This is a genomic window from Paenibacillus sp. KACC 21273 (assembly GCF_028736095.1).
Lineage (GTDB): Bacteria > Bacillota > Bacilli > Paenibacillales > Paenibacillaceae > Saccharibacillus > Saccharibacillus kyungheensis.
Map to the genome: position 1 here is coordinate 4,975,858 of NZ_CP117876.1, position 57,671 is coordinate 5,033,528.

General features: G+C 40.7%; 44 protein-coding genes (1 of these 44 running past the window's edge). 12 read left to right on the forward strand and 32 right to left on the reverse strand.

From position 1 onward, the window contains the following. Window positions 1–172: 172 nt before the first annotated feature. The gene (locus PQ460_RS21865) at window positions 173–556 is read right to left on the reverse strand and encodes a response regulator (protein ID WP_204826426.1); all 384 of its coding nucleotides are present in this window, start codon (window positions 554–556) and stop codon (window positions 173–175) included. A 46-nt stretch (window positions 557–602) separates the two neighbouring features. Between PQ460_RS21865 and PQ460_RS21870 the strand changes: the two genes are divergently transcribed. After that, window positions 603–956 carry an Hpt domain-containing protein gene (locus PQ460_RS21870; RefSeq protein ID WP_273614599.1) on the forward strand — a complete coding sequence of 118 codons (354 nt, stop codon included), beginning with the start codon at window positions 603–605 and terminating at the stop codon, window positions 954–956. A 139-nt stretch (window positions 957–1,095) separates the two neighbouring features. Further along, window positions 1,096–1,668, forward strand: a complete 573-nt coding sequence (locus PQ460_RS21875; RefSeq protein ID WP_273614598.1) for a thymidine kinase — start codon at window positions 1,096–1,098, stop codon at window positions 1,666–1,668. Window positions 1,669–1,729: 61 nt separating this feature from the next. Here the strand turns inward: PQ460_RS21875 and PQ460_RS21880 are convergent, their stop codons facing one another. Next, on the reverse strand, window positions 1,730–2,239 hold the full coding sequence (locus PQ460_RS21880; RefSeq protein WP_274171163.1) for a GrpB family protein: 510 nt from the start codon (window positions 2,237–2,239) through the stop codon (window positions 1,730–1,732). Further along, on the reverse strand, window positions 2,239–3,483 hold the full coding sequence (locus PQ460_RS21885; protein ID WP_274171164.1) for a hypothetical protein: 1,245 nt from the start codon (window positions 3,481–3,483) through the stop codon (window positions 2,239–2,241). Before PQ460_RS21885 ends, PQ460_RS21880 begins: the two co-directional genes overlap by 1 nt. Window positions 3,484–3,823: 340 nt before the next feature. On the opposite strand from PQ460_RS21885, the gene PQ460_RS21890 reads away from it, so the two are divergent. The 4 genes from PQ460_RS21890 to PQ460_RS21905 are packed head-to-tail and all read left to right on the forward strand — an operon-like array spanning window position 3,824 to window position 6,330. Next, window positions 3,824–4,306, forward strand: coding sequence for a hypothetical protein (locus tag PQ460_RS21890; protein WP_274171165.1), 483 nt, complete (start codon window positions 3,824–3,826; stop codon window positions 4,304–4,306). After that, on the forward strand, window positions 4,306–4,536 hold the full coding sequence (locus PQ460_RS21895; protein ID WP_274171166.1) for a hypothetical protein: 231 nt from the start codon (window positions 4,306–4,308) through the stop codon (window positions 4,534–4,536). Before PQ460_RS21890 ends, PQ460_RS21895 begins: the two co-directional genes overlap by 1 nt. A gap of 4 nt (window positions 4,537–4,540) precedes the next feature. Further along, window positions 4,541–5,884, forward strand: coding sequence for a glutathionylspermidine synthase family protein (locus PQ460_RS21900; RefSeq protein ID WP_274171167.1), 1,344 nt, complete (start codon window positions 4,541–4,543; stop codon window positions 5,882–5,884). 41 nt (window positions 5,885–5,925) lie between these two features. Then, window positions 5,926–6,330 carry a DUF350 domain-containing protein gene (locus tag PQ460_RS21905; RefSeq protein WP_273614592.1) on the forward strand — a complete coding sequence of 135 codons (405 nt, stop codon included), beginning with the start codon at window positions 5,926–5,928 and terminating at the stop codon, window positions 6,328–6,330. Between the two features lie 111 nt (window positions 6,331–6,441). On the opposite strand, the gene PQ460_RS21910 is transcribed toward PQ460_RS21905, so the two are convergent. The 3 genes from PQ460_RS21910 to PQ460_RS21920 all read right to left on the reverse strand — a co-directional run bounded on the left by PQ460_RS21910 (window position 6,442) and on the right by PQ460_RS21920 (window position 10,466). Further along, window positions 6,442–8,004, reverse strand: a complete 1,563-nt coding sequence (locus tag PQ460_RS21910) for a DUF6359 domain-containing protein (protein ID WP_274171168.1) — start codon at window positions 8,002–8,004, stop codon at window positions 6,442–6,444. 226 nt (window positions 8,005–8,230) lie between these two features. Then, the gene (locus PQ460_RS21915) at window positions 8,231–9,283 is read right to left on the reverse strand and encodes a GGDEF domain-containing protein (protein ID WP_274171169.1); all 1,053 of its coding nucleotides are present in this window, start codon (window positions 9,281–9,283) and stop codon (window positions 8,231–8,233) included. A 112-nt stretch (window positions 9,284–9,395) separates the two neighbouring features. Then, window positions 9,396–10,466 carry a GGDEF domain-containing protein gene (locus tag PQ460_RS21920; protein WP_274171170.1) on the reverse strand — a complete coding sequence of 357 codons (1,071 nt, stop codon included), beginning with the start codon at window positions 10,464–10,466 and terminating at the stop codon, window positions 9,396–9,398. A gap of 264 nt (window positions 10,467–10,730) precedes the next feature. Here PQ460_RS21920 and PQ460_RS21925 point away from each other — a divergent pair, with 264 nt between their 5' ends. From PQ460_RS21925 to PQ460_RS21935, 3 genes are all read left to right on the forward strand, one after another. Beyond that, on the forward strand, window positions 10,731–11,414 hold the full coding sequence (locus tag PQ460_RS21925; RefSeq protein WP_274172995.1) for a FadR/GntR family transcriptional regulator: 684 nt from the start codon (window positions 10,731–10,733) through the stop codon (window positions 11,412–11,414). Between the two features lie 66 nt (window positions 11,415–11,480). After that, window positions 11,481–12,716 (forward strand): CynX/NimT family MFS transporter, encoded by a 1,236-nt coding sequence (locus PQ460_RS21930; protein WP_274171171.1) that lies wholly within the window; start codon window positions 11,481–11,483, stop codon window positions 12,714–12,716. A gap of 77 nt (window positions 12,717–12,793) precedes the next feature. Beyond that, window positions 12,794–13,624 (forward strand): aldo/keto reductase, encoded by an 831-nt coding sequence (locus PQ460_RS21935; RefSeq protein ID WP_274171172.1) that lies wholly within the window; start codon window positions 12,794–12,796, stop codon window positions 13,622–13,624. A 145-nt stretch (window positions 13,625–13,769) separates the two neighbouring features. On the opposite strand, the gene PQ460_RS21940 is transcribed toward PQ460_RS21935, so the two are convergent. From PQ460_RS21940 to PQ460_RS22015, 16 genes are all read right to left on the reverse strand, one after another. Then, window positions 13,770–13,958 carry an aspartyl-phosphate phosphatase Spo0E family protein gene (locus tag PQ460_RS21940; RefSeq protein ID WP_273614586.1) on the reverse strand — a complete coding sequence of 63 codons (189 nt, stop codon included), beginning with the start codon at window positions 13,956–13,958 and terminating at the stop codon, window positions 13,770–13,772. A 211-nt stretch (window positions 13,959–14,169) separates the two neighbouring features. Further along, window positions 14,170–14,916, reverse strand: coding sequence for a GTP cyclohydrolase II (locus PQ460_RS21945; RefSeq protein ID WP_273614585.1), 747 nt, complete (start codon window positions 14,914–14,916; stop codon window positions 14,170–14,172). 73 nt (window positions 14,917–14,989) lie between these two features. Next, on the reverse strand, window positions 14,990–16,099 hold the full coding sequence (locus PQ460_RS21950) for an FAD-dependent monooxygenase (protein ID WP_273614584.1): 1,110 nt from the start codon (window positions 16,097–16,099) through the stop codon (window positions 14,990–14,992). A 205-nt stretch (window positions 16,100–16,304) separates the two neighbouring features. After that, window positions 16,305–18,512 carry a DEAD/DEAH box helicase gene (locus PQ460_RS21955; RefSeq protein ID WP_274171173.1) on the reverse strand — a complete coding sequence of 736 codons (2,208 nt, stop codon included), beginning with the start codon at window positions 18,510–18,512 and terminating at the stop codon, window positions 16,305–16,307. Then, window positions 18,509–19,918: an ATP-binding protein gene (locus PQ460_RS21960; RefSeq protein ID WP_274171174.1), complete on the reverse strand. Its 1,410-nt coding sequence runs from the start codon at window positions 19,916–19,918 to the stop codon at window positions 18,509–18,511. The genes PQ460_RS21955 and PQ460_RS21960 overlap by 4 nt, the downstream gene beginning before the upstream one ends. A gap of 7 nt (window positions 19,919–19,925) precedes the next feature. After that, window positions 19,926–23,513, reverse strand: a complete 3,588-nt coding sequence (locus PQ460_RS21965) for a TerB N-terminal domain-containing protein (protein ID WP_274171175.1) — start codon at window positions 23,511–23,513, stop codon at window positions 19,926–19,928. 141 nt (window positions 23,514–23,654) lie between these two features. Next, window positions 23,655–25,361 (reverse strand): FAD-dependent monooxygenase, encoded by a 1,707-nt coding sequence (locus PQ460_RS21970; RefSeq protein WP_274171176.1) that lies wholly within the window; start codon window positions 25,359–25,361, stop codon window positions 23,655–23,657. Between the two features lie 38 nt (window positions 25,362–25,399). Beyond that, window positions 25,400–26,440, reverse strand: coding sequence for a YheC/YheD family protein (locus PQ460_RS21975; RefSeq protein WP_274171177.1), 1,041 nt, complete (start codon window positions 26,438–26,440; stop codon window positions 25,400–25,402). Window positions 26,441–26,503: 63 nt separating this feature from the next. Next, a complete protein-coding gene (locus tag PQ460_RS21980; protein WP_274171178.1) occupies window positions 26,504–27,544 on the reverse strand; it encodes a YheC/YheD family protein in 1,041 nt (346 codons plus the stop codon). Between the two features lie 106 nt (window positions 27,545–27,650). Further along, complete coding sequence (locus PQ460_RS21985) at window positions 27,651–30,878, reverse strand: GAP1-N2 domain-containing protein (RefSeq protein ID WP_274171179.1); 3,228 nt, start codon at window positions 30,876–30,878, stop codon at window positions 27,651–27,653. Continuing rightward, window positions 30,875–32,137, reverse strand: a complete 1,263-nt coding sequence (locus tag PQ460_RS21990) for a TRAFAC clade GTPase domain-containing protein (RefSeq protein WP_273614576.1) — start codon at window positions 32,135–32,137, stop codon at window positions 30,875–30,877. The genes PQ460_RS21985 and PQ460_RS21990 overlap by 4 nt, the downstream gene beginning before the upstream one ends. Window positions 32,138–32,153: 16 nt before the next feature. Beyond that, on the reverse strand, window positions 32,154–32,810 hold the full coding sequence (locus PQ460_RS21995) for a beta-mannanase (protein WP_273614575.1): 657 nt from the start codon (window positions 32,808–32,810) through the stop codon (window positions 32,154–32,156). 93 nt (window positions 32,811–32,903) lie between these two features. After that, complete coding sequence (locus tag PQ460_RS22000) at window positions 32,904–34,181, reverse strand: vWA domain-containing protein (RefSeq protein ID WP_274171180.1); 1,278 nt, start codon at window positions 34,179–34,181, stop codon at window positions 32,904–32,906. Between the two features lie 401 nt (window positions 34,182–34,582). After that, window positions 34,583–37,009: a transcription initiation factor TFIID gene (locus PQ460_RS22005; protein WP_274171181.1), complete on the reverse strand. Its 2,427-nt coding sequence runs from the start codon at window positions 37,007–37,009 to the stop codon at window positions 34,583–34,585. A 1-nt stretch (window position 37,010) separates the two neighbouring features. Then, window positions 37,011–40,400 (reverse strand): tubulin-like doman-containing protein, encoded by a 3,390-nt coding sequence (locus tag PQ460_RS22010; protein ID WP_273614572.1) that lies wholly within the window; start codon window positions 40,398–40,400, stop codon window positions 37,011–37,013. A 543-nt stretch (window positions 40,401–40,943) separates the two neighbouring features. Continuing rightward, a complete protein-coding gene (locus tag PQ460_RS22015; RefSeq protein WP_274171182.1) occupies window positions 40,944–42,713 on the reverse strand; it encodes a vWA domain-containing protein in 1,770 nt (589 codons plus the stop codon). Between the two features lie 665 nt (window positions 42,714–43,378). Between PQ460_RS22015 and PQ460_RS22020 the strand changes: the two genes are divergently transcribed. Both PQ460_RS22020 and PQ460_RS22025 read left to right on the forward strand, forming a co-directional pair. After that, on the forward strand, window positions 43,379–44,338 hold the full coding sequence (locus PQ460_RS22020) for a hypothetical protein (protein ID WP_274171183.1): 960 nt from the start codon (window positions 43,379–43,381) through the stop codon (window positions 44,336–44,338). Further along, entirely contained in the window at window positions 44,335–46,233 is a 1,899-nt protein-coding gene (locus tag PQ460_RS22025; protein WP_274171184.1) for a hypothetical protein, read from the forward strand. The genes PQ460_RS22020 and PQ460_RS22025 overlap by 4 nt, the downstream gene beginning before the upstream one ends. Before the next feature lie 111 nt (window positions 46,234–46,344). Here the strand turns inward: PQ460_RS22025 and PQ460_RS22030 are convergent, their stop codons facing one another. From PQ460_RS22030 to PQ460_RS22070, 9 genes are all read right to left on the reverse strand, one after another. After that, on the reverse strand, window positions 46,345–47,748 hold the full coding sequence (locus tag PQ460_RS22030; RefSeq protein WP_274171185.1) for a M20 family metallopeptidase: 1,404 nt from the start codon (window positions 47,746–47,748) through the stop codon (window positions 46,345–46,347). Between the two features lie 4 nt (window positions 47,749–47,752). Next, entirely contained in the window at window positions 47,753–48,100 is a 348-nt protein-coding gene (locus tag PQ460_RS22035; protein WP_273614567.1) for a hypothetical protein, read from the reverse strand. Window positions 48,101–48,113: 13 nt separating this feature from the next. After that, window positions 48,114–49,475 carry a helix-turn-helix domain-containing protein gene (locus tag PQ460_RS22040; RefSeq protein WP_274171186.1) on the reverse strand — a complete coding sequence of 454 codons (1,362 nt, stop codon included), beginning with the start codon at window positions 49,473–49,475 and terminating at the stop codon, window positions 48,114–48,116. Between the two features lie 83 nt (window positions 49,476–49,558). Beyond that, window positions 49,559–50,818 carry an amidohydrolase gene (locus PQ460_RS22045; RefSeq protein WP_274171187.1) on the reverse strand — a complete coding sequence of 420 codons (1,260 nt, stop codon included), beginning with the start codon at window positions 50,816–50,818 and terminating at the stop codon, window positions 49,559–49,561. A gap of 69 nt (window positions 50,819–50,887) precedes the next feature. Next, on the reverse strand, window positions 50,888–52,420 hold the full coding sequence (gene abgT, locus PQ460_RS22050) for a p-aminobenzoyl-glutamate transporter (RefSeq protein ID WP_274171188.1): 1,533 nt from the start codon (window positions 52,418–52,420) through the stop codon (window positions 50,888–50,890). Window positions 52,421–52,650: 230 nt separating this feature from the next. Continuing rightward, window positions 52,651–53,421, reverse strand: a complete 771-nt coding sequence (locus PQ460_RS22055; RefSeq protein WP_274171189.1) for a YcnI family copper-binding membrane protein — start codon at window positions 53,419–53,421, stop codon at window positions 52,651–52,653. Between the two features lie 63 nt (window positions 53,422–53,484). Then, the gene (locus PQ460_RS22060) at window positions 53,485–55,143 is read right to left on the reverse strand and encodes a copper resistance CopC/CopD family protein (RefSeq protein ID WP_274171190.1); all 1,659 of its coding nucleotides are present in this window, start codon (window positions 55,141–55,143) and stop codon (window positions 53,485–53,487) included. Between the two features lie 211 nt (window positions 55,144–55,354). Then, complete coding sequence (locus tag PQ460_RS22065; protein WP_204826391.1) at window positions 55,355–56,017, reverse strand: response regulator; 663 nt, start codon at window positions 56,015–56,017, stop codon at window positions 55,355–55,357. Next, a complete protein-coding gene (locus tag PQ460_RS22070) occupies window positions 56,010–56,843 on the reverse strand; it encodes a sensor histidine kinase (RefSeq protein ID WP_274171191.1) in 834 nt (277 codons plus the stop codon). Before PQ460_RS22070 ends, PQ460_RS22065 begins: the two co-directional genes overlap by 8 nt. A gap of 282 nt (window positions 56,844–57,125) precedes the next feature. Between PQ460_RS22070 and PQ460_RS22075 the strand changes: the two genes are divergently transcribed. Next, window positions 57,126–57,284 (forward strand): hypothetical protein, encoded by a 159-nt coding sequence (locus tag PQ460_RS22075; RefSeq protein ID WP_204826389.1) that lies wholly within the window; start codon window positions 57,126–57,128, stop codon window positions 57,282–57,284. Between the two features lie 265 nt (window positions 57,285–57,549). Here PQ460_RS22075 and PQ460_RS22080 read toward each other — a convergent pair whose 3' ends face one another. After that, window positions 57,550–57,671, reverse strand: partial view of a glutathione peroxidase gene (locus PQ460_RS22080; protein WP_273614559.1) — the end only. Its footprint extends 424 nt past the window's final position; only the last 122 of its 546 coding nucleotides appear in the window; its start codon lies beyond the right edge, outside the window; its stop codon occupies window positions 57,550–57,552.

Genomic DNA, 57,671 nt, shown 5'->3' on the forward strand with positions numbered 1-57,671 from the left:
AACAGCCTATTTGCTAACGATAGGCTGTTGTTTCGTAAATATTCATTCCATATCATCTTAAATATTACGTTCATTTTGCCGATTAATCAGTAAGCCATTATACCCAAAGCAGACAAAACATCCTGTTTATTTACTTAAAATTTGTGCTAAAATGTACCCAGTAAAAGCGAATTCATGATCCCTCTATTCCTCTGTCTAAATGATCCAGTACTCGCTCGATCAATTGTGCCGGATCAATTGGTTTTGTCATAAAATCAATAGCGCCCATACGCATGCCACGAATAACCATTTCAGAACGAGAATCACCTGACAATAGTAAGACAGGGATATCTTTGGTAGCTGGTTTGTTTTTAAGACTTTCTAGTACATGTAGCCCGTCCACATCCGGTAAATGAATATCCAGAATAATCAGATCATACCCTGTAATGCGTGAAGGGATTTTCAGAAAATCTGCCGCATCCTCATACGATTCTACAATTACATCTTCTGTCTCCAATAATTGTTTAATCAACAATGTAAAGGGAGCGCTATCATCAATAATGACTATTTTTTTCATGAAACGGTTACACGTCCTTTGCAGAAAAATAGGGAGGGAAAAATCCATGTCAAAAGCAGATCGGTATCAACAGATCATCCAACAAACTAGAATTCGGTTTTTGGCGGATGCTTCTCTCAAAATGCAAGATTTGCAACATCGCTTTGAAGATTATGATCACGGTCGATTATCCGCAGATCAACGTACATTACCTGATTGTATTCATCGTCATGCTCATGCGATCAAAGGATTAGCCCTTACACTGTCGTATGAAGATATTGATCACATCTGTGAAGAAATTCTTAATTACATTCTATACCAACCAGATCATGTATGGACAGCAGAAGATATCCATACTTTGCGTAAAATGGTAATCACACTGGATCAATTGTTAACTCAAGCTTCTTCAGCACAGGTATAATGTAGCTTCCATGCTGTACAGATATGATGTGCATTTGTTGCTTTTTCGTTAGATTTTCCATTGGTCTCTCTCGTTAATTCCTGCTACAATAGATCACGCTGACAGAAAGAACGATCTACAGAAAGGGGTATTACGACTATTGGCACAGTTATTTTTTAAGTACGGTGCAATGAACAGTGGGAAATCGATTGAAATTTTAAAAGTTGCCCACAACTATGAGGAACAGGAGAAACATGTTCTGATTTTTACGTCTGCCCTAGATAATCGCGATGAGACCGGTTATGTCTCTTCTCGCATTGGTGTACGTCGTCAGGCTATTGCAATTCATGATGATACCGACATCTATAGTATTGTCAAAAATTATGCGCCTAAGCCTTCATGTGTATTGATTGATGAGTGTCAATTTATGAAAAAAGAAGCGATTTTGCAACTGGTACGCATCGTGGATGAGTTAAGCATTCCTGTGATGGGCTTCGGTCTCAAAAACGATTTTCAAAATAATTTATTCGAAGGTAGTCAGTATATGCTACTGTATGCAGATAAAATTGAAGAAATGAAAACAATTTGCTGGTTCTGTGAACGCAAAGCGATTATGAACCTGCGTGTAAAAGATGGAAAACCTGTGTATACAGGAGAACAGATTCAAATTGGTGGTAATGAAAGTTATTATCCTGTGTGTCGCAAATGCTACAATAATCCTCCGATCGAATAGATTGGCGGTTGTAAACTCCAGAACGCCTACAGACATGATGTTTGTAGGCGTTCTTTATTTATTATTGTAAAGCATACCAGAGCAAAGCACGCTGTTCTAATTGAGTGACAAATTGTTTTTTGGCTGGGCTGTACTCGTTGGTTGTAGTGAATTTCTGGGCAAGTTCTTCTTTAAATTGGCTATATCGAGTCACTTCTTGAGGATGGCAACGTAAATAATCTCGTACAACAAGATGACGATGGATATGAGGATTATGTTGTTCATAACAATGAATATGGTGAGTGCGCTGATCGCCACCTTTTCGGAATAACCGCCTGCCTTCTATTCCCCATTCACCTGCTACATCATATCCCAAATCACGCATATGATTGTTCCACTCATCCATCTTTTCAATATTCTGAACGATTACCAGCATATCAATCACCGGTTTTGCTTTTAAAAAAGGAACCGATGTGCTTCCAAAGTGATGTATCTCTATGATTTGATCTGTAAATATATCTCTAAGCAACTCAGCTTCTTCTATAAATTGTACTGCCCATTCTTCACGAAAATCACTCAATCGTACATCCATCATCTAGCCTCCTCTCCATGTATGGTGCTTTTACGTAATTGGTTTTTACTATTTTCCCGCATTTCCCGATACATTAACCATCCCATCCACAGCAAAATGAAGAGATGAATCCATACTACGATCATGCCTGGTATACGCGGAAGGTTGCTTGTTAGCACGCCCCATAGATTATACGTAATCGTTACACTCAATACGCAGGCGATTGCAATCCATTTCCGATCTACCATAGCGACAAGTAACAGTAGAATCAGCGCCGGAATACTGTAGCGCTCGTGAATTTCTGTCGGTAACATAAAAAAGGCAAATGAAATCCATGCAGCAGCTTTGAGCAAAACGGCTGTATAAAGCACGCGACATTTCCAAAGATAGATCCCTGTATAGATCACAGCGATCAACAACAATATAAATCCCAAATTACGCAGTGAAATGATGTTCCAAAGCTTCTCTGTATCATTCGTCGTGGGAACAGTTCCGATCACATAAAACCAGATATTTAATGCATTCAAGGTGACTTGAGTGTATAAGCCTACAGCGCTGATATAAGCACCTTTGAACATCGCTTGTAATCCACCATACGAGGCAAAATAAATAACGACCACCACTACAGGAATGATCGCCCCTACTACCATATAAATAAGAGGCTTTATCTGACGTTGCCATATACATTTCAATACATAAAATCCGAACACAGGTGCAATCACAATCGCTTGTAATTTTGTAAATAAAGCGATCGCAAATAGTAAACCTGCTACTAGAGGAAAAGCGACAACAGTCAGTAGCGCACCTGCCATCAGGACTCCATTTAATATATCAACTTGTCCCCAGATCGAACTGTTGACGATCAAGGCTGGATTGAATACAAATAAACTGAATAATAACCAGCGTGTAGGTGTGGATCTGATGTTACGCGACCAGCAAAAGACGATTATACATGCACATAGATCAAGTAGGATCAGCAACCATTTAAAAGACAATTGACCTGCTTGTATCGTAATTCCGAATCCATGTACAAGCGCGGCATATCCTTGCATAATAAGTAAAAATAATGGCGGATAATTAATATTGGTATCATGGATATAGACCGTTCCTAGCCCATACTGCCGTATCTCATTCATCCACTGAACAAACAAATTCTGATCGCTCATAAATCCTGCATAATGGCTTCCCAGCCATACACGTATCCATAGCCCTATCGCCAATAATATCAACAATGCGATCCATTCGGTTAGCGGTGTAATATACATAGGTTTTTGCTTTCGTGTGCTTCTCGATACTATATCTGTAATAAGTCATACCTCCTTGTATCTGTACAAAAGTGGCAGACGTTGTTCCAAGAAAATAAGGCGATTATGCTCTTCTCTACCTTATTAACAAACGTTGTTAGGCTCATTATACAAGCAACTCTTTACTGTTTGCGAATTTGGTATTCATATTCTTTTTTTTGCCAAATATAGCGAATATCTTATGAAATATTTGTTCCTATTTGCAAAGAAATCGGTATACTGGAAAATGTGCATCTTTTTACAAATTACGACGTAAAAAGGAATAGTCTATCGATGTATTATTCAAAAGGGAGTGAACAGTATGTATTATCCTCTGCGATATATAGAATGGTCAGAGACCAAGCAGATGGAAGTTGGCGAAGTGTATCAGATTCATTCACTGTCGCAAGAAGAATTATTTGTACATAAGCTAGTGGATGCAGTAAAACTTAATCATCGTATATGGGTTCATGTGTCTCATGAATCTATAGATCATGAAAAGCATACGATTTATGTACGTCCATTTGCAGAAGAATTACCCGCGACTTATCAGCGTAGTCTAGCCACGACGATCAGCGGACAGAAAGATTATCCGAATGGACTTGCTCCTGAATATTGGCTCTGGGATGGCACACAATTTCAACGTCGTGATGCAATCGATTCGTATGTATCACCCATTCATCTGGCTCTGCGCTTATTGGATCACTATTTGTTACAGCAAGATATTACGTATGATATTTTGTATACCGTACTGGATGCAGATCGTCAGAAAGTGATGATTTTTTTAAATGAGGTGAATGAGTGATGAATAATCGTACCAAAATGATTGCTTTCTCATTAATGCTCGCCGTTCCTGCAACTCTTTCCGGCTGTGGCAATGATTATGATGACGATTGTCAGTATGATCAGAACGGGAATGCATATAACTGTAATACCAGTAGTGGCTATCACAGTGGCTCATCGTATTCGAAAAAAAGTAGCTCCCATAGTGGATTTGGTAGTGGTGGCTTTAGCGGTTTCTTTTCTGGAGGTTAATTAGATGCGACAGACACGAGCTCTTCCATATACAAGAGCACAACTATTCACCCCGGAGATCGAACAACGGGTTCCTTATCATATGATGTATGAGAAGCCTTACTGCTTAACAGCGCTCACTCTTTATCAGGCACATGAATGGGAACAGCTACGCATTGGTTCTGAACAAGTAGATCATCTATATCGCAAAACGTTGCGATTTGTACAACAACATTTACCCGATGATTATTTATTACAGCAATTAGGGATTCATCCTGCTCTACTAGAAGGTGCTCGTCAAGATATTCCGTTAGATGGACTGACTAGATTAGATTGGATCATTAGCCCTCAAGGTGAGCTGAAATGTATCGAAAATAATACAGATACACCAAGCGGTGTGCCTGAAGTGGCTTTTTTGGAACAGGAATTATTGCGATATGCTTCTGATCTAGAGCCTGCTTCTGCTTTGATGAATAGTTGTATTCAGAAGATGTTCAAGCAAGCGGTTGATTATTATAAAGGTCAGGGATTAGGCGAAGTAATCTATTTTACCAGTTACGACTGGCATGATGAAGATCGTGCGAATACGTTATATATGATGGAACAGTGTATAGCACTTGGTATTGAAGCTACATATGTACCTTTAGAACAACTACAGATTATACCGGGTAAAGGGCTATATTATGGTCAAGAACGTATCTATATTCTGTATCGCTTATACCCGTTAGAGTATCTTGTAGAAGATCGAGAAGCAGATTCAGAGCGTCCTGTCGGTGAAGACTTATTGCAACTGGTAACTGACGGTAAGCTTGGTCTACTGAATCCGGTGCAACATATCGTGACCCAGAGCAAAGGATTTATGGCAACAATCTGGTCATTATACGAACGCAATGCGGAGATGGCTGACTATACAGGCTTTACTTTATTTACAGACGAAGAATGTGAATGGATTCAGCAGTATTTGCTACCTACGTATTTTACAGATCAAGTGTTTGTGCAACAGCAGATTCCTTATGTAGTCAAAGGTTTTTTTGGACGTGAAGGATTAGGAACGCATCTGATCGAACAACCGGAAACACATTCATTAGATAGACCTGAGTCTACTTATCGTGATGATTCTACGCCACAGACAGAAGCTGATGAGATTGACGCTTATTATGAAAATCAGCCCAAAATCTATCAACAACTGCATCCGATGGAGCCTGTATCTGTAACGACTAGTGAAGGAACATTTGATGGTTATCTGTTAACAGGAGCTTTTGTGATAGGTGGTCAATTTGCTGGATTGCTACCTCGTATAGGAGGCAAAGTGACAGACAATTTAGCTTGCTATTGTGCGGCGGCAATTGTTCCCTCATCATCCTTTTGAACAACTGATTATATGTTTATATTTTGAAGGAGGAAATACAGTTGAAAAACTTTGGAACTGACTTATTACATATCGGAATAGGGTTAGTTATTTTATTTGCTGTTCTGTTTGTAGGGTATTATATTTTTAGTCTTATGACACGCTACAACGATAATCAGCAGATTGCAGATGGTAATCAAGCGGCGGGTATGTATATGGGTAGTAAAATGTTAGGGTTATGTATTATCGTCGGGCTGGTATCGATTAATTCTGATGCATGGATAGATGTATTGATCTGGTCAGGCGTTGGTATTGTGATTCTGTGTCTGGTGTATCTAGTATTCGATTGGGTAACTCCGCGTACCAAAGTCTGTGAACAGATTGAAAAAGGCAATATGGCGATTGCTCAATTGTTACGTTCTTTGATTATCGGGATTTCATTTGTGATTGGAACATTTGTAATGTAATAAATCAATATACTGGTAAAAACATAAAAACAGCTTTCTTCTCTGCTTTATAGGCAGGTCGAAAGCTGTTTTTATTTGATATGATAGGCTATATCTATTTGTAACTACATGTTAGGAAGCTGCTCCATAAGAACCGTTTTTGTATGTCGTTGGATCATACCATTTGTAACCTGCTGCTGGAGCTGCCCAAGGTTCAGCTTGTGGCTCTGTAGATGTAGCAGGTGTCTCGATAGAGATCAATGATGTTGGGCTATCTAACGTCAACCCTGATACTTGATTTAAGCTGGTATAGCTTTCTTTAACAGCCAACCATCTTACCGTCTGTACCAATAATTTCGCATCATCGACTTCTTTGTAGCCATCATAGGTTGTCTTTTTAGCGCCTGTTTCTTCACGTAGATATTTAGGAGAAGCATCTTCTACTGGAGAAGAATCACCGATAAAGGCAGCTTTCCCTGCGCCTACTTTAGAAACCGCTGCATAAGGACCTTCTGCACGTCCGCCGCCATTGTATACACCTTGATCGACAGCATTATTCCATTTGGATACAGAAGACGGTAGATATACGATACCTTTTGCTTTGGTCGGATCTAGAATAGCAAGTGTTGAGCCTGCATGCATCGCTACAGAATTTACACCAGCTGTAATGCCGAACGCTTGTGATGAAGCAACGATATCATTGGCATTCACATCACCTAGAGCGTTGTAACGGAAACGAATACCAAAGTTCGTACCCAACCAGTCGGAACCACTCACACCTTGCATCGCTGGTGAAGCTGCTTCTTCTGCACTCATTCCTTTTGCCGGGTTACTGTAAGCACCACGACGGTATCCGTTGATTGCTTCTGATCCATCCCAGCGATTTTTGTTGCGGTCTGCATTATAGTGATCGGCAATAAAGAAAATACTACCGCCGCCTTTTACATATTGAAGCATAGCTGCTTGTTCTGTTGATTTGAAAGGAACGTTAGGCTCAGCGATAACGAATACATCGTATCCTTTGAGCTTATCATACGTGATCGCTTGCTCTCCAAATGTATACGGTATTGGACGAGTTAGCGCATCCACTGTAAATCCATCTGCTTTGAGTCCATTTGCAAAATCAGAGAATCCACCATCGATTACCCAATCTGCTGCACCGGCAGTTTGAGCATGCGTATTATCGAACAATACTTTTTTACCTGTTCCATTAGGAAGAGGCGTATCTGTTCCTGGCTCAGTAGGAGGTGTCGTTGTACCGCCATCTAAAGTCACAGACGTTGGATTTTTAACACCTGCAAAATTGTTATATGCACCAGCTGTACCCGTAACGACAATCGTTTTGCCAATTAGACTTGGATTGCTCTGTAAACCGAACTGCGAGCGGAAAGAGCTGCTTAATTGCACATCTACTAATTTGCTAGTTGTACGTTCACTGCTGCTATCTGCGATTAGCACGTTAAAATCGTTAGCAAACGGGCTTGTAAAATCACCTGTAGAAGCTCCTGAAGCATGTCCAACCACAATCCCTTTAACTGTAATCGTAGAGCCACCACTTTGAGCTTGAATCGCTTGTGCAACCGTTAATGTTGTTGCCGCTTCAGCTACCGGACGATACCCACCCAATAAAGAAATGAACATCAATAATGCTGTTAAAAGCACTACTGTTAACCGCTTCGTGACTACCTTATGCATATAACAATTCCTCCTTTGAATAGGTAGAGACAGAATGACTATTCTGATTCTCTTATTATCATAATTCTATTTTGTCTATCTAATTCCTCTTTTATGTAAATTTTTAATTAAAAGTAAATTAAGTAAGAGAGAATGCTGTATGTAAAGCAAAAAATACGACCTCCATATACTAAGGTCGTATTTCTATTTTTTTTACTTATAAAAATATTATGTGGATCTAAAAAGTTCAAAACTGAGCAAGGCAGGAGCGATTGCGTCCTTGCTGTTTGGCTTCATATAACGCTTGATCGGTTTTTTCTAATAATTCATCCCACAATAACGCCGGGTACATGCCAATACCTATCGAGATTGTAATATGAATGATTTTACCATCGGGTAGTACAAATTTCTTTTTCTCCACATTGGTGCGTAACGTCTCAGCAATAATTTTGGCTTCAGTTAATTGGCAGTATTCTAGCCAGACAGCAAATTCTTCTCCACCTTTGCGAGCTCCATAATCTGTACTGCGAATACTTTGTTGAATCACGTTAGCCAACTGAAATAGCACCGCGTCTCCTGCCGGATGACCGTATTCATCATTTACTTTTTTGAAATGATCGATATCGATAAATAGCAAAGAATGTGCCATATCTGTTTCCTGATGTTGTAATTGCTCAAACTTGTGCTCAAATGCTCTTGGATTATATAAGCCTGTCAAAAAGTCGAATTGAGCTTCTTTGCTTACTTTTTCAAATAATTCATTATTTTTTCGTAAAGATCGAGTAAGCATAAAAATAAATAAAGTCGCTGCGGATTCCACGATAATAAATACAAACACTTTATCAATTTCATTTTTGCCTAATACAATACTGAGCGAGATCATAGCAATAATCGTCAAAGCAATTCCTGAGTATAACCATTTTCTATAAAAACTAATTTTACGTGAAAAAATCCATGAAGCTGCGATACAGAGAGTTGCCGCATTGGCCAAGCCCAATATTGCACTTAATCCAATCGTCGGACTTAATATAATTCTGGTAATCATAATAATAATCGTTGTAATAATTCCTGCTATACTGCCACCCATACTAATCGACAGAACGATCGATATCTGGCGCAAATCCAGTAGTACATTATCTCCTACTGGAAATGTAAATTGCATTAGTGTAGCTCCTAACAAACCAAAAAATAATCCGATCCATTGGCGCTTTATATACGTACTTGTTTTGAAATGAGCATTCAAATAATTCAATAACATACTTCCAAAAAAAGAAAATGTAGCTAAAATACAAAAATTCATAAATAAATCTTTGAACAACATTTGTTCACGTCCCTCTGACTACGGAAATAATAAGTATATCTATATACATCGTCAGTCTGAAGAATTTATTAAATAGGCTAAATTTATTATTTTAGTGTGCAATACAAAACTGATTTCTTCCGCCTTTTTTAGCTTCATACAAAGCACGATCGGTTTTTTCTAACAACTCGTCATCAGCATATAAAGGATAAAACCCTATTCCAAGCGACACTGTCATTGATACCGTTCTGCCGTCAGGAATCACAAACTTGTGCTCTTGGATATTTTGGCGGATCGTCTCTGCCCATCTGATCGCTTCTGCATGCTCTTCTACATGTTCAAGAATAATTGCGAATTCTTCTCCCCCTTTGCGAAAACAATAATCGAATGAGCGCACACTGCTACATAGCACTTCAGCAAATTGAGCCAGCACCGCATCACCAGCAGAATGACCATATTGATCATTAATCACTTTGAAATAATCGATATCTAACAATAGTAACGAAAAAGGAATTTTCTTTTGCTGACTTAATTGATTGTATTTATATGTAAATCCACGATAGTTATATAACCCTGTCAAAAAATCAAATTGAACTTCTTTGCTCATCGCATCATAAATCTTGTTATAACGTCGTAACCGTTCGATCAGCAAATAAGTAAATATAAACGACGAAAAGAGCACCACAATAAATAAAATCAGTGTCGTCTTTTTTGAAAATCCAGTCCATAACAGAAAAATAAGCAATGAATTCAATGTCGATAACAGTGCAGTCATAAACCATTTGTAACGAAAAGAAGGCTTGGTTCGAAATACAAAATACGCGATCACAAATGTAATACAGGCATTAGCTATTCCTAGAAAAGAAACACCAGTGATCGAAGCAGAAAACCATAAGCGTGCTATTGAAATCAGAATAGTCGTAATAATGCCAGCCATGCCACCGCTTAATACAGTAGCTACAATAATAGGAATTTGTCTCAGATCAAGCAATGTTCCATTATCTAATTTGAATGTGAACTGCATTTGGACAATACCAAATATCCCTAGAAAAATCCCTGTTAACATCTTAAACGCAAATGGACTGATACGTGGATTACTACGCACACTGCGAAAAAGAGCATTACCAAAAAATAAAAAAGTAGAAATGATGCAAAAATTAATAAACAAGTCTTTTATGATCATAAATACAGTACCCCTTTTACTCTAAATCACGATTGATCAATAGGTTATCTATTCTTGAGAGCAAAAGGCTTGATCGCTGTATTCAGCTCTATTCAAACTAAGATTGCCCATTCAATTAAGTTACTGTCTTTTTTACTTTTTGTTAAGCATAAGACAATCTGACATGAAAATCACTTCAAATTTGTCTTTTTTTACTTTACAATCTAAAATGTTTTCGATAAAATGTCCAATAGACCAATCATCCTACCTTTAGGAGTGAGCATTATTTTTAATAAATTGGAAAAGCAGTCGTTGGTAGATCAAGTCTATGCTCAGATTGAACAACGAATCAAAAATAATAGTTGGGCGATCGGAACACGAATTCCCAAAGAAGCTGAACTGATGGAGCAATTTGGCGTTAGTCGCAATACGTTGCGAGAAGCGATTCGTGCGCTTGTGCATGTCGGTCTATTATCGACTAGACAAGGCGATGGAACCTTTGTAATAGCAAATAGTGAACTTCATTCCGTATTGCAAAAGCGGGTACAGCACTCCACTGTTGTTGAAATTTTAGAAGTACGCCATGCCCTAGACCGAGAAGCTGTAGCTCTAGCTTGCCGTAGACGAACCGATGATGATCTACAGCAAATGGATCATTATGCTAATTTGTGTCAGCAACATATGGATGCTGGAGATATTGAGCAATTTGTAGAAGCAGACTTCAAGCTACATCAAGCTATTACTGCGGCTTCATATAATCAATTGCTGATCGATCTGTATGCTCATCTTTTTGAACAAATTCAAATGTCGATTACCAGCACTACTGTGCTCAATGATTCTTATTGCACAGGGCATCGTAATTTAATCCAAGCGATTCGTGAACAGCATAGTGAACAAGCGATGTTGATCGTTGATGATTATATTACTTATTTTACAGATCGACTTCAGTCGCTAGATCACTCTTCGTAGTATCAAGCGCATATTAGAAAGGTCAACGCTTATGTATTGCCAGGCGTTGTAGAAAGGACTATAGAAATGAATCGTCATTCGTTGGAGACTGCGGAATCAGGGTTATCCCTGCGTAATCCGCTTTTTTTATTGATTTGTATTTTGTTAACAGCTCTTAATATGCGTAGTCCAATTACAGCTATTAGTCCATTGTTGGATCTTATACGGCAGGACTTCCCTGTATCTAATGCAATGGCTGGATTTTTAACAACGATCCCGTTAGTCGCTTTTGCAATTTTATCTCCTTTTGTCGCAAAAATGGCAGGCAAATACGGGATGGAACGCATTATTATCGTATCCCTGATGGTGTTAACTCTTGGTGGCTGGTTACGTCCATTTGGTGGATTAACTATGCTCTTAATCGGTACGTTTTTGACCGGTCTTGCGATCGCAATCGTCAATGTTATTTTGCCCGGAATGATCAAACGCGAATTTCCTTTTCGTGTCGGTATTATGACCAGTATCTATTCAATCTGTATGAATGTATTTGCCGCTACTGCTTCTGCGGTTAGCTTGCCTTTAGCCAATGCAGGGCTCGGTTGGAAAGGTTCGATCTTGATCTGGACTATGCTTGCAATGGTTGCCTTGATCTTATGGATTCCGCAACAACGTTATAATCAACCCGCCAAATTGCTAAAACATACTGCTCACGCTACTCGCAGTGTATGGCGTTCGCCTTTGGCATGGAAAATTACGATCTTTATGGGTATGCAATCGATGATATTCTATGTATCTATCGCTTGGTTACCTGATATTTTGCAAGAACAAGGGCTGACCAATATCCAATCTGGATATATGTTATCTTTAATGCAATTTTCGATGTTGCCATTTAACTTTATTATTCCTATTCTAGCCGCGAAGCTCAAAACACAGCGTCCTCTTGTTTTATTTACAGTCATGCTGTACTTGATTTCACTGCTTGGTATTATTTTTGTTGATGGGCACTTATGGTGGACGGCTATTTGTTTGATTTTGCTAGGGATTGCAGGTGCTTCTTCATTCAGTCTATCTATGATGTTCTTTAGTCTGCGTACACATACGGCTACCCAAGCGGCTGATCTATCCGGTATGTCCCAATCTATCGGTTACTTGCTTGCGGCTTGTGGCCCAACGCTTTTCGGGATATTGCATGATATCACTGGCAACTGGAAATTACCGCTCAGTCTGCTGGTCATTGCTACCTTTATTATTTTGTATACCGGAATGATGGCAGGCGGTAAAGGCTTTATCCATCCTGAAGAAAAACCGGCTTCTGCCAGCTAATTAAGCATAACCTGTGTGATTATCCTCAAATTCGGGTATGTTTAATAAGAGATCAGATTTAAAGGAGGAGCTAAATAATGACTACTGATTTAATTTCAGTGAAGAAGTTGAACAATGGTGTAAATATGCCCTGGTTTGGTCTAGGTGTATGGCAGGTTGAAGATGGTAATGAAGCGATTGATTCGGTAAAAGCTGCACTTAAAAGCGGTTATCGTGCAATAGATACAGCTGCTGCTTACGGTAATGAAGAAAGCGTCGGCAAAGCAATCAAAGAATCAGGGATTGCTCGTGATGAACTATTTATTACTTCTAAAGTATGGAATAAAGATCAAGGTTATGATTCTACCCTTGCTGCTTTTGAACAAACGATGAAAAAATTAGATCTAGACGTATTGGATCTATATTTGATTCACTGGCCTGTTGCAGGTAAATATAAAGACACTTGGCGTGCTATGGAAAAACTATACAAAGACGGACGTATTCGTGCGATCGGCGTAAGTAATTTCCAAACTCATCATTTGGATGATTTGTTAGCAGATGCTGAAGTGGTTCCTGCGGTCAATCAAGTTGAATTCCACCCGCTATTAACGCAATCTGAATTGCTTGCATATAGTGAAGAAAAAGGAATTCAATTGGAAGCATGGTCTCCACTCGCACGCGGTAAATTATTTGATAATGAAGTGATCAAAGAGATCGCTGATAAATACGGTAAAGAGCCTGCTCAAGTTATCTTGCGCTGGGTACTGGATAAAGGTGTAGTCGTGATTACGCGTTCTGTTAAAGAAAAACGGATTGCGTCTAATGCTGAAATCTTTGATTTCAAATTGACTGTCGAAGAAATTGATCGTATCAGTGCGCTGAACAAAAACGAGCGTACCGGTCCAGATCCAGACAACTTTGATTTCTAAATTACTAATAGAAGCTTGAATGTACTGCTATCATAGCGGCGCATTCAAGCTTTTTTTGATACAAAAAAGCTTCCGACGAGTGCCGGAAGCATAAGAAGAGCGAAGTAGCTACTTACTACTTGAATGACTTTTTCAGTATAAGCGATCAACCTACAATTGAACTACGAGTGCCTAGTAAAGCTTGCTTGAGATGGTTGTATTGATTAAGTATGGAATCTACTCTTCTAGACTGGTCCAATACGCGGCGATCGTGAAGGTCGTAAAACTGCACCATTTCATTAAGTTCCCGGCGCTCTAGTTCTATCGATTCCTCAATCTTTTTTAGATGTTCCAAGAAACTCACCTCCTACCGCGGTATCTTATATAAAGCGTGATAGTGAAAACCATTCTTTTCTCTGAATCTTCTACAATCATGGTCTTCACTATTATAGTACTAGATGCAAATAGAGTACTTTCTAAGAATTTTACCAAACGATTCCTAATTCTACCATATCAGATTTACACGTACTTTAGATTATAAAGTGAACAATTGTCACCAGATTGCCTTATGAACCGAAATGCCCTGAACGAGCTACTTTTGTTTTTAAATACTTTTCATTAAATTCTGAAATGTCTCCCCATAACGGCACACGTTCTTTCACTTCAGCACCAGAGCGTTGCAATGCTTCTAATTTGCGAGGATTGTTAGTAATCAATGTCACAGGCAATGTACGTAAATGATTAAGAACTGCAATAGCATCATCATAATTACGCATATCATCTTCAAAGCCAAGTTCCAAATTCGCTTCTACTGTGTCTAATCCTTGTTCTTGCAATACATAAGCCATGGCTTTACTGAACAGACCGATACCGCGACCTTCGTGATTAGCTAGATAAAATAAAGCACCTGATCCATGAGCGGCAATCATTTTCATCGACTGCTTCAATTGGAATCCACAATCGCACCGTTTGCTGCCAAAGATATCCCCTGTATGGCAAATGCTATGCATACGAATCAAAGCGTCAGGAGATTCTTTGAAATCACCATACACCAATACACTGGACTGTTGCGCTTCTGCTAAATTAGAGGAAGATAACATTTCAATAATTGCTGCTTGATCATATTCACCTTCGCCACAAAGATTACCTGGCATACTGTCACAGCGCAACCAGCAATACCACTGGAATACAACTGTTTCATTATCTAAATTGACAGGTAAACGAATCGGGCCGACCAAATATATAGATTTATCAGCGCTTGGTACAATCTTAATATGATCTTGCAAAGCAGCTGTAATTTTAGGATTAATCATGGTTATTACCTCCAAAGTCCGTATGTTGGATCATAGATATTATTGTAAGATACGTTGTATTGAATGATATGGATTATATGCCTTCATGCTGGAAAGATGCAAATTGCGCGCGAAAAGCAGCTTCTTTGACAAATTGACTATCCAGTTCAGCTCTAGTCTCCGCACGACGAGCTTGTTCGAATTCTTTTAACCGGTTAGCACTCCAATTGCGTGTAGCCAGTGCATCTATAATAATCGGTGTTAAAATATGAGCATCTTGCATCGCACTATTCACACCAATCGCTCCGGTCGGGCTAAAGGTATGAGCAGCATCGCCCATAATCACCAGTCCATCTTGTACCCATGTATCGCAGACACAGCTTTGTACTTTGAGTAATACAAAATCTTCCCACGATACAATATGCTGTTCTACGATAGATTGTAATTCAGGAAAAGCTTCAGTCAATGAACGCACAAATGGTTGAAACGGTGTTTTGCGTAGTTGAGGATACGTATCCTGCGGAATATTCCAACCGATTTGGATATAACCGCCTTCTTGGCTGAAGAGCGATAATTGCGCATCTTGTGCCAGTGCCATACGTACTGTAGGCGGCCATTGTTCAGGTGCAGGAATACGTGCCCATAATAGATCGAATCCGTGTTTTACGATATCTGCATGAATCCCGGCAAGCTTACGTACAGAAGAATAGCGTCCATCGGTACCTATAACGATATCACTATGGATCACTAATTCTTGTCCATCATGTCGTACTTTAACACCGTTAACATTACCATACTGCTCGTCTTTGATCAGATCAATAACAGTGGTATTCATCATTAATTCGTAGTTAGGGTATACAGAAGATTGGTCTAACAGAACCTGTAACAGATGTTTTTGAGGAACATGAATGCCTGTATGTTGTTCTCCAGGTGCAGGTTGAATCGTTTTGATGATTTGACCATGTTGAAAATATTCTACACGTTCCATAAGCAACAGCCCTGCTTCACGCACTTTTTCATAAAGCCCGTATTGCTTCAGAATCTGCTCACCCTGTGTATTTAAATGTTCACCACGGAACTCTTTATCAATATGGTTATGCCGTTCTAACAGTATGACGGATATCCCTTGTGTAGCCAGCAAATAACCTAACAATGCACCACCAGGACCTGCGCCAACAATACATACATCTGCCACTTTTTCCATTGTGTACTTCTCCTTACCTTGCTTTTCAGTAGCTTTATTTATTACAGCTTCAATAATAATATTTATTAGTTACTTTTAATAAGTTAATTATATTTAAGAGAATAATCATTGTCAACTTTTACTTATCATACCCGATCACCTATACATTTTACGATATGAAAAAAGCTAGAGCGACGCATGCCCTAGCTTCTTTATCGGTTGAACATTACAAATTAATTTGAGGTTTCTGGGAATTTAATCCACTTTTCAAACCTTCGATATCTAATCCATCTGTAGCAAATGCTTGCCGTACCAGCAACGGTTGAATAAATTCATCGTATTTGCCCATATAAGGAGCTTCTTCTTCTGCCAATAATTGCTCAGGATTCTCGATCCGTTCACATTCTGCGATAATCTCAGCTTCGATCTCAGCAGCATCTGCTTGACCGGATACGACAAAATAGTAAGGCTCTAGCGGTGTTACTGCTCGTAGCCCTAGACGCTCGGATAAATTATGCTTGAGCAATCGTTCCAATGTACGGAATGACTTGCTACCGACCCATGGTAAAACAAAACAGGAATCTCCGCCAGCAGGTAACACGATCTTTTTGAGCAAATCGGTTTCTCTTGCTAATCGGCGTGCTCGTTCTAATCGGGTTTTGGCTTGAGGAGCTAGATAAGGATAGTGATCATTGGATGCTAAAATTTCGCGAATCTTCTGCATAATCATGGTATCGATATCACCACCTGCTCCAAGCCAGAGCGTATCCACTTTCCCTTTCGAAGATTTGACATAGACTGCCCGATGGCGACTGTCGATCTCTTCGACTTTCCAGAGCTTGCCTGCCAGTGAAAAGCAATAGCCCGGTGGTGGAACGGTCGTAATCGAACCGATTTCTTCAGATCCATTATAGACAGCATGTTCTTCATCGTCTTTGAATACGGCATAAAAGCGGAAATTGTTGACGATCTTTTCTCCGGCTAATCCGATAATTAATGTGCCTTCTTCGGTATATTGAAGATGATCCAGTTGCAGTAAGTATTGAAGAAACGATTGGTATTGCTCCGCACTAAAATGGCGAAAAGGCGGTAATGTCAAAATAGCACGCGCCAATTCAGCAGGCTCTGCTTCGCCCATACTTTTGAGTATACTCATCGTCTGGTGATACAGAATACCGACAGGCAATTTGCGTGCACTGAAAGGCTCTACCCATTTCTGCTTCACATACAATTCAATGACTGCGATTGCTCGTAACATAATCCATGGCATACGTGCCGGCAATTGTGCTTCTTCATCCTCTTCTTCCGGACAGACAAAGATCATTTCTGATACAGACCCTTCACGTCGCCCTGAACGCCCTAATCGCTGAACAAAGCTAGAGCATGAATAAGGCGCACCTAATTGAATAACACGCTCTAATTCACCCAGATCGATGCCTAGTTCAAGTGTCAGTGTCGCCGCCGCTACAGCAGGGCCGTATCCTTCACGCAGAGCCGCTTCGGCTTCTTCTCGTAACAATGCCGAGATACTGCCATGATGTACATGAAAAATATCCGGTTCTTGACGCTTAGCAGCAACAGCTCTCATTTCGAGCGTCATATACTCCGCATCTGAGCGACTATTGGTGAAGATCAGTGCTTTTTTATGATGGGTCTGGTCATAGATAAAGTTATGATACGCTTGTTGTGCATATTCTAATTGTTGAGCTTGTTCTTCATTTCGAGCATTGGGAAATGAAAAGTGTTCGATACTCAAACGCAATTTACGATTGCCTTCCGGTGATACAATCTCAACCGGTTGACCTGTACCTGCGGCTAACCACTGGGTCGCACTTTCGTAATCGCTTAGTGTCGCAGATAATCCGATTCGTTGTGGACGACAGCCACCCATACGCTCAATACGGGACAATTGTGAGAGTACTTGAATTCCCCGATCGGCTCCCATAAAAGCATGCACTTCATCGACTACAATATAACGAAGATCACCGAATAGCGCTGGAATCGAATTGGGACGGTTCATCAACAATCCTTCCAGTGACTCCGGTGTAATTTGTAAAATGCCAGAAGGGTTTTTCATTAATTTGGTTTTCTGTGATTGAGGAACATCCCCATGCCAGTGCCAGACCGGAATATCCGAATCACGCAAAACCCCTTTGAGCCGTTCAAATTGATCATTGATCAATGCTTTGAGAGGCCCTATATATAAAATGCCGACCGATTTGGACGGATGTTCATGTAATGCGGTTAATGCTGGAAAAAAAGCAGCTTCTGTTTTACCAGAAGCTGTACCGGACGCAATCAGTAAATGATGGGAAGTATCCAAAAGCACCCGACAAGCTTCTACCTGTGCTTCACGCATTTCTTTCCAACCACTACGATACATATATTCCTGAATAAATGGAGCCAACCGATAAAATGGATGATTTCTACTCATAGATCAAACTCCGCCAAAAAATCATCGACTTCATCTTTGGGTGCAGGTGAAGCTGATCCTCCAGCTGGTGTACGCTGACTGGAAGCTGAGTTAGGTAATGCATCAGGATCAGCCGCATATCCACCGCCATGCGGATTGGTCGGCGCTGTCGCTAACTGCCCTAACAATTCATCAAACGATAATTCTTCATTAAAATGAAGCGTATTAAGCAAATCAACAAAATCACGTACCACTTCACGCGGAGTCAGCAATTCTTCTGCCCCCATGCGTGAGACAGCAATTTGCATAAAAGCGACCAGTTGATGTTGCTCTAATGTCGATCCATACTTGTGATGCTGACTATGAATATCACGTAACTTTTGTAGCATTAATAATATTTCTTCATGCGATAACATTTCTAAACGAATCACAGGCCCTGCAAAGTTCTTGGTTCCACTGCTACCGAACCGACTTTCAGATAAACGGGAACGTAAAGCTTCATAGCTATATAATCCACGGCGCGGGTCTTCGACAAACTGCGGTGTGCCACCGATAAATACACCCAGATGCCCTGCTTTACCTTGCATCGTATCGTTAAAGATCGTTAACAGCTTTTCATAATTACTTTGACGGGATACACTATTAGAAATTTTGTATAAATTAACACCTTCATCAACAAATAACAGCAATCCTTGATAACCGATACGGGCGGCAAATTCTGCCCATAATTTCATATAATCATACCAACCATCATCATCAATAATCACGCCTACATTTAGTTCACGTCTGGCTTCGGTACGGGTTGGATATTCGCCACGCAACCAGCGTAGTGCCGATTGTTTGAGCGTGTCTTCACCCAGGCGAATCCCTTGCCAGTACGCCGATAACACTTTGGCAAAATCAAATCCATGCACCCAGCCTTCCATTTCAGACGTTACTGAATGAATACGGCGTTGCACTTCAATCCCTATAGATGGATCGTCTGCAGATACATTATTTTCTTCCATCACTTGTTGTTGAAGGGTCGATATCCATTTCTGTAACATCGATTCAAGCGCTCCACCGTCTGGACGGGTACGAGTCGATAGATTGGTCATTAATTCACGATATGTGCCAAGCCCTTGACCTTTGGAACCAGTAAGACGGCGTTCAGGAGATAGATCGGCATCTGCGACTACAAATCCGCGATCCATTGCATAATTACGGATCATTTGTAGCAAAAAGCTTTTACCACTACCATATCGACCTGTGATTAATTTGAAAGCCGCTCCGCCATCAGCTACATTATCCAGTTCACGCAAAATAGATTCTACTTCATATTTACGACCAACCGCTACATGTTCCAGACCGATACGGGGAACAACTCCTGCCGCAAAAGAGTTCACTAATGCAGTGGTGATCCGTTTGGGAATTTTAACCTCATTCATTTTCTTTTCACCTCATGATGATTGCATCAAGCACTGTTCTATATTCTTCCATAATCGTACCTTCTTCAAGCAAAAGGTCACCGATTGTATCCATCGCCAGATCATTAATTTCATCGACTAGCAGTGCTGGCATTGTACCACCTTTACTAGCGATATCACGCAATACTGAATCATCCGCTTCATCTAACAATGCGCCCAAAAATTGAATATGATGCGTCTGTAAGCCATCGATCCACTCTTGCCATTCGTTATCCAGTTCAGCAGGCAGCGGAGCAATGCTCACCCTCATCTCTTCTGTAGGTTGATCCTGAGGAAGAGAAGATTGAGCTGGTAACGTCTGCTCTGTATCGTCTACTGATTGGAGGGTATCTTGTTGTGTGTCTATCCCTGACTCTTCTTCTACCAATGGTGATTCAGCATCTACAGCTAATGCATGTTCAGCGATCCATGTTGTCCATTCTTCTTCATTGCTAATCTTCTGTTCTTCACGCAAAGTCAACATATCACGTACTACATTAGAATCAGCTTGTAATTGTTCAAGTACCGATGTATCAATCTGCACTTGTCTTGGTGCAGGTAATTCTTCTGGCACTGTAAATATACGCTTGATATACCGTTCAATCAAGCGAGCGATCTCTGGTTCAACCGGTGGATTGATACGAAGTCGACCGCTAAATTCCAGATGACGACGAAATTCATTTTCTGTTAATTTGATAATACCTGTCAAAAATTCTCGTAGTGGCTTGTGCTCACATAACGGCAATCGTCTGACAGTAACAGTGCGCCCGTAGATTGTAGCATCATAGACAGCACTGCGGAACAAATAACGTTCAGTCTCCCGATATACAGGTGGACGGAAAATCTGGATCAACCTTGCTCCTTGTTGTTTATCTAGAAAAGCATCGACCGCAGCCAACACTTTAGGCACATATTCTTGTATCCATTCGCTACCTTTTTCCACATAGAATCGGCTACGTTGCATATCATAATCAAGTAATTGATGAACCAGTGCAAAAGGAATCTGTGCTGGTTGAGATGACCAGATACGTTCCCATTCCAGATCAGCTAATTCGGTAGGCAAATGATCAGATGCTTCAATCATAAATTCACTCAGCGGTTCATGCAGATCATGAACTTGTCCAAAATCAAGTACCCACTGCGGGATATATCGATCTAATTTGATAAACTTTTTGCGATATTGACGCCATAGATTCATTAGATATTGATGCCCTTCTAACGGTTCTGTCCACCCTGCGCCATTGATAATTTCGTAACACATTAAGAAAATATAAGATAAATCTGTTGCTGGATATCGACCTTCACGTACTTCTTGACGCCAGTAGAAATACCACTTTTTCTGTCGCCATGTCATACTCTCATAAGTCGGCCAATAACTCATAAATGGAACAAATTCAGCTTCTTCTTCACGATGTTCTATCATTTCATGTGCACGCTTCGCAAAAACATGCTCTGCGGTCTGAATTGACGATTGAGAGCGCAATTCTTCATCGGTCTCTGATGAATCATACTTCGATGAATCTTCATACGATACATAGCGTGGTGCAAGTTCGCTATCTAGCACGATCTCTTGTGCATGATTATCATGAGCAACACGATGATCTACCGACGAATCGACTTCTGCTAGATCACCTTTTGCTTGATCCTGCGAATAAATGCTTTCATGTTCTGTCGCATCTATAGGCGGAATCTTCAATGCAGACATCGAAGCAGTATTGACCGGAATAGAAGTACTTTTTCCAGTAGAATGAACTACTTTGTAAGTAGGTGGTTGATTAAGATCCATTTCATAGCCACTGATGTCGTCCTGTTCTCTATCATTTGCAGATTGTCGATCTGATGTAGATTCAGGTGGCAAAGTGACAGAAGGACTATCTTCTTTTTTATATTGAAAAGACTGTAACCAGCCTTGATGGTCATAGATAATATGATCTTTTTTCCAATCTTCGTCTACAGTGGTATCCATCGTAGGAATAGAAAGGTCAGCAGGACGTTCAGGAATACGCAATCCCCGTTCTTCTGTTCCCCATTCAAATTCAGCAAATCCACCTTTGCGTTCACTTACTTGTGGCAATCCCGATTGAAGTGCACGCTTGACCACCATCGGAAAAGCAGGTGGTAACTCGGTCAATGGATGGTCGGGATCGACAATCGCATATTCGCGTACTACGGAATGAAATAATTTGAGCAGACTGGTCTGAGCTGTTCGCATATGAGGTTCATCCAAATGTTGACCTTCTGCATAGATCGCCAACCGTAAGCGGGTAGTTAACTTATTCATAGCTTTGTATACTTTGCTCGTTACACTATCTGTTAATTCATCAGGTTCTAAATAAATCGCAATATCGACTCCACCTGGCAACAGCGCTGTTCTTCCAGTCAATAGACTAGCAGGTACAGCAATCAATGGTAATGTCGATTTATTTTTGGTTGAGCTTGTTTTGCTCGACAATTCAGATGCTTCTTGCCAGTATGATCCGAGTGTCGGCTGCCATAGCTTTTGCAATCCAGTCAGTAAAGGCTTTTTACCAATAATCGCAATCTTACATGCTGGAAATTTGCGAATATAAGCTTCCAGAAAATGCTGTAGCGATTCGCTATGCTTCATCACTCCGCCTAAAATCCCGCCAGAAATTCCCCAATGTGTTAGAAAATCAAAATGTTGCGCCAGATCACGTTCTGTACCCGGCAAAGCCAAATCTGGAATCAGCAATTGTTCCCACGGGCCACTGAGTCGTTCAGAACCACGCTGAATAATTTCTTGCGATGTTAATTTACTATTTTTATCAAGTGATGTACCGTCAGCCATTCTACCCATAGGCCCTAATCCTAATTCGCGTAATACGTCTGCTTCGATCTGTCCATGCTCATGTAATCCAACATACGTTCCAGATGCACCCAGACGACGTGATAATTCTACAGCAGGATAGCGAATCCCACTGATCTCGATCATCGGTACAGCTGTAACTTGTCCGACACCATTTTTCTCGTCTCGTCTGCCTTCAAGCACCCATTTGGCATCCATATGAATACTATCTGTAAATTCTTCTGGAGCAGCATACGGAATATATTCTTCAGCAACTTGAAAAGACTGATCTTGTGCATAGGCAGGATCGATACCATACACGATTTCTTCATCAGTAATATCTTCAAGATAATGATCCAGATCATCTACACTATAGCTTGATTCTGAAGATGTAGAGATAGCGATAGTCGTAGCAGGTTCACTCCCGCCAGAAAGAACAGCTTCAGCGCTACCATCGTAACTTGCTTCAATCGGTGTACCATCAAATAACTCTAATGTTCCCGGTACTAATCTGGTCAATCGTGTATATAATTTGTGTGCTTCTTCCGGTTTGAGCAGACATTCGCTATGACCGTAAGAGGAGTGTTGCCATCTATGTTCAGCATTACGAAGCGTTTTACCCATAACCATCTGCTGTACTTCCTCAGCTTGTTCCTCTTCAACGACTCCATCGGCGCGCGAAATATGCAGGAAAAAGCCTCGATCTTCTTCGAAGCTTAATAATGCCGTATAGGTTCTGTCTGTATAGGATAGTGGCGATGGTGAATGCATAATAGACTCCTTGCCTTTCCTTTAATAATATTGATCATCCGTTTGGTAAACATAATATCCCATTATACATGAAGCAGACCGAAGAATGGTATAGGTTACGAACATATTTTCGTTTATTTCTTTTTATTTTCTACAGATTTTCTACAATTGAATAGGTGAGGAAGGTCTAGCGGGTATCTGAAAAGAACGATGTACCCAGCCAATCAAGTCCATTTCATCACTTAGACTGCCAATATAACTGATATATCCATCTGGACGAATCAGCACATATCCACCTTTGCCCATTCCATATTGTTGATGCAGATGATTGTCTGGATCGGTATGAATATGCGATGGTAGTGATAATGAAGTCATTAATGGTTGATCCGGTAATAAAATATGGATATCGATAATATCTTTCCATTTTACAGCTACTTGATTCAGCAATGAACGGTGATCTGGCTCTTCGATCTCATCTTCAAGTGTGGGCGGCTTCGGACTTGCTATTATAGGATGTTCTCCTGTAAATAAAAGTAGCGTATGACGAGAGGATTGTCCGTATCCTCCATCAGGTGCTCGCTCTCCTGCATGAAGCATTGGTCGTTGCCAGCCTTTGCCTTGTTGCACAATAGGGCTATGAGGATAAGCCAATCCTGTTTCAGAGATTAGACTGAACAATCGCTTTTGGATTACTTTACGAGAAGATAGTAATGGAGCGACTGTATTACGAATCGCAATCGGTACAGAATATCGGGTTGTCGCTAACCGGGTAAAAAGAGAGGTTCCACGTAGTAATTGTCGTCCAATCGGTTCACGTTCAGCATGATAGCTATCCAATATAGTATCGGAAGCATACCCCTGACAGACTAGCGCTAATTTCCAACCTAGATTAAATGCATCTTGAATCCCTGTATTCATTCCTTGTCCACCGATAGGTGAATGAATATGAGCGGCATCTCCTGCTAGAAAAATGCGACCTGTACGATAAGACTTCACTTTCCGTTGATGTACAGCAAATTTCGCTAACCAGATCGGATCTGAAATAGTGACTTTGATCGGCAGACAAATATCCAGTACTGCTTGAATATCTGCTAATTCAATAGATTGATCGGAAGCAGAAGAGCTCACAGCATGATCCGGTGGCATACCAATAATAACCCGGTGTCGGTGATTCAGCATCGGGAATAGAGCTGTCAGATAGCCTTTATTCAGATAGACATACAGCTTATTATGATCTTGCTTCCAATCGATCTGTACATCAGCTAGAGCAAACGATTGAGCCAGTACTTCGCCTTCAAAAGCAATATCACTGAGATGACGCACAGTACTATGAGCTCCATCGCAACCGACTACCCAGCGTGCCAATATCTTTTCTTCAGACTGAGCAGATTTGTCTGTATGTTGAATAATTGCCTGTACATATTGCTGAGGCTGATCTAGCTGTTGCAGAGCAGTTAATTGAACCTGTCGCTCTACAGTACCTCCAAGTGATGTTAAGCGATCAATCAATACTTGTTCGGTGATATTTTGCGGAACCATCAGTACGTAGGGATAAGGGCTCTGAATTAATGAAGTAAAGTTTACCTGTGCTAATACTTTGTTATAGCTAGATGCTTGCATCCCTGTGACTTGATGCCCTTGAGCTATTAATGTATCTGCTACCTCTGCTTGATGTAATAATTCTAATGTACGTGCCATCACACCTAATGCTTTGGAATATTTGGAAGGATGCGGCGCCTTGTCAATAATTCGATACGATATACCGCGTCTTGCTAGTTCAATTGCTAGCGTAAGTCCTGTAGGACCTGCGCCTACAATCAACACATCACAATCAGGAGCAGTCCGATGAATATCAGCGTTGATAACCATATCTACCTTTCCTTTCATCTCCAAAATGATGATATATGCTATTTCAATGATTGACGTGCTAGATACAGACTGTACTCAATAGCCGGGCGCGCCAATTCTACGTAATTAAACAGTGTCGATGGTAGTCCGATTCCAGCTTCAAATAAGCAAATATTGCGATATTCATCTACACCAATATCCAACCCGATTTCATGAAATCCTGATCCAATTTGTGATTCCAAATAATTTGCTAATTGTAGGGCAGTTTTTTGTATTTTTTGATCCATCGGCCCGTTCACTTCTTCACCAAATTGATGCTCCAAAAATCGATTCCATGTAGTAGATACAGTCAGTGTTTTTTTGCTGTTGGCTATTTTAATATTGGATTTTAAAGAAATCCCTGCTGAACAAAAAGCGACAATCCATTCGTTTTTGCCATTTTTGGCAATATGCACTCGAATATAAAAAGGAAAGCCTTGTATAACGGTAGTACTCTGCACTAATTTTTGTACACAATAGCGTCGTTCCGTCAATAATTCTACCAAAGCCATCGTTTGCTCGGCGTTCATCTGATGAATATACGTCTGATCGAATACTTCCAGCATGTCTCCTTTTACTTCTGCTGTAAATGTATTCTCGCCTTTAGCACCTCGATCGGCTTTGAGTACCACTTGCTGATGTTGCTGAATAAATTCAATCACCTTCTCCGGTTCTCGCATAGTCATAAAAGGGATTACGATTTTTTTAAGCTCAGGATGACCTAACAGCAAATTGTACACTTTTGTTTTGTACATCGACTTGCCTATAAGGGTATGTGTTATTGGAATACCCGCTAACTTTTCATAAATATTGCCGAATTGATCTGATCCTCTACGGCGCATTCGATCATAAATCACATCAGGATAATCAAAAGTGTTGTAGACCCATTTTGTACCATTCCATTCTTTGCCACGAATCGTACGTGTTGCTTCCTTCACATCGCCAGGGTAGAAATAGAAAAAGTCCGCTTGATGACTGCTAGCTGCCATCGCACTGGCTAGACACAATTCAGGCTCTATTTTCCAACCGATAAGCATCCCAATCGACAATCGCTTCTCCATCGTATTCTCCTTTGCTTTTATCCAATGTATTTATAGATAGATTAGACAAGCTATGATCGCTTTTTAAGAAGATTGCGACTGACGTACTAAGTATTGACAGTAAGCGATCGCAGGCTGAGCCAGCTCTATATTATGGAAAGAAGTATCCGGTATCCCCAGACCTGCTTCAAACAATCGAATTTTATTTTGCTTATCAATTCCGAGGTCTAATCCTATTTCGTGAAATCCTGTACCCCATTGCTGTTCAAGATATTGCGAGATTTCAATCGCATATGCTTGAATTTTGCGATCCATTGAACCACCCGGTTGTTCTCCGAATTGATGATTGAGAAAACGAGTCCATGTGGTGGTCACACGAAATGTACTTTCGCTATTCGTTACTTTGATCATCGGATTAAGCGACAAAGAGACTGAACAGAACGCAACCATCCATTGCCCTTGACCGTCTTTGGATACATGAACACGAATAAAAAATGGAAACTCTTGCACTGTTGTACTTTGAATTAATTTCTGTGCACAATATCTACGTTCAATCAATACTGTAACTACCTCAAGCATTTGTTCCTGATTCATCGTATGCAAATAAGTCTGATCGAACACTTCATATCCATCATCTTTCACTTCTACTGTAAACATATTTTGAGCAGATGCCCCACCATCTGCTTTGAAAATCACACGTTGATGTTTATGAACAAATTCGATTACTTTTTCAGGATCTCTCATCGTCATAAAAGGGATTAGTGACTTTTTCAAATTCGCATCCCCACGAAGCACATTATAGACTTTCGTTTTGACAATAGAACGTCCTCTCAGCGTATGAGTGATAGGAATACCTGCTAATTTTTCATAGATATTACCGAATTGATCTGAACCTTTGCGACGCATCCGATCATAGATCACATCAGGATATGCAAATGTTCCGGTGATCCATTGTGTGCCGTCCCATGCTTGCCCTTCAATCGTACGCGTCTGTTCATCTACACCCGCAGGATAAAAGTAGAAAAAATCAACTTCTTGACTGTGTGCTATTAATGCACAAGCCAGAGGTAAATCTAATCGTATTTTCCAGCCAATCATCATGCCAATCGACAATCGTTTTTCCATAATGATCTCCTTTGCTTTCTACTCTTGTTGTGATTTCATAGTACAACATATAGCAAAAGCTCGCTTTCTTAAAAACAGAAAAGCGAGCTTTTGCACATTCAAACGTTTAGCTAGAGGAATCGGTTGTTGCTGAATCTGCACTAATAGATGTTATAGCATATTCAGTGCTATCAATTTTGATTTTGTTGATATTATGACTATCTGTTTTGGCTGGCAAATCAATCGTGACTGTATATGGATTACTTTCAGTCAATTGAGCTTCAGATACAGGTTCTGTTTCTTCTGTTGGTGATGTACTTGATGTAGAAGAATCGGTTGTTCCTGTGTCGGTTGTAGCATTGGTTGAGCCTTTAGGATCTATCGTATCGGTTGTATCTGAATCTGTAGTCGATTCAGACGTTGCTGCTACAGTAGCTATCGTAGGATTATCGCTCATACCTGTAGTACTGGATGTATCGTCGGTACGGTTAGTTGTAGAATCTTCTGCTGAAGAATCAGAAGAAGTATTCCCGCTACTCGTGGACGTCTTGCAAAGCGACTTGGCATTCAATTGAGTATAATCTACTTTTTGCCCGTTCCCCATCAGCAATGTTGCTTTGGTAGGTTTGAATGCTTCACAAGTAGCTAGATCAGCAAAGTGAAAAGCAAGACCTGTCGCATTACTAGTACTGGTATTGGTACTGATACTACTGCTATCTGTCCCTGTTGTTGGCGTTGCACTGGTATCTGCATCTGGAGTCAATAATGTGACTACTACTTTGGGCAATTGAACGGTTTCTATCGGCGGTTCGGTCACTTCTGGTATCGGATCAACCGCAGGTGCCGCTTGCTCGACAGTAATCACGCCAAATACTTTTAATGCATATACAGATAATCCACCGATCGCTACCAGTAAGACAACCGCTAGTAGCGCTAATAAGGGCATACGTTTATGATTACGTTTAAACCATTTTGATAATGGTGTAGCTAATTCATCTCTTGCTTTAAGGTATACTGCTCGCAATGCTGGCCCTTCTTTGGGAAAATCAGCTTTTGCTTGCGAAGCAAGTTCTCCTCTACGAAATGCTTCTGGATCATGTCTGCGAAAATACGCCAGAATAGCCGTCTCATAAGCAGGTACAAATCGTGGACTTTGCGACTTGCGCCCCGATGTTTTTTTGGGAGTATCGGCTGTACGGGCTCGATCTTTATCTAACAAATGATCGCTAGCCGATGAAGCAGGGTCAGGTAGCATAAATTCTGCACGTCCTTCTGACCAATGGAAAAAAGTATAGATTTGTTCAGGAGTACTCGCATGCTGACGAACCGCTTCTACCATTGCAGAATAATCCAGGTCATTCGGTTCAGCACTATAGCTAAAAGCAGCTGCCAACCGTCCAAATTGACCTTTTCGAATATCATCGGCTAGCCATAAGCGTCCTAGTTGCTGTACTTGATCTTTCTCATTCGGTTGCAATTGATGCAATAAATTCATTAAATCTGCGGATAATTCTTTTTCAGTAAACCAAATATATAATAATTGTAGTGCTAATTTTTTGGCATTGAGACGGCGATCAGCACGTTCAGGATATTCATCACTTGGTAACGGAAGAGATAGGAAATCTGCTTGCAACAACTTTTCACGAGTCAGTGTTGACCATTCCAGATCATTCAATAACAATCGTTCCGCAGAAGCTCGCATATCATCTCCTAGACCGGATTGTCTCCAAGCTTCGGGTGGAATCACTTTTCCATGTAATGAACCTGTATCTACTTCATCTAATAAAGTAAATACTTTACCTGTAGCGATCATCAAGTCAGAGCTATGCCGTAAAGCTTCCATAAAAGATTGACCTGCACGATTACAATAATCGTCCATCTCTAGTAAATCTGGATAGGTCGTGCCCCATTCTACAGCCAATTGAATCACTTCTTCAACAGTCTGTGCTTGATGGAATTTACGTTCTATTAACGGATTTAATAACATAACTGCAAGACTAGGCTGACTACCTGCCATTTTGATAAATGCATCATTTAAAGCAGGATGTTTCTCCATCATTACATAGAATGCCTGACTTGCTGCTGTCTGTCCTGCCGCAACAGCATTACGAATCGCCCAGATAAAATACTCTACAATTTTGCGTCCGGTATGTACTTCATCGATACCGTAATACTCTGCAAAACATTCTGCAATCGCAATATCCGGTACAACACCTGTCCGTACTTCATCAAATTCACGATCAAAACGTGATAAAAATAAATCATTTACACGCATTGCAGAATCCAGCGCGCCTGCTGGTCGTAAATGTGTAAGCAACGACTGCAAAATAGCTGCAGGATGCTCGCTATATAATTGTTCGTCGCCCGCTTCTACACGAAACAACGTTGTCCACTCATCATAATGTGCAGGGTCAGGTAACTCTTCTGTCGAAGCATCGATTCCTGCTTGCCCGCTATCAGCAAATTCTTGTAATGCACGCAATTGATCCGGTTGTGTAATATGCTCCCAGACCCATTCGGTATATACTTGACCTGCTTTTTCCGGTTGAGCTGGATGGATACGACCTGTACTCCAGTCAAAATGATAATCACGCTCAATATTGCGATCACCTGCACGAATCGAACCACTTTCAACAAACATCAATTGAATCCCTTTACGGCTTTCGGGTTCTTTCGCATAAGTGGTAAATCCTAGACGACGACGGAAAGCATAAGGAAGAGCTTCTGCAATCACCGCTGTTAATCGCTTGGCATATACAGACAGTTCAGTAATCGGTACATTCAGCGAAATATATACTTTACGACGCTTATGAATCGCAGACATCACTGCACCGATCAATTGCCGAAAAGTAGCTCCATCTATTCCTAATTCCTCTAATACAGCCATACTATTTGAAGCAGACGGTGTAGACGGAATATCTTGCAATTGTGGTAAGTCTTGCCCTTGCTCTACATCATACTTTTCCTCAAAATCTGCTTGTAACCAACGATCATAGTGATGTACCCATTCTTCAGCACGCACCGCAGGAATTACATAATTATGGGAAAAGAATGTACTTCTTAGCCCTGTAAAATCAGCATTTACGTAATGGCTATTTCCCAGTACAATATCACCATTTTCCAGTCGTACCAATTGTAAGGCAGACGGAAATAAAGCATCTTCTTTCTCACCTTTGGCTAACAACTCTGCCGGCGCATCATATACGCATAATGGATGAATATACTTTTTGATAAACGAGTTATCAAGTCCAGACGATTTGGCAATCGTATCGTACCCCTCGGTAGAGCGAAAAATACCACTTTTCTCCCGGGTATACATCTGTTGATCGATAAGGGCATTCGAGAATAAACTCAAGCGTTTCCTCTCCCCTCGATGTAATTCAGTTTGTACAATAACCAGATAAATGGCTCATCGACACGAATCGGACTAACGACACTTTGTAGCTTCTGGTCGATAGGATTACTTCCTAATGCCGAGACAGCAAAATAAGCAGTGTCTTTGAAATATACATCCATCGTTCCTTTAAATGGACGATCGACACGCTCAATAAAACGGCGAATTTCACCATCTATATTTTCAAATTCATTCAAATCAAAATAATCACGATGAATTACATTATGGAACACATTACTGTTGGATTTGATATATTCGCCTTCATCTCCACGCAATGATTCCAGCATATCGCTTTTGGTAAGCACAACAGCTGTTGGAATATTGGTTTTGCTATCTTCTTGATGAGCTATAAAATCGCTAAATAAAGTTAATACCACATCACGTGGCTCATCATAGCGAGACACCCATTCTCCTTTATCATCACCAAGCTTAATCCGAATACGATCTCGGATCGAGCGAATCTGAAGCGGATCGACCATAAACAAAATCCCCGCAGAGTTTTTAATATGCTGACCATGCAGTCCCAAATAATCCTGATCAACCATACCTTCACCAGCTACATCAAAAAACACCAGTGTTAACGGTGGCTTCTCTTCATCTTTGAAAACAAATTGGAAAATAAACGGTTCTTGCATCCGTTCTTTTTGCGTAGAACCCAGTAGATCGCCACGTTCAAATAAAGGCTCTTCATAATTGATACGGAACTTGCGACTAATCTCTGTGGTCAGTGGCATACAGGCGGCATCAAAATTTTCTGCTGTAGTATTTTGCAACGTATGGATTAGTGCTGTCATATAGACAGACTTACCTACCTGCGAAGCACCCACAATCGAAATAATATTGCTAGGCACTTTGCCTGAAGTGACCGGTAATTCATTATGACAATGCGGACACAGACGACGACGTGTGACTTCACCATAGCGGTCATTGAGTCCCACCAGTACATGATCCGAATAAATACGCTGTTCTTCAGGAACATCTGTTGGTAGCAATACCGCTTCCATATCATGAACCGTATCCAGCCCAAAGCGAGAACGATATTTATTTAACTTTGCATCTTCACCGAGTCCGTAATCTTCATCATCTTCACGGTGATGTGAAGCACGAAATTCTACTTCTTCCGGTGAAAATTTATTAAAACAATACGGGCAAACGATATCATAAAATAACGGTCTAGGCGCGGCTTCCGGTTTCTTTTTAAACCAATCGAAGATATTCATCTCAACGATCTTCCCCCTACTCCAAAATCAATTCGTACATCTGTCCGTATGTACGTCCATCGGTAAAAAAGAGTCTTACATATTCATTTTTGCCTACCTCAATCGCGGGTAATTCATTACGTCCTGCTTGAAAAGGAGCTGCAAATGGATATACAATGCCATCATCTTTATTGACAGCATACCCGCCTTCTTTTTTCACATAACATAATACTTCTTTGGGAATAGGCACTTCCGCATGAACTTCGATTCGCACCGTTTTACGTTTGCCAAACCATACTCCTTGTTGCTTAATCGAGTAATAAATTTTGGCTTTGCCTGCACTAAGTTCAATCGTATTTTGACCATCCGGTTGACGCACAAGTACAGTTTCTCCTTGTTCTTCATACGTCATATATACGGTATATGTCATCCTACCAAAATGATCGACTCTTTCGATATATCCATTGTTCGCTTTATATTCTTCTTTGGTATATAGACGCAGACTCGCAGGAGAAGAATCTGGCTGATCTGATGAACTACCTTCTTCGCCAACTGCGGACATCTGCGTTACTTTTTCAATATAGACCGCTTCTGTATCGCGTGGCCATAACCAACGCAATGTACACAATCCATCTTGCGCTTGTCCGGTCAAACCATGGATTCCTTGATTGGTTTTCAGTTCGGTGTACAGCATATAAAGATCCCCTTTCCTGGTCTGCATCTGTAGAATTACTGATAGATTCAAATGATGTTAAACATATTGATATGAAATAGATTGATCCTTTATTTAACGTTGAAATGTACCACTACTTGTTCCACGACGTCGACGTGGGCCTTCTGAAGGTGTAGGTGGCGGTGGTGTAGAACTGCGTTTGATCATACGTTTACTATTTTCACCAATCGGAACCACCAATGTAAACAGTGCAATAATAAATGCCAGAATCATAACTGCTAAAAAGCGTATCACTCCGTCTGTCCAATCGGTTTTGCCGATCCCCCACTCCAATAACCAACCAGCCAGTAATCCAGCTACACCGCCACCGATTCCGAAGCTACGTGCCAAAAAGCGATTGTCGAACATTAATCCCATACCTACACCCATCAATGCGCCTAATAACATCACCAGTATCACATGCAGAATCACATAATACAGATTGCTATAAAAAGGTTCACTGCGTTCTGTTACCAGTGTACGTTTGTCTAATGTATCGTAAATCTGTTGGAACGTCTGTGGCAATTGCGAAGCATCAGCTACATTGTAATAGTTACCGCCTGTTTGACTCGCGATATCTGTAAGTAGATTTGTGCCGCCTGCATCTGTCAAATTCAAACCAACCGTATTGATCGAGATGGATTTGGCTTGATAAGGAGCAAGTGCAGACATATCCAGTGCACTATATCCATCAGACAACATAATGACGACTGTACCACGAGTATCATCATTTTGAGCAGTAATCTGTTGCATTGCAGTATCCAAAGCACCTGTAAAGTTAGTACCGCCTGTAGTCGTTGTCATCGCATCCATCGTAGCTGTAATCTGCTGTTTGGAAGCATCATTGATTTCGGTCAACGGCAATACTACATTCGCTTGGTCGCTGAATCCGATAATCCCAACACGCTTGTCATCATCCATCGAATTGACCATATTTTTCACTGCTTGAAACCGTTGATTTTGAGCATCGGTTTCTAGCATACTACCGGAGTTATCGATCACTACGACAACGTCACGAATCGACTTCACTCCATTGAATCCGATCTGGTAAATCGCTTCTCCACCAAGTCCTCCTAAAAACATAAGCACCAAAGTAGCCGGTACAAATAATTTCCACGAAAGCCCTGCATAACGTTGACGCCAAGATGCTCCATTTAATTTCGGTGAAATCGTTTCAGCTAACAAACAAAATCCACCAATAAATAGACTGATAATTCCAAAATACAATCCAATAAGAAGCACTCGTGGCATCCGATCAAAATAAGAATGAATCAACCATTCTCCTACGATAAATCCGATCGCGCCTCCAATAAGGCTGAACAATACCATAAGCCAATTCACTTTGCGTTGCATACGTGGCATCTCCCCTTTCATATGAATATATGACATTTCGTTTATACATTTGAGCGATTGAAGTGTATCCTTACATCTAAATTTTAATGAAGTAGATGAAAAAGCTATGTAGATGGTTTGTTTTGATTAACACCGCTTCAAAAAAACAAGAAACCAAAATGTAAAAGTAATTTGCTCTTATCCTTCACCCCTTGCCTCACCCTGCCAGGCAAACGCTCCTATTTTGAACTTTTAGCATTTACTCCCCACTCTGAGCGGAGGGAATGCAATTGCTCTGAAAGAGTGAAACGATCACCTTTGCAAGATTGGCCCGACTGCAAAGCGGTTATTCAAGGGACAATCTTGCAACAGCGACGACAAGAGCAATTTCCTTCCCGAAGCGGTCAAACTCAGAGTAAAAGCTAGACGTGAAAATCATACCCGTTTGCAATATACGTATCATAGTACGTTTTACCATTACGATAGTAAATTAAATCTTCAATCGTAAATCCACCCATCAGATTCAGCTTTTCTACACCACTGGTGCGATCTTCATGGACGAATCCTGTTTTGTAAATACGAGTCGTATTATCTACACCTGCGGCATAACGGACAAAGTCACCATTAGCATTACCAAACATATATTTTTCTTCATAACGATGTTTATGCGTATAATCTAGCAGACGAATATGGATAACCGCTCGATCTTCTAAAGTACGATACAGTTCTTTGAACAAATCTTCTTGCGATAAAGCTTGCTTGTTCTCATACTCAATCGTAACATTAGCACGATTCAGCAGTTCCTGTTCGAATGTCTGTGTAAATGAACGTGATGCTAATAGTTCTTTACGACACACCTCCATCAGACGTTCCACCAGCGTCGAAGCTCCTTGTTGCAACAGCAATGTCACATCGCCTACACTGCGCTCTTCAAAAAAAGCACCATCACCACGTTTTTCCTCAATCTCCTCCATCACTTCAGCCGTAAGACGACTATAGTAATCATGGATATTTTGCCCGATATAATCATCTGCTGTACGGATACTGTCTGTTGCCGCCGCTTGTAGATTAGAACCGATGGTATCCATACTTTTTACCTGTTGCATACTATCACGATGAACAGCAGTAAGATGCTCTTCGAAACGACGATATAGACGCAATCTAGTTTGCAATCTTAAAATATGCAATTTGCGTGGATAAATCGTATCAATCAGCGCGCGCGTCAAACCGCGAATATTATGCTTTTCCATAAAAGGTAATCGTTGAAAAGATAAATCATCTGCCCGACTGTCATACCATTCGTCCAATTCCGCCTGTGCACTTTCAAGCGTATTCATTAGATCACGAGTACGTGCATGATAATCATTCCACATACTCTGTTCGCCAGATTCATCGGTCCACTCTGCAAGCTGGTAAAAATGAAGATAAGGATGTTGACGAAGCATCTCTGCAATATTAGCTTGAAGTTCACGCCCTGCATCCCATTGCTCGATCCGCTTGATCATTTCTTGTTCATAATTATCATGGAAAAAGCGTTCTCCACCATATTCGAATAATGCATGTTCTGCTTCACGTAGACTTAGTGATTTCAGATGACTAAAGCTTGTTGTACGGGTCATAAGACCATTCATATCTTCCAAGCGACTACTATTAGGGACTAACATATCAACTCGTTCGTCGATACGTTGTTCATCCAGACCTAACAACTCGAACTTTTCACGACTGCCTAGAATCGTTGTATGTTTCATTCGTTTCATTATTCCATAGAAAAATTGCTCCAAAACAGTTAATGCAATCGCTCGATCGGGTCGTCGTACTCTAGCAAATCCAGCAGACACTAACCCTTGATTGCCTTCCCCATTACGAACATTATTTTTGAAAGCATTATTGTTATAATCAGATCCGTAAAAAGAAGATTCTCCACCTGTTTCCAGACGTTGACGATTTTTGAGCAAGCTAATCCGGCAAATAATATCGTAGCTGCTTTCCATCCCACCATTAACCGAAATTCCGCGTTCATTACGATCAGATAACACATACGCTAATTCAAATAACGGCGATGGTGAATGTTGTACCATCACAGCTAATCCATCTTCAGTACGTTGTAATGGTGCAGTCAATGTATAATCTGCACGTTGAATATGTTCCAATTCTTTTAGAAATGCTACTCCTGCTGAACTGGCATATCCAAATTGTTCTTCTTGATCGCCTTCATAGATGAGCGCATACATATCCATCTGCACTGATTTGAAAGACTGACCTAGAATCGAACGTGCTAATAGCGATATTTCTGGAACCAAAATATTCATCGGATCATCAACACGCGTTATCAACGATACATGCAATCGATCAAACGAAGAATACATCCGTCCGAACTCAGCTAAACGGCGAGCCGCCTGCCGGAACGTACGATTCAGTTCCAGCAGATGCTTGCCATCTTTTTGAAAATGGTGATGCCAATCAGGCCGTTGTGTTTTTTTACTATGATCGTTAACTGTCGGACGAGATAAAAAGGTAGTGATTTTTTGCGATTCTAATGAACCTATACTTTGACCTGTACGCATAGAATTCACGTTTTGTTCTTGTTCATATCGAGCTTCATTAGCCCGTCTTGCTTGCTGTTCTTCTCCTGTAGGTTCAGGAGCAATCTCCACATACATCACGCCAGCACTATTATCCCACTTCTGAGCATTAATCTGCATGACAGGACGGACAGCATCTTGAATCAGATCCCCGATAAACAGGAAAACGGCGGGGTAGTGAATACTGCTCCGCCCATCTCCCTGCCCGGCTGTTTTCTCCTCGTCAGCAGCATATGCATCTGCGAATTGTTTCAGCCGAACGTCCATCTTATTTCAACTTCCGGCGAATATCGCTTAATTTAGTAACCATTTGTTTGTAGAACTGGTAAGCTTCATCTCCATTAGCCAATTCTACACGTTCGTATTCTAGACGATCTCTTGCTTCTAGATACGCTTCGTACAATTCATCTAATTTATTTAGAAGCGGTGCAATATCTTCAGACGAAGTGATTTCATTGTCACGACGATCTGCTTTGCGCATCAATGTTGCACGATTTTTCTGATCTAGATTGCGGAAATGTTCAAATACTTCAAATTCCACAAAATTACGGCTCTTCATCAGATTTGCAAAAGCATCCCAAGCTTCTTCTTCAGGATCACGATCATAGACGTACAATGCACCTTTTTTGGTAATCGTATCGGTATACAATGCTTGTAAGAACTGATCGGTTAGTTTTTCTTCGCCTTCATAACGACTTAACATACCTTCTAGTTCTACAATTTTGGCTTGAATACTTTCATACTTCGCTAGTTCTGCACGTACACGTTCGATCATTTTTGGTGAACGAATCAAGTTCTCACGTGCTAGATCTTCGTTAAAGCTACCGAAGATATCTTTCGTCGATTCATGTGGCAAGCCTTCTGCCATAAGACGTCTAAGTTCTGCTAGTGCACGTTTCACTTCACCTAGATTCGGACGAGGTGCATCCAGACGCATATCATAGCTAGCAAGTGTAGGAACCAGATCGAATGGCTGTGTGAAATGAACAGCAAAACGACTGCTTGTATTTTGGTCTGCATCTTTTTCAACAATAATGCCTAGTTGTTTTGCACGCGCATAGTCTGCACGCACACGAGCATTGTAGCTTTGTACACGAGCATTGGTGTATGTTTCACCCCATGATTGCTCAGGAATAGGTGAAGGCAAGTATGTCCAGTTTTCTTTCTCGGTCTGTACCAGATGGCGACCAATACCTTCACGATCCAGGATCGTACGCTCATAGTTCTCTTCATATACTTTCAGCGGTGTATAGACGAACAATGGCACACCATTACGAGTGTTCAACCAGAAAATACGGTTTTTAACTTTACTTTCTTTAATCGTAAAGTGTGATTTACCCAGTGCATTGTTCTGGAAGTTACGAATACCACGCAAAATGCTAGGCGCTTGAACAGGAACAGATACAAATCCCCATGAAGGGAAATGCAGATTACCTGCACTATTGCTCAAATGGAACACCGGTACAGCTTCATCATCCAATTTACTAGCAATCGTGCGCTCTACGAATTTCTCAATCGGCTCGTCTTGACCGTATTTCATCACTAAGAAATCTTCCATTGAACGTGTGATCAGATCACCGAATTTGTCGCTCAAGAAATCAGAGATCGAGCGTACAATATCAACTTCTTGCTCTTTCACCCATTGATCGGAATGTTCTAGCAATTGTGCAGAGAAATCACGAATCAGATCATCGCCATCTTTGCTATCCATAATATCGCTCACCGCTTTGGAAATATCCGGTACGCTCACTAGATTCCAATAATACGTTTTGTTCCCACGATGATCTTCTTGCTCATTCGCATTGGTCAACAACTCACCATTTTTCTCGAAAATAGAACTTAATGCATTTAGTACTTCGGTAAATACTCCGTAGATACGGTTATTTTCACGATTTAACATTTCATATAAATCTTCATAAAATTCGATCATTTGTTGTGTACGTTCTACATCTGCACGCAACCAGTACTCGTCGATTTTAGCTTCAATGTATACATTTTTCTTTTTGTCTTTAGAAACGAACGCACTTTTCGCATCACCCAGACGTTCATTCGCATAATCAGCTGCTGATTCGATATCACGCGGAATACGTGTCTGACTTTCACGCAATGTCTCGATATACGAAAGAAGCATTTTCAGTAGTGAGAATCCTTTTTCCGAGTACAACAAACGTGATACATAGAATGGGCCTTGTTCTGGATGTAAGAACATACGGCGAATCTGATCCGAAAATTGTCCGACAATCTCGCCCGGCAATTGTTGCTTCGCTTTGATATATTCTTCACGAGCACGAATCAGGAAGGTCTGCTCAAGTTCGGTATCCATATTAACAGCTTGCATTTTAACTACATTATTGAAGCTTAGACGTTCACTATTTTCAAATCCAGGCAATGGTTCAGGTACACGAGATTCGAATGTTTTGGTCATGGTCTCGACATCTACCCCTAATTTGCGGGCAAAGTTCTCAACAGCTTCTTGGTCTGGCGCTTGATCAAACATTTTGTCCATCTTTTGGAATAGACGATACGCTAGATATGTGGTCATTTCTTCGATTGGTAATACCGCAGAAGAAGCACCGATAATATTGTATTCATAGTTCGCAGGATACGCACGATTCATCTGTGCAATATTGGTACGAATATTACTGATATAGTCATGGATCGCAAATTCTTCACCAGACGCTTTTTCTTCACTTGCCATAAAGTTCGTAATATTTTCAGCCGTTACATTCATACAGTAATCATATGCATTTTCAAGCAATTTACCTTCGGTATTGGTTGCTGAGATCAAATGACATAGATTAAATGGTGCAAGTGGTGAATTTACATTGAGTATGCTGCCGTATTGCTGTTTGAAGCGTTCACCACGACTATCGACATTCATCCAGTAATCCAGTTCTTTCAGAGCCGCATAACCATTTTTGCGAATATATTCGCGTGTGTGCTCACTTAGACTTTTATTGGATAAGTTGACGTCTGGTGTAAACAGGTAACCGAGCATATTCAGACGGTCTACCCCTGCTGCGCCATAATCGCGTTCTACAATACCACGTACAATATATGAAATATCTAAGAAACAACCACTACCTGTACCACCCGATAGTCCTGTTAGTAGAAAGACCATTAATTTTTTATTGGTACCGACAGACAGCGTTTTGATCTTTTTATCTATACTTTGTACGACCTGATTAATTTTAGTAAATAACAGCAATCGTCCTGCTTGGCGTACACCAGCCGCACCGTTCATACCATCAGTGATCCCTAGTTCTGGAGACAACCATTCGGTGATATAAGGTTCTAGCAGGCTACGGTTTTGTAGCAATCCACCGATCTCTGCATTGGACAGCAATACAAATTCGTTAATTGGATCAAGTCCGATGCCTTTATATTTTTTGTTGCGATCTTGTTCGTTCGTTTCAAAAGCAAGAAATTCAACATTATCTGGTTTGTCTTGTTTTTTCTTAGTCATTGGATCTTCTGGAAGTTTGAAGCGACGGTTGATCTGGTATTTCAGACGCAATAGTGCATCAATACCTGTACCCCCAAGTCCGATAATCAAAATAGGGTTGTCGATCGTATCGACGCGTATTTTATCACTGACAATACCACCGCCAAGTGATACGTCCAGTTGTTGAATGTGTTCTCTAACGATTGGTTTCATGAATGATCCCCCTTGGGCGAATTAAATTTCTTTATTTGGTGATGGGTGGATGTGAGGACAAGCGCTACGGGGTGGAATCGTTCTTGGCGTCGCTGGTAAGATCGGATATCTTGATTTAACCACAGAGTGGTCGATACCCGAGTCTTAAAAGCGACTTTCAGAACGATTCTATCCCCTTCGCTTGTGCATCCTTCCACTTTGGAGCGCTTGGGTAGGAAGACGAGAGGTTGAATGCGCTTGGATTTGCAATCCGGTGCTGGGTTGTAGTTAAACATTCTCCAAAAGATTTAAAAACTTAAAGTACTATGATAATAGGATGAGCACTGGATTGTACTTTAAGATATATGTCATGAGATACATACTTTAAAAGATACGTTTTGGTTTCAATAATATATTGTAATCAATGATTATGAGATTTTGAAAAGAGATAGACTATTTTTTCAAAAGAATATCTTTGTGTTTTAGCATACACAACCTAATTTCAGCATGATACACATTCTGTTTCAGTATACAGATGTAATATGAATAGTTTGTGTATAGGAATTATGTTAGGTATTCAAGCATAATTGTTTTGTCGACCTGACGTAAGCTAATCGTGATACGGTCGCCGCTTTTAAGTTCAAAGCCTTTGGAAGCATCGATCGCACGGGCAGATTTTTCAATTACGTTGTCCGCGTTGTTACGAATCATAATACGGTCGTTACTACTTGGTGTGAAAATAATATTTTCGGTTTCTTTCAGTTCTGGTGCAAGTTGAACCAGTTGATGCAGATTAAATTTGCCACGGAATGTAGTTAGTTTTTTGTATTGTGGATAAGAGCGTTCGCCGGTATTTTCATCGCGAATCTCGATAACCATTTGTCCAACAAAGCCGCGGTTTCTTTTTTTCAAGAAGCCGAGTAAGAACCACAATCCTGCAAGTATTAGTAGCGCAACGACTGCAATAATGATCCATGTAACTAGACCTAATCCAGCTTTTTCGCCACTACCGGATACACCGCCTTTGGCATCAATCGTTACTGGAGCAGTCTCACGATAAAAGCTTTGTTCTTCTGCACGAGCAACCAGTTGATAGACATGATTGTCAGGCACTTCAAATGTACCTTTAAATTCACTACCATCTGTAGTCAACGGAACTTGACTGGTTGTTCCTGTATCCATATCTTTCACATTCAGTACAGCTTTCATACTGCTTGCTTGCGAATTATCTGTTAATTTCTGACCGCCGCTTGTTAAATAAGAAACGATATCGATTTTATCGCCTTTACTGTACGCTTTGGTCGGGATAGGATCTAGTGCTAATTCCAGGTTATAGTTAAACACCAGATTAATATCAATCTTGTCTTGATCGACACCTTTAACCTGTAATGTCCAATCTCCTTGCTCTGGAGATAACAATTTAACTAGCGAATAGCTTTTGGAAGTAGACATGCTGACTTTGTCTGATGGTACAGCTACAGCATTGCCTGACGGATCGACTAATTTCACTTCAACCGCTTCTGACGACATAATAGAAATATTTGCTTCTTTTACATTGGCATTCGGAATATGAATCTTCACATCTTGAAATTGTCCGTTACCTGTTATCGAATCGACAGGTACCACATTCACTTCTTGATGATCTGCAAAAATCTCACTTAGAATCTCTGGCAAGTCTTGCGCCGAAGTTGTTACAAAAGATTTACCACCTGTATCATCAGCAATCTTTTTCAATGCTTCTTGATTCAGCTTACCGTCTGCATTCAGCCCGATTGTATAGACAGGATACCCGTCTTTTTTGGCTTGTGCTACAGCTGTATTCAGATCATTATCTGCATCACTGTTACTGCGTCCGGAATTACTGTTCAACTGATTGTTACCATCAGCGAACAATACAATCATCGGTTCATGCCCTTGCTGTGCATTGTCTTGCAAAATGTTAACGGCTTCTTTCATTCCTACCGAGATATCCGTATACGCTCCTCGTGTTAGACCATCGATAAAAGACTTGAGCTGTGTTTTATCATCAGCAGACTGAATAGCAGTCAATGCCTTTTCACGTTCAATACGGTCTGTATACGATACAACTCCTACTCGATCGCCTTGCGATGGTAGCATATCTATAAATAATTTCATCGCTTCACTACCTAGTTGTTGCGGGTCACTGGATTTCATAGAATTACTAGCATCCAGTACCAAGACCGCATCAATCGGTGTAGTCGAATTATTAGTACTATTTGTCGCTGAAGCAGCGAACATCGTGCTAGGCAACTGTGTCAGGCACAGAACCAAAGCTAGCAGGATATACATAAAGTTTGTATTTCTTCGGGACATAAGTCTACTCCTTCACTGGATAGATAGATGGCGCTATCGTACACCATCTTACGACATTTTCATTAAGCGCCGGTTAAATTCACCTTAACATGCCTTAAAAATCATAAAGTGAAAAATTTGATACTATTCTTATCGGTATATCCATTTTACTCCATTTTAGATCATAAATCACAAACACATATGCGCTATTTATCATAACAAGCCGGATACCATTATAACGCATATTCACAAATATCTTCCCCACCTTAAGACGGGGGAATCCACTAGACTATAGGCTAAAAGTTGAATATCACTCCTAATTTTCGCTATTCTGTAATAGATTATGCGCTAAAATATAGGTATAGTGAGGTTGTTGAACACTTTATAATTCAACAAGTAATCCCGATCCTCCCTTAGATTAAAGTTAGACTCGATAAATCTGATTAAGAAAGGAATGTCATATGTTTGCATACGTATGTCTCGCTGTTTTGTTTCTTTTTGTTATCCTAAGATTGTCTATGTACGCATTTAAACGCAAACGTGTCCCAACAGAAGATGAATTAGAAAAGCAGTTACTATCTACTATTAACCAAAGAAGCTAACAGATTCGCAGATTTACCCAATTCCTTGTTAGCAGACTCCTGAAGTTATTTATAAATACGATGTATAGTGAGTGATCTTAATCTATGACAACAACCAAAAAATCGATTCAATTACCGGTGCTTCATCGCACCCGGCGTGTATACGATAACTTACGAATATGCCGGAAATGTCAGAATTACACCATTTTACCTGGTGATGCTTGTCCGGATTGTGGCAAGCAAGCACTTGTTCCTGTGACACAACATGCCCGTCTACGTGCTAAGCGCAAAATGATGAATGAGATTCTATTTGCTCTTCTTCTTACTATTATAGCGGTTGTCGTATCGAAAGAGGTCACTGAAATCGTTATTTCTGTGATCACAGGTGCAGTATGTATAGCGGTTCTTGTTTTGGTTCAACGCCGTATGATATCTAAAGAAACATTACGGCAGTTAGCACGCTTATTCAAAACAGATAGTAAAACGATCTATGAAGGCACTGTACGTGATCAATCAACAGCTGTAACGGCTGTACGTAGTGGTGAAGATGTCGAAGGATATCATATGTTACGTCAAGCAGCTGTTGTCGTGCATAATGATCGTCTACGACTGGCTCAATTGTCTTTATTGCAAAATTTCCGATTGCGTAGTGATATGGATCTGGATCTAGATTCATTGATTGTGCAAGATTTTGATCCTTTATTAGCCGAATATATCGGTGAAATTGCCAAGATCAAACGCGAAATGGTGAAAGATCGAGCTATTCGTTATGTAATAGCCAACGAACCTCAGATTTTGAAATTAGAAAATGGAATGAATATTCTGGTCAGTGTAACTTCGGCAGCGGTACGAATGAAGCGTTATGTCACGATGTATCCGGGATTTGTTCGTCGTTACGCACGCTTTTTACCGAAAGACCGTTTTTTACGATTGTACCGGATGATCAACAGCGATCCTGCGCAAAAAGACAGTGCAATGGCAATAGACTTGGAAACTATTCGTCAAGAATTGTACAAAGGCGATTCTGATTTTGAGCCTGCTATTCCTGGAATAGGGATCTCATGAGTATTATTCGTTTATTTGCATTACGTAATCTGTTAATCGTAGCTTGCGTCATTGCAGCCGTGCTAGCAGTCTATAAAGGGGTTCAAATTTCGCAAAAAATCCATGCTGTGCAAGAAGCAGATCGCTATTATGCTCAGAAGCAATGGGTAGAAGCCGAAACCTTTTATCAAAAAGCGAATACCAACACATCGATTCAGTACCAAAATGAACATATTGCTAATCGTTTATTGCAATTATTGCCGATTACAGATTGGAAGCAGACAGTAAGTTCCAGTCAGCAACAGCTTCAATCTGCCGCCAGTACCCAACAATTTGAAGCGTATCTTACTGCTTATAAATTATGGCAACAACGTCTCAGTCAGCAACAACAAGCCGACAAAAGATATACAGTTCAATACAAGCAAATTACAAATGAATCGAAGATCAATGATCAATTAAAGACCGATTTTCAAGCTTTTCGTGAATTGTTCGAAGCAGGGCTACAAAATAATCTACAAAAGCGCAATTACACCGATGAATCGGATAAATGGAATCTATTGCAGATTCCGGAAAAGTATCTAGCTGTTAAAAGCACACGCCAAGCTTATCTGAATACATTGTTCAAAACGTATGATCAGACCAAATTAACACGTCTGGCAGCCGCCGGTGATTTTACTGCTTTTCTAGAACAAGCACGCAGTACATGGGATGGTTATCAACAACATGATTGGAGTGCAACCTGGGTACTGACAGCGGCGCAAAATAATGCAGACAAGATTCTTGCCACCGATATTGCAAATCAGCAGATTAATAACTTTGTCACTCATGCTCAAAGCTTTAATCAGTGGGTCACTACAGTCAATCTAAGTTCTTCTCCTGTGACAACCACGATCAATAATGAGATTAATTCATTACTTCGTGAAGCCAATAATATGGTGACAGCAGGTCAGTATCAACAAGCTCTCGATATTTACCAAGCGTTACAACCTGTCCAAGATACTACGAATCTAATAGCACAGACAAAAGTCGCATGGGCTTCCAGTGATCCGCTGTATGTGTTGCAAAGCTCTAATCCTTCAGTTGCGTATCAACATGTAGTTGGAGGCACTAACGGACTTAATGCAGATGTCTATGCATTAGCAACCGATGCTGAAAATCATCTCTATATTAGCAGAATGACCGCTAATGGTGATACCAGTATTCTGTCTGGAGAAATTGCACAACAAGCGTCTCAGATCCGTAGTCTAGCGATCGTGAATCAATTAGGGACACCTGATCAACCTGTGATCGAAATTCAATCCGAACCTACTACAGATCGTACAGCTACTTTTTCTTTTTATGCGGTTGAACCTAGTGAGTTCCGTGCGTTGCTTTCTGTCGAAGCTGATGGATATACAATCGGTGACAATCAAACGATACAAGTACAAAATCCGTCTGATTTAGAAAAAGGACAGACTGCTATCTATGCCCGTAATGAAGATGGAGAGTACACACGTACCGAGACACAGAATGAATATACTTCTATTGATGGAAGTACATTAACAAGCTATCTTAATGAGCCTGTGTCATTTGAAGTCAATATTGTATCTACTGATGCGGATGATCGAGGAGCGATTGCATTAGTCGGAGAGCAATATATTCGTCTTCGAGGAGAATTGAACTGGAGTACAGGTTCCTTCGTTGTCTCTGGTGTATTCCGAGGTGAATTCGAACCATTTACTAACACATTAGGAGCTGGAGATACCCATTCTACAGGTGAAAATAATACACCTACCGAAGAAAATGGAACACCAGAATCAACCGACGAAACAGGGCTATTACAAGAACCAGATTATGGAGTAGACGCTCCTGATGCTCCTGCCAATCTAGAATCCAATATCACGATCCCTGTGTTTGAAGTCGAATCTCTGCAATAAGGTTTTAACTAAAGGCACAGTATTCAATAGTTGAAAATAAAGCAAAAAGCTATCTATCAGGAGTACATACACTCTAAATAGATAGCTTTTTGCTTTTGAATCTTACTGATTTTATTTGGTCGCAGAAGGAACAACATCTGCTGGAATCGGACATATATACGTCTCGCCTTGCAATCGCTCTTTCAGTTCTGCTTGTGCAGTTTGACGCAATTGAGGATTTTGCATAATTTCGATAGCGGTAGCCGCCATAATTTTACTAGCATAGAGCATGCCTTTATGAGCAATAGAAGTTGCTCCTAACGTAACCCATTGCCAGCTATGAGGCATTGTACCAATCGCAAAGCAAGCGGTTGTACACTGCACTGTAGGCGTAATCCAGCTTACATCTGATACATCGGTTGATCCGTATAACATAAGTCCATGCAGATATGGATTCACATGATCTGCTAACACTTTACCCTGAAGAGTTGCAGGTAGATGTGGACTGCCCTTTTTTTCTTGCGCTGTTAATGTATTTTGCACCGCAGTAGCCAATGCTAATTCTTCTGAAGTATGTTCAGGAATCGGAAATTGAGCAAATTGGTCATACACAACCTGTTCTAACGTGGTATTCGGAATAATATTTGAACATGCTTTATCAAATACAATCTCTACTTCTGTGCCTGTCATCAGTGCTGCACCTTTAGCGATATCATGAACTCTTTCCATAATATCAGTGGCTTCTCGTACATGAGGCGCACGAATCAGATACAGCACTTCTGCATTCGCTTGTACCACATTAGGTGATAAACCACCGGTATGAGTCACTGCATAATGAATACGAGCTTCTTGAATAATATGTTCTCGCAAGTAATTCACACCAATGTTCATCAATTCTACCGCATCAAGCGCACTTCTTCCCAGATGCGGACTTGCAGCGGCATGAGCGCTTTTGCCTTTAAATTTATAATAAATCTGAAAGTTCGCCAGCGTATGAACCGACATCACACTATGATAATCCATAGGATGCCATGTGACTGCACTGTCTACATCGTCAAATAACCCTTCGCGCGCCATAAATGTTTTGCCAGAGCCGCCTTCTTCCGCAGGACAACCGTAATAACGAACCGTTCCGGCTAATCCATGTTGCTCCATATAATCTTTAACAGCAACCGCCGCCGCTAATGCACCTGTTCCAAGCAGATTATGACCACATCCATGACCATTTCCACCTGCCACAATCGCTTGTTCAGTTGCACTACCTGATTGCTGACTAAGTCCGGATAATGCATCGTATTCCCCTAACAAAGCGATCACAGGTTGACCACTTCCATAACTGGCTATAAATGCAGTCTCAATACCGCCACTTCCACGCTCCACATGGAATCCTTCGTTCTCTAGAGCAAGGCATAACAATTCAGCAGATTGCTTTTCTTCAAAACGAGTCTCTGCATATTCCCAGATCTGATCACTCATCGCTGTCCATTTGTGTTGACGATCATCAATAGAGCGATGAATCGTATCGGTATTGATCATAATATTATCCTCCTAAGCCTACAAAAATCATAATAAGAATCAATTCCACCATATAACCGATCACCAGCAACATCGGAATACTGATAATTAAAAGAAACCGACGCATAGGCACAGTCACATCAGGTGCTTTGCTTATCCAGCGATACAATCCTCTCCATGCCAGAATCAGAGCAGGCACGATAGCCAAAATCCCCACTGTTATTACTGCTACATACAACGATTGTTGCTGAGCAGTACTCGCACCTTGTGTCATCAGATTTGATTTGCGAATCATCAGAAAAACCCAGACAGCCGCTACGATAATGTAATATAATTTGATCCCGTTACTAAATGAAATAAGCTTCTTATCCAACATGACTCCCCCTTTAATCTAGACTGTGGTTTGTTTGTTCAAGTGATGCTTCAGCAGAACCGTGCACTTGAGTTAAACGGTAAATTTTGCGTGGTCTCCCTCGTAGCGCTTGTAGCTCCTCGCCTTCTACCTCGGCAAGATGAATGTGACAAAGGCTACTCATAATCCGTTGGGCATTACGCACAGTCATAGACAAATGTTGAGCAAGTTGAGCGGTTGTGAAGCCATCCCAGTTCATCCGCTGTGTCAGTGCTTCGATTTTTTTGTACGTTTTGACACTGATATTAGCTTCGTTCAATTGAGACAATAATGCTCGATCTAGAGAACGAGAACTATAACTCCATTCTTCGATCTGCCCTACCGCTTCACGAATCACACCGTTATCTTGCACAATAATAATGTGTGAAGACGATTCTTGTTGTTTACTTTGCTGAAGAGCACGTAGCGCATGATTCTCCGCGGCTAACGCTGTGTCTCCATATCCTATTCCTACAGAAACTTCCACTTCAATTTCCAGAGCGATCTGCTCGATACTATGATGCAGTCGCGATAATTCACGTTCAATCGCTCCACGTGTACTAAATATCTGGTAGCGTCCATTTCCTTTGTCCACCAGCACACCATCCATATGTTCACACAATTGCAAAAGTACGGTTTTAATCCGTAATTCAGCATACTGCAATCCATACGAAGTAGATTCGGTTAGCGAGCGGTGATTAAGTAGATCGGCTTCGATCATATGAATCCCAATCTGAGTATCTTTAAAATAAGAACTTCTCGCTTGCTGAATCAGTAGCTTGGCGGCTTGCCGAATATCTTGCGAACTTGTCGTCAAACGATACACCGGAACCCCTTGTTCTTGCAGAGCAGCATAGACAAAATGCATACAGGTTAATGCCGCTACACTTTGCCCGCTTTTCCATTTATCCATATGAAATTGAATCAATGTCTCTGGTTCATCCGAGCCTTCAAATATATTGAGATACACTTGGTCGATCGGCAATCCTGCTTCAGCAAAAGACTCGTGCATATCCAAGTCTTCTGAACGAATAATATCGACCGAATAGCGGTGATCCCGAATATGATAATCCATATTCATTTGTAATAAAGCTTTGTATAATCCTGAACCAGCAGGCTTACAATAAGCTGTTAATTCATGTTCTTTCAAAAAAGGGCTTGCAACTGATAACGGAATAGGCCCTGAAAATAGCCAGCCTTTGACTGTGGAACGATACTGTTCTAAGATTTGTGGAATTTCTCGTGGATGATTATAGACCATCGCCACAAATTCTACATCGTCCGCTAGATCCCGGGTCAGATTTAAAATACGTTCTACAGATGGGAGTGGCCCCACGATACCGAATCGATACGTCATCATCTTCTCCTTTGTCCTCACACTTGAATATACGTTACTTCTTATTATATCAAGTTCTATGGGCAAAAGAAGCTTGGACGATTTTAACGCAGAATACGCATCGCGATTCGGCGGAACCATTCGATTCCGATCGGTAATGCCGCTTCTTCAATATCAAACTTTGGATGATGATGCGGAGCAGGATTACTGCCACCTATAATCATATAAGTCGCTTTACCGCCATTCTCTTGCACACGTCGCAACATATAACTGGCATCTTCACTACCGGTAGAATAAGCACTTTCTTCAGGAATTGTATGCACCCCTTCGATACCGACCGCTTCTTCTCGGGCAATCTGTATCATATCTTCATCGCAAGTAATCGGTATGGCTCCACCTATGACTTCAACGTCATACTCCAATCCATGCATGCCTGCGCTATGTTCAATAATCGTACGCACACGTTGTTCAAGCTCACTATTCACCTCTTCGGATTCAGAGCGAGTCTCGATAATCATACGCGCATGTTCAGAAATAATATTGGCTGCTGTACCGCCTTCCAACACCCCTACATTGATTCGTGTATCTCCTGTGCTGTATCGTGGAATACTATGAATATTAAGTAAAGCAGTTGCCGCTCCAAGCAGTGCATTCCGTCCTTTTTCCGGTGTTGCTCCTGCATGCGAAGCTACTCCATGAAAATGGGCCGCTAATTTGGTCGTTGCTAGATAGCCTGTTGTTCCTCCATGCAATTGACCGGTAGGCACTTCACAACCCAGATGAGCGCAAAATAGATAATCCACATCGTCCAATATCCCTTTTTCGACCATAGCATAAGCACCGCGTACTCCTTCTTCGGCTGGCTGAAAAATCAACTTGATCGTTCCCGCGAACTCTTGCTGGCTTAACGCTTCTGCAACACCCAGTCCGATCGTTGTATGACCATCATGCGCGCAAGCATGCATATTCCCTGGAAAATGCGAGACAAATGTATGTTGTTGTGGAAAATGATCATCGTCTTTACTTTCTACAATAGGCAGTGCATCCATATCAAAACGAAAAGCCAGTGTCGGCCCTGAACGCTTTCCTGTTAACGTGCCGACGACCGCCGTATATCCCCCACGCATATTACCTACAATATCTGGATCAGCGCCATGTTCTAGTGCACGTTGATACGATTCTTCCAGTACTTTGTCGCTAGGTAATCCGCGCCGACTGTCTCCATCAATCGCATCTTGCCCGTAGATCACATCATAACCTAACGATTTTAAAGTCTGTACAACAATCGAAGCTGTACGATATTCGGTAAATCCCAATTCAGGATGTTGATGCAAATCTCGGCGTAATTCAATGATGTTTAACATGCAAGTTCATCTCCTTGTTAAATGTGCATCTTATATTGGAAGCATATAGTAATCGATCTAATCGTTTGTTTATGAATCAGCTAATCGCGGATACACACCCGGGCCAATCGGAAGCCCTAACATATACCACACAATCAACATCAACGACCAGACGATCAGGAAAACGATCGGATACGGCAAAATAAGTGAATAATACGTGCCTAAACGTGCATTTTTCTGATATCGCTGTAAAAATCCTAAAAACAATGGAAGGAATGGTGACATTGGAGCGAAAGGAATTACTGACGAATCAGCGATACGGAAGATCATTTGCGCAAATGCTGGATGATAACCGAGCAACATAAACATCGGCACAAATACAGGTGCCAGAATCGACCAGATCGCTGATCCACTGGCGATAAACATACATAGTAGAGCAGACAAGAACATCAATCCTAGAAAAGCAGGCATGCCTGTCATATTTGTTTTTTCTAATATATCAGTTAATCCTAAAGCAATAAATTTCCCCATATTACTCCAGTTGAAGAAAGCCACAAATTGAGATAGTGGAAAGACCATGACAATAAAGCCAGCCATTCCTTTCATCGGATCAATCAACAACAGTGGAATATCACCTTGATTACGAATCTGCTTGGTTACAACCCCATAAGTAACAGCAACCACAAAAAAGAAAATAATAATAATTGGCACAATACCGGACATAAATGGCGAAGGCACAATCGAACCTGTTTCTGGATTTCGAAGAATACCGTTGCTAGGCAAAATCAATAATAACATCACACCAATAAATACAATTGCCACTATACCGCTTGCAAGTAGACCTTTATTTTGAATAGGCGTCAAAGCTTCCATCTTGTCTTGATCGGTTCCTTGATATTTAGGCAATCGGGGCTCTACAAATTTATCGGTAACGATTGCTCCTGTAATCGTCAGCACAATAACCGATGTCGCCATAAAAAACCAGTTGTCCAATACACTGACACTAATCGTGCTGTTCACTGCTTTGGCGGCTTCTGTACTGATTCCAGATAGCAATACATCTGTCGTCACCACCAGTAAATTCGCTGTAAATCCAGAACCCACGCCTGCTATAGCCGCCATCAAGCCTGCAATCGGATGACGACCTACTGCTAGGAACATCAGCGCTCCCAGTGGAGGCATAATCACTAACGCTGCATCTGAAGAAATGTGACTGAAAAAGGCAATAAACAACACCATATAACTGGCATATTTGGCACTGACGCGAGAAGCCATTTTCAACATTAACGCTTGCAACAGCCCTACTTTTTCTGCTAATCCTGCTCCTAATACCAGCGCCAGAATCGAACCTAAAGGCGTAAATCCGCTAAAATTTTTGATGATATTAGGTAGAATCCACTGAATGCCTTCTGCACTAAGCAAGTTTTTGACAACAACCGATTCTCCATTCGTCGGATCTTTTACCGACACATGCAACCACGACAAAATAGCTGTCGCTAACATCAAAATAATGATCAAATACACAAACAGTAAAAATGGATTAGGAATTTTATTACCGATCTTCTCGACCCATGTAAATATTTTTCCTGGACTTGACGGCGATTGTACTGGTGTTTGACTCACTAGCATTCCCTCCATTTTAAGATCATAATACGACATTTTCGTTTAATGCAGTATAAAAAAAATATGCACAGGATACAATAGATATGTAAGGTTTTTTAACAAAAATATTAATTTTTTTTATAAAAATGAGTTTTTCTGCATAAAAAAAGCCAAAAAGATCAAGAACAATGACAGCTAAGTTCTCAATCTTTTTGGCTTTAGATGATAAAATGTCTTTTTATGGTACGTTTTTATTTACGTTTGCGTGAATTCATTACAGCGACTCCACCTAATATTAAGGCAATAATCGAAATAATCAATGTCGTTACTTGTAGACCATTACTGCTAGCCGGTTGTTCCATCGGCATCGTGTTCATATCATTTGAAGCCGCAGTATCTGTTGTTGTACCTGTCGCTGGTGTGCTTTCCGTTGTTGTAGTATCTGTTCCAGTCGCTTCATCTGTAGCTGTAGCAGTATCTTCGGTTGTTGCTGTATCGTGTCCATCAGTTGTTGGAGCGGCAGGTGTTGTTGTAGCTGCATTTTCTGTAATCGTAGTAATCGAATGAGGAAGTTCGCTTCCTTCTTTGCCTGTCCATTCAACTACGCTACCATCGCTATAGTATTGGTACGCATCCCATGCTAATTCGCCATCTTTAGCTGGATTTTCACCTACAAATACGAACTGTTGAAATTGACCTGCTTCAATCCCGCCACTTTCTGCTTCCCAAGTGATCGATGTAATTTCACCAGCATCATTTTTTTCAGTTGTTGTTTTCCAACCTGGTACAGGCTGATATTGTTTGAAAGATAAGTTTTCCGGTACTTTTAATGTTACTTTAGTCGTTGGCAAATCTTTTTCAGAAGGTACTTTGATCGTATACGTTTCCCAGGCGGAAGGCATCGACTGAGCAGGTTTGACCGTAACATGCGCACTTGCAATACTGCTAAATGTTAATAATCCTGCGACCATAACTGCTGAACCGATTGTGATCATTTTGGTAAATACCGAGTTTTTTTTCATTCGTCATACTCCCTTTTTTATATATCATACAGGCATAATATAATCTGCCTGTTGTACCACAGCTTATTGACCAATCCGTAGTGTAAATTCAGTATCAATCGTATCTAACGACTTGGTCAAAATATGAACTTTGACATGCCAGTTGCCATTCATACTCACCATACCTGTTTTCTGATAGACTCCATCTTTGCCATCACTGGCTGTAAGCAGAATTTCAGTAGGAGCCATCGCCATATCCATATGATTCATCGTTAATGTAATTTGTTCGACATCTACAGGTTTGGCTTCATTTTTATTTTTAACAGATACGATAAAATTATTGCTACCCATCTGCGCTTGAGGAACCTCTAATTTAATCTCATATCCATCGACTTCTTGTGTCTGTACGGTCTGCTTCGGTGTCGCTCCATTACTGATCGGAGCGGCTTGAGGAGAAAGATGCACCAGCGCCGCCGCTAGCATCAAAATCACAAAGCCAGTTAACACTTCCCACATCAAGTCTTTGCCAAGCTCTTCTTTTTGCTGTCGTCCTTTGACATAATTCATGGCACCGAATGCCGCCATCACAAGGAATAACAACATTTTTGCAAGTAGCGTCAACCCATAAGCGGTATTGAACAGCGCCATCAGACTAGGCAGATAAATAATACTTCCATAAATACCAGTAACCAATAAAGCCGCTACCGATATAATCGCCCACCATGAGAAGCGGCGTACAATACTCCAATATACCGTTTTGCGTTCTTCTCCTGTAAAAGGAGCTACAATACGCGGTACAAATACCGCCATTGCTACCAGTGCACCACTCCATACCAGAGCCGAGACCAGATGGATAAAATCAGCTGCAATCGCAATGCCTGCATACGGTTCTGCATAAGCATGTCCATCCAGCGATTTGGCGAGTAATTGTACAATCATCAAAGCAATTGCAATCATTCCGATAGCACGCTTCGCAGCAGTTGCAAGCTTGCTATGCGCATACAAAGCTACCAGAATAACGATCAGTACAGCGGTGATCATCTGGATCAACCATACCTGACCGAAAGTCGTTTCACGGAATGTATTTCCTAATTCTGTTGTAGTCTGCATAACCGGAATATCTGCATTCCAGGCGATGCGTAGTGGCAATTGAACCAATAACGCAACCACTGTTAGTGCCATCCCTATCCATAAAAATAACGCATATCGACGCTGACGCATCCATGTTGTTGCTTCAGATGTACGTAAGCGAGCCGGTAATAAAAATAGTGATAACGCAAGCAATCCTAATACTAATGATTGACCGGTATACTGTAACCACCGCATTACAATCAATAATGGATTGACCGATTTATTATCTGGTAGTGTAGTCGGCGCATCTGACATTTTTTTGCCAGCACCGTCTCCGACTTGAAAAACGATTCCACCTTCTACCGGATGTCCATCTCCTGAGACCGCTTTCCATGAAATATTGTAAATATCATCAGCAAGCTTCACCGGAATGTTTGCTTCTAATAGAGCTGCATTTTTACTATCAATAACAGCTTTGACTCCGTCTATTTTTTGACCAGACGAATCCATCAATACAATCTGATAATACGCAGGCTGTATCGATTCATTGAATAATAATGTGATTTTGTCAGGTGCTTTGTCTAGCACTTCATTTTGAGCAGGGACAGATTGTTGCACATACGAATGAGCCGAGGTGCTTTGTGGAAAGGATAATCCACTACAAATACTCAAAAGGACTAGCAATACAGGTAACAACAATCTCCGCTTGGTTATCGAAAAATAAATTGATGTATGATAAATATGATTCACCTACTTTATGTGAGATGCCTTCTATGAAGTCTGTTTTGTGCAATCACAATCTCTATAGTATCGAAGTGAGTACATTCTGAACATGACTATATAGGGCTATATCTGTTACAAATATGGCTTAAATTTGAAAAGATTATGGACGATAGAGCTGATCTGACGCTAATCCATGCTCAATCGCATATCTTGTCAATTGTACTCGATTTTCTAATTGCAATTTGTGTAGTAAATTTTTGAGATGATTTTTGACCGTTTGCTCTGAAATATTAAGCTCTGCCGCAATATCTCGATTGGTCAGCCCTGACGATACCCAGTGCAAAATTTCTCTTTCACGTGGTGTTAAAGTGTTCGCTACCGGATCATTTTGCGCTTTGGTCGATGGGAACTGTTGCAGAATACGTAGTGCAATCTCTTGACTAAGCCCTGCTTCATCCAGCACAACACTACGCAAATATTCCAACCACATTGAAGGTGGTAAGCTTTTGAGAATATATCCTTGTGCGCCTTGCTTGATCGCTTCGAATAGATGGGCGGCATCATCGGATACAGTCATCATAATAATTTTGATATAAGGAAATCTAAGTTTAATCAGACGTGTCGTTTCTAACCCATCCATCCCTTTCATTGAAATATCCATCAAAATCAGATCAGGCATCCATTGCTCGGTGAACTCTAACGCTTCCTGACCGCTTGTCGCTGTACCTACAATATTGAACATTGGATCTTCAGACAAAATCACACGCGTTGCTTCGCGTGCATGAGCATGATCATCGACGATTAAGACACGTACACTATTCATCACGATTACCTCCTTTGATGATAAATAAAGTTCGCTCTTGTTGACGTTGCAAAGCAAATGCCCATCCTCTCCACTGTGCACGTTCAGCCGTAATTTTCAATCCAAATCGATCGGGCAATTGCAAAGACTGTTCATGAAATCCTTCTCCATCATCTTCAATCACAATCTGCCAGCCATTCTCGTTGCCTTCACTATGTATCCAGACCTGCTGGGCATGCGCATGTTTGTGAATATTCAATAACCCTTCTCGTATACAAGCTAATAGTTCTGCTTGTTCTTCAGGTTGGATATATTGATCGTCTAACTTCCAATCTAATTCTGTTTTTACACCAGCTAACGGAATCATTTCCCATACACGATAAGCAAGTGATACTTCTTCTGTTGCTCCACTACGAGGAACATGCTTTAGATCAGCAATCGCTTGTCGTACATCGTGATTAGCTTCACTTACTGTGCGACTGATATCGTTAAGCGTTTCCTGTACATGTGGATCATCATACATCCGTTTTGCTCGATCTAACTTTACGCCGAGTAAAAACAAAGATTGAGCTACTCCATCATGCAGTTCTCCAGCGAGCAACTGACGTTCTTCCAATTTTCCTTTGACGATCCGCTCTTGATCGAGCGCTGCACGCGTATTTTCTAACATATCAAATAATTGCCGTAGCAAAGTAACACTGACCACATAGATAATAACCGGTGATAACCAATTACCCACTTCCATCGAGAGATACGGCATTAGAAATTGATGACGAATATATTCCCATAAGCCAATCGTTACTGTAGGTAAAAATAAAATGATCCATTTAATTTTGGTATACGACATATAACTCTCCTTTACTTACGTAAAAATTGATCTTTGCGATCACTATTGTACGTGTTTGCAAAGGATTATGACATATCTCACGTATGGACATCATGTGAACATATCGAAATATATACTTATTTTTAATAAAAATTGAATAATTCATTTGCATTTGACTGTATTAATGTTTACAATAAATTTATGATAATGATTATCATTCCTAGTCAACTGATAATGAAATGATAATATAGATGTTGATGGAGCACAGTAACCTATTTTAACTTCAAAGGAGCCGGAATCTCGATGAACGTAATGACACAGAAGACTTCACTACAAGTAGATGATTATCTGGATCTTCTCAACCTTGCCGTACGTATTGGCGATCTTAAATGGCAAAAAGAAATTATTCGTAAATTAGAATATATGAAACATAGCCAGACTCCTTCTAGAACACGCGCATAGTTTGTTAAGAATCAAAAAGTATCCTTTTTACTGAGAATAAAGATCATATGGATGATCTTGTTATACTATATATAAGGAAGATTGGAATGGTTGAATCTACCACCACAATCTGTTCCTCAAACCGATACTTCATGTGTGAAGATGTCGGTTTTTTTATGCACAAAAAAAGCCTGTTAGGACAAAATCCTGTCAGGCTTTCACTATATATTCAATTCATTGATCATGTCGTTTATATTTATAGCTTACATTATAGTGGATTACAATTTTATAACAGTGCTTCGATATCTTCTTCCATATCCAAAGGATCAGTTGTCGATTCAAAGCGTTTCACTACTTCACCGTTACGATCGATTAGGAATTTAGTAAAGTTCCATTTGATTGAATCGC

Excerpts from the sequence above, each read along its gene's own strand:
- PQ460_RS22005 (WP_274171181.1), bottom strand. The coding sequence starts at position 37,009 with ATGGACGTTCGGCTGAAACAATTCGCAGATGCATATGCTGCTGACGAG.
- PQ460_RS21960 (WP_274171174.1), bottom strand. The coding sequence starts at position 19,918 with ATGAATGAGGTTAAAATTCCCAAACGGATCACCACTGCATTAGTGAAC.
- PQ460_RS22055 (WP_274171189.1), bottom strand. The coding sequence starts at position 53,421 with ATGAAAAAAAACTCGGTATTTACCAAAATGATCACAATCGGTTCAGCA.
- PQ460_RS22065 (WP_204826391.1), bottom strand. The coding sequence starts at position 56,017 with ATGAATAGTGTACGTGTCTTAATCGTCGATGATCATGCTCATGCACGC.
- PQ460_RS22075 (WP_204826389.1), top strand. The coding sequence starts at position 57,126 with ATGAACGTAATGACACAGAAGACTTCACTACAAGTAGATGATTATCTG.
- PQ460_RS21945 (WP_273614585.1), bottom strand. The coding sequence starts at position 14,916 with ATGATTAATCCTAAAATTACAGCTGCTTTGCAAGATCATATTAAGATT.
- PQ460_RS21955 (WP_274171173.1), bottom strand. The coding sequence starts at position 18,512 with ATGAGTAGAAATCATCCATTTTATCGGTTGGCTCCATTTATTCAGGAA.
- PQ460_RS21910 (WP_274171168.1), bottom strand. The coding sequence starts at position 8,004 with ATGCATAAGGTAGTCACGAAGCGGTTAACAGTAGTGCTTTTAACAGCA.
- PQ460_RS22030 (WP_274171185.1), bottom strand. The coding sequence starts at position 47,748 with ATGATCAATACCGATACGATTCATCGCTCTATTGATGATCGTCAACAC.
- PQ460_RS21865 (WP_204826426.1), bottom strand. The coding sequence starts at position 556 with ATGAAAAAAATAGTCATTATTGATGATAGCGCTCCCTTTACATTGTTG.
- PQ460_RS21995 (WP_273614575.1), bottom strand. The coding sequence starts at position 32,810 with ATGCTGTACACCGAACTGAAAACCAATCAAGGAATCCATGGTTTGACC.
- PQ460_RS22020 (WP_274171183.1), top strand. The coding sequence starts at position 43,379 with ATGACAACAACCAAAAAATCGATTCAATTACCGGTGCTTCATCGCACC.
- PQ460_RS21970 (WP_274171176.1), bottom strand. The coding sequence starts at position 25,361 with ATGGTTATCAACGCTGATATTCATCGGACTGCTCCTGATTGTGATGTG.
- PQ460_RS21915 (WP_274171169.1), bottom strand. The coding sequence starts at position 9,283 with ATGAATTTTTGTATTTTAGCTACATTTTCTTTTTTTGGAAGTATGTTA.
- PQ460_RS21950 (WP_273614584.1), bottom strand. The coding sequence starts at position 16,099 with ATGGAAAAAGTGGCAGATGTATGTATTGTTGGCGCAGGTCCTGGTGGT.
- PQ460_RS21895 (WP_274171166.1), top strand. The coding sequence starts at position 4,306 with ATGAATAATCGTACCAAAATGATTGCTTTCTCATTAATGCTCGCCGTT.
- PQ460_RS21935 (WP_274171172.1), top strand. The coding sequence starts at position 12,794 with ATGACTACTGATTTAATTTCAGTGAAGAAGTTGAACAATGGTGTAAAT.
- PQ460_RS22015 (WP_274171182.1), bottom strand. The coding sequence starts at position 42,713 with ATGTCCCGAAGAAATACAAACTTTATGTATATCCTGCTAGCTTTGGTT.
- PQ460_RS21990 (WP_273614576.1), bottom strand. The coding sequence starts at position 32,137 with ATGAATATCTTCGATTGGTTTAAAAAGAAACCGGAAGCCGCGCCTAGA.
- PQ460_RS21890 (WP_274171165.1), top strand. The coding sequence starts at position 3,824 with ATGTATTATCCTCTGCGATATATAGAATGGTCAGAGACCAAGCAGATG.
- PQ460_RS21930 (WP_274171171.1), top strand. The coding sequence starts at position 11,481 with ATGAATCGTCATTCGTTGGAGACTGCGGAATCAGGGTTATCCCTGCGT.
- PQ460_RS21885 (WP_274171164.1), bottom strand. The coding sequence starts at position 3,483 with ATGTATATTACACCGCTAACCGAATGGATCGCATTGTTGATATTATTG.
- PQ460_RS21880 (WP_274171163.1), bottom strand. The coding sequence starts at position 2,239 with ATGGATGTACGATTGAGTGATTTTCGTGAAGAATGGGCAGTACAATTT.
- PQ460_RS21965 (WP_274171175.1), bottom strand. The coding sequence starts at position 23,513 with ATGCATTCACCATCGCCACTATCCTATACAGACAGAACCTATACGGCA.
- PQ460_RS21900 (WP_274171167.1), top strand. The coding sequence starts at position 4,541 with ATGCGACAGACACGAGCTCTTCCATATACAAGAGCACAACTATTCACC.
- PQ460_RS22070 (WP_274171191.1), bottom strand. The coding sequence starts at position 56,843 with ATGTCGTATACCAAAATTAAATGGATCATTTTATTTTTACCTACAGTA.
- PQ460_RS22045 (WP_274171187.1), bottom strand. The coding sequence starts at position 50,818 with ATGTTAAACATCATTGAATTACGCCGAGATTTGCATCAACATCCTGAA.
- PQ460_RS22040 (WP_274171186.1), bottom strand. The coding sequence starts at position 49,475 with ATGACGTATCGATTCGGTATCGTGGGGCCACTCCCATCTGTAGAACGT.
- PQ460_RS21980 (WP_274171178.1), bottom strand. The coding sequence starts at position 27,544 with ATGGAAAAACGATTGTCGATTGGCATGATGATTGGCTGGAAAATACGA.
- PQ460_RS22025 (WP_274171184.1), top strand. The coding sequence starts at position 44,335 with ATGAGTATTATTCGTTTATTTGCATTACGTAATCTGTTAATCGTAGCT.
- PQ460_RS21870 (WP_273614599.1), top strand. The coding sequence starts at position 603 with ATGTCAAAAGCAGATCGGTATCAACAGATCATCCAACAAACTAGAATT.
- PQ460_RS21975 (WP_274171177.1), bottom strand. The coding sequence starts at position 26,440 with ATGGAGAAGCGATTGTCGATTGGGATGCTTATCGGTTGGAAAATAGAG.
- PQ460_RS22010 (WP_273614572.1), bottom strand. The coding sequence starts at position 40,400 with ATGAAACCAATCGTTAGAGAACACATTCAACAACTGGACGTATCACTT.
- PQ460_RS22000 (WP_274171180.1), bottom strand. The coding sequence starts at position 34,181 with ATGCAACGCAAAGTGAATTGGCTTATGGTATTGTTCAGCCTTATTGGA.
- PQ460_RS21920 (WP_274171170.1), bottom strand. The coding sequence starts at position 10,466 with ATGATCATAAAAGACTTGTTTATTAATTTTTGCATCATTTCTACTTTT.